General features: G+C 45.7%; 41 protein-coding genes, 1 tRNA gene and 2 pseudogenes. 15 read left to right on the forward strand and 29 right to left on the reverse strand.

Going from position 1 to position 42,872, the window contains the following annotated elements:
- The 3 genes from VOR_RS0100685 to VOR_RS0100695 all read right to left on the reverse strand — a co-directional run.
- Positions 1-683: BCCT family transporter (locus VOR_RS0100685; RefSeq protein ID WP_010317150.1), on the reverse strand; the 683-nt coding region annotated here is incomplete at its 3' end.
- The gene (locus VOR_RS0100690) at positions 670-1,569 is read right to left on the reverse strand and encodes a homocysteine S-methyltransferase family protein (RefSeq protein WP_010317152.1); all 900 of its coding nucleotides are present in this window, start codon (positions 1,567-1,569) and stop codon (positions 670-672) included. The genes VOR_RS0100690 and VOR_RS0100685, both read right to left, overlap by 14 nt.
- 214 nt (positions 1,570-1,783) lie before the next feature.
- Entirely contained in the window at positions 1,784-3,115 is a 1,332-nt protein-coding gene (locus tag VOR_RS0100695) for a ferredoxin reductase family protein (protein ID WP_010317154.1), read from the reverse strand.
- Between the two features lie 331 nt (positions 3,116-3,446).
- Here VOR_RS0100695 and VOR_RS0100700 point away from each other — a divergent pair, with 331 nt between their 5' ends.
- Positions 3,447-3,860 (forward strand): VF530 family protein, encoded by a 414-nt coding sequence (locus VOR_RS0100700; protein WP_013857204.1) that lies wholly within the window; start codon positions 3,447-3,449, stop codon positions 3,858-3,860.
- A 255-nt stretch (positions 3,861-4,115) separates the two neighbouring features.
- On the opposite strand, the gene VOR_RS0100705 is transcribed toward VOR_RS0100700, so the two are convergent.
- The 9 genes from VOR_RS0100705 to VOR_RS0100745 all read right to left on the reverse strand — a co-directional run bounded on the left by VOR_RS0100705 (position 4,116) and on the right by VOR_RS0100745 (position 13,878).
- Positions 4,116-4,556: a TM2 domain-containing protein gene (locus VOR_RS0100705; RefSeq protein WP_010317157.1), complete on the reverse strand. Its 441-nt coding sequence runs from the start codon at positions 4,554-4,556 to the stop codon at positions 4,116-4,118.
- A gap of 98 nt (positions 4,557-4,654) precedes the next feature.
- A complete protein-coding gene (locus tag VOR_RS0100710; protein ID WP_010317159.1) occupies positions 4,655-7,903 on the reverse strand; it encodes a type I restriction endonuclease subunit R in 3,249 nt (1,082 codons plus the stop codon).
- Entirely contained in the window at positions 7,900-8,916 is a 1,017-nt protein-coding gene (locus VOR_RS0100715; protein WP_010317161.1) for a Fic family protein, read from the reverse strand. The genes VOR_RS0100710 and VOR_RS0100715 overlap by 4 nt, the downstream gene beginning before the upstream one ends.
- Positions 8,916-9,047, reverse strand: a complete 132-nt coding sequence (locus VOR_RS18980) for a hypothetical protein (RefSeq protein WP_286118349.1) — start codon at positions 9,045-9,047, stop codon at positions 8,916-8,918. The genes VOR_RS0100715 and VOR_RS18980 overlap by 1 nt, the downstream gene beginning before the upstream one ends.
- Before the next feature lie 57 nt (positions 9,048-9,104).
- A complete protein-coding gene (locus VOR_RS0100725) occupies positions 9,105-9,554 on the reverse strand; it encodes a type II toxin-antitoxin system death-on-curing family toxin (protein ID WP_010317163.1) in 450 nt (149 codons plus the stop codon).
- Entirely contained in the window at positions 9,554-10,576 is a 1,023-nt protein-coding gene (locus VOR_RS0100730) for a hypothetical protein (RefSeq protein WP_010317165.1), read from the reverse strand. The genes VOR_RS0100725 and VOR_RS0100730 overlap by 1 nt, the downstream gene beginning before the upstream one ends.
- Positions 10,573-11,886 (reverse strand): restriction endonuclease subunit S, encoded by a 1,314-nt coding sequence (locus VOR_RS0100735; RefSeq protein WP_010317166.1) that lies wholly within the window; start codon positions 11,884-11,886, stop codon positions 10,573-10,575. The genes VOR_RS0100730 and VOR_RS0100735 overlap by 4 nt, the downstream gene beginning before the upstream one ends.
- Positions 11,876-13,594 (reverse strand): class I SAM-dependent DNA methyltransferase, encoded by a 1,719-nt coding sequence (locus VOR_RS0100740; RefSeq protein ID WP_010317167.1) that lies wholly within the window; start codon positions 13,592-13,594, stop codon positions 11,876-11,878. Before VOR_RS0100740 ends, VOR_RS0100735 begins: the two co-directional genes overlap by 11 nt.
- Positions 13,595-13,801: 207 nt before the next feature.
- Positions 13,802-13,878 (reverse strand) — tRNA-Arg (locus tag VOR_RS0100745).
- Between the two features lie 201 nt (positions 13,879-14,079).
- Here VOR_RS0100745 and folD point away from each other — a divergent pair.
- The gene (gene folD / locus VOR_RS0100750; protein WP_010317168.1) at positions 14,080-14,940 is read left to right on the forward strand and encodes a bifunctional methylenetetrahydrofolate dehydrogenase/methenyltetrahydrofolate cyclohydrolase FolD; all 861 of its coding nucleotides are present in this window, start codon (positions 14,080-14,082) and stop codon (positions 14,938-14,940) included.
- A gap of 214 nt (positions 14,941-15,154) precedes the next feature.
- Here the strand turns inward: folD and VOR_RS0100760 are convergent, their stop codons facing one another.
- The 4 genes from VOR_RS0100760 to VOR_RS0100775 form a co-directional block, all read right to left on the reverse strand.
- A complete protein-coding gene (locus VOR_RS0100760) occupies positions 15,155-16,360 on the reverse strand; it encodes a NupC/NupG family nucleoside CNT transporter (RefSeq protein WP_010317169.1) in 1,206 nt (401 codons plus the stop codon).
- Positions 16,361-16,578: 218 nt separating this feature from the next.
- Positions 16,579-17,526 (reverse strand): LysR family transcriptional regulator, encoded by a 948-nt coding sequence (locus tag VOR_RS0100765; RefSeq protein WP_010317170.1) that lies wholly within the window; start codon positions 17,524-17,526, stop codon positions 16,579-16,581.
- 61 nt (positions 17,527-17,587) lie between these two features.
- Positions 17,588-18,556 carry a lytic murein transglycosylase gene (locus VOR_RS0100770; protein ID WP_010317171.1) on the reverse strand — a complete coding sequence of 323 codons (969 nt, stop codon included), beginning with the start codon at positions 18,554-18,556 and terminating at the stop codon, positions 17,588-17,590.
- A gap of 23 nt (positions 18,557-18,579) precedes the next feature.
- Positions 18,580-18,861 (reverse strand): YcgL domain-containing protein, encoded by a 282-nt coding sequence (locus VOR_RS0100775; RefSeq protein WP_010317172.1) that lies wholly within the window; start codon positions 18,859-18,861, stop codon positions 18,580-18,582.
- A 199-nt stretch (positions 18,862-19,060) separates the two neighbouring features.
- Here VOR_RS0100775 and minC point away from each other — a divergent pair, with 199 nt between their 5' ends.
- From minC to minE, 3 genes are read left to right on the forward strand one after another with little or no spacing between them, the layout of a single operon-like run.
- Positions 19,061-19,723, forward strand: a complete 663-nt coding sequence (gene minC / locus VOR_RS0100780) for a septum site-determining protein MinC (RefSeq protein ID WP_010317173.1) — start codon at positions 19,061-19,063, stop codon at positions 19,721-19,723.
- Positions 19,724-19,742: 19 nt separating this feature from the next.
- Positions 19,743-20,555 carry a septum site-determining protein MinD gene (gene minD / locus VOR_RS0100785; RefSeq protein ID WP_010317175.1) on the forward strand — a complete coding sequence of 271 codons (813 nt, stop codon included), beginning with the start codon at positions 19,743-19,745 and terminating at the stop codon, positions 20,553-20,555.
- Between the two features lie 4 nt (positions 20,556-20,559).
- Positions 20,560-20,826: a cell division topological specificity factor MinE gene (minE, locus tag VOR_RS0100790; RefSeq protein WP_010317176.1), complete on the forward strand. Its 267-nt coding sequence runs from the start codon at positions 20,560-20,562 to the stop codon at positions 20,824-20,826.
- Positions 20,827-20,900: 74 nt separating this feature from the next.
- On the opposite strand, the gene rnd is transcribed toward minE, so the two are convergent.
- The 8 genes from rnd to VOR_RS0100830 form a co-directional block, all read right to left on the reverse strand.
- Positions 20,901-22,016 carry a ribonuclease D gene (gene rnd / locus VOR_RS0100795; RefSeq protein WP_010317178.1) on the reverse strand — a complete coding sequence of 372 codons (1,116 nt, stop codon included), beginning with the start codon at positions 22,014-22,016 and terminating at the stop codon, positions 20,901-20,903.
- A 97-nt stretch (positions 22,017-22,113) separates the two neighbouring features.
- Entirely contained in the window at positions 22,114-23,808 is a 1,695-nt protein-coding gene (gene fadD, locus VOR_RS0100800) for a long-chain-fatty-acid--CoA ligase FadD (RefSeq protein WP_010317180.1), read from the reverse strand.
- A 102-nt stretch (positions 23,809-23,910) separates the two neighbouring features.
- Positions 23,911-24,765 (reverse strand): alpha/beta fold hydrolase, encoded by an 855-nt coding sequence (locus VOR_RS0100805; RefSeq protein WP_010317182.1) that lies wholly within the window; start codon positions 24,763-24,765, stop codon positions 23,911-23,913.
- A gap of 2 nt (positions 24,766-24,767) precedes the next feature.
- The gene (locus VOR_RS0100810; protein WP_029626776.1) at positions 24,768-25,331 is read right to left on the reverse strand and encodes a Slp family lipoprotein; all 564 of its coding nucleotides are present in this window, start codon (positions 25,329-25,331) and stop codon (positions 24,768-24,770) included.
- A 15-nt stretch (positions 25,332-25,346) separates the two neighbouring features.
- Positions 25,347-25,652, reverse strand: coding sequence for a hypothetical protein (locus VOR_RS0100815; protein ID WP_010317186.1), 306 nt, complete (start codon positions 25,650-25,652; stop codon positions 25,347-25,349).
- A gap of 53 nt (positions 25,653-25,705) precedes the next feature.
- Positions 25,706-26,407 (reverse strand): tRNA (adenosine(37)-N6)-threonylcarbamoyltransferase complex dimerization subunit type 1 TsaB, encoded by a 702-nt coding sequence (gene tsaB / locus VOR_RS0100820; protein ID WP_010317188.1) that lies wholly within the window; start codon positions 26,405-26,407, stop codon positions 25,706-25,708.
- A gap of 8 nt (positions 26,408-26,415) precedes the next feature.
- The gene (gene yoaA / locus VOR_RS0100825) at positions 26,416-28,359 is read right to left on the reverse strand and encodes a DNA repair helicase YoaA (protein ID WP_010317190.1); all 1,944 of its coding nucleotides are present in this window, start codon (positions 28,357-28,359) and stop codon (positions 26,416-26,418) included.
- A gap of 94 nt (positions 28,360-28,453) precedes the next feature.
- The gene (locus VOR_RS0100830) at positions 28,454-28,654 is read right to left on the reverse strand and encodes a hypothetical protein (protein WP_010317192.1); all 201 of its coding nucleotides are present in this window, start codon (positions 28,652-28,654) and stop codon (positions 28,454-28,456) included.
- A 187-nt stretch (positions 28,655-28,841) separates the two neighbouring features.
- Between VOR_RS0100830 and purU the strand changes: the two genes are divergently transcribed.
- Complete coding sequence (gene purU, locus VOR_RS0100835; RefSeq protein WP_010317194.1) at positions 28,842-29,675, forward strand: formyltetrahydrofolate deformylase; 834 nt, start codon at positions 28,842-28,844, stop codon at positions 29,673-29,675.
- A 125-nt stretch (positions 29,676-29,800) separates the two neighbouring features.
- Here the strand turns inward: purU and VOR_RS0100840 are convergent, their stop codons facing one another.
- Entirely contained in the window at positions 29,801-31,804 is a 2,004-nt protein-coding gene (locus VOR_RS0100840) for an NADPH-dependent 2,4-dienoyl-CoA reductase (RefSeq protein WP_010317205.1), read from the reverse strand.
- 212 nt (positions 31,805-32,016) lie between these two features.
- Here VOR_RS0100840 and sppA point away from each other — a divergent pair.
- A pseudogene (gene sppA / locus VOR_RS17590) lies at positions 32,017-33,867 on the forward strand (signal peptide peptidase SppA).
- Positions 33,868-33,988: 121 nt separating this feature from the next.
- Positions 33,989-35,002 (forward strand): asparaginase, encoded by a 1,014-nt coding sequence (ansA, locus tag VOR_RS0100850; RefSeq protein ID WP_010317207.1) that lies wholly within the window; start codon positions 33,989-33,991, stop codon positions 35,000-35,002.
- A gap of 92 nt (positions 35,003-35,094) precedes the next feature.
- On the opposite strand, the gene VOR_RS0100855 is transcribed toward ansA, so the two are convergent.
- Positions 35,095-35,379: a YeaC family protein gene (locus VOR_RS0100855; protein ID WP_010317209.1), complete on the reverse strand. Its 285-nt coding sequence runs from the start codon at positions 35,377-35,379 to the stop codon at positions 35,095-35,097.
- Between the two features lie 101 nt (positions 35,380-35,480).
- On the opposite strand from VOR_RS0100855, the gene VOR_RS0100860 reads away from it, so the two are divergent.
- The gene (locus VOR_RS0100860; RefSeq protein ID WP_010317211.1) at positions 35,481-36,305 is read left to right on the forward strand and encodes a DUF2989 domain-containing protein; all 825 of its coding nucleotides are present in this window, start codon (positions 35,481-35,483) and stop codon (positions 36,303-36,305) included.
- 47 nt (positions 36,306-36,352) lie between these two features.
- Here VOR_RS0100860 and msrB read toward each other — a convergent pair whose 3' ends face one another.
- The gene (gene msrB, locus VOR_RS0100865; RefSeq protein WP_010317214.1) at positions 36,353-36,757 is read right to left on the reverse strand and encodes a peptide-methionine (R)-S-oxide reductase MsrB; all 405 of its coding nucleotides are present in this window, start codon (positions 36,755-36,757) and stop codon (positions 36,353-36,355) included.
- 339 nt (positions 36,758-37,096) lie between these two features.
- Here msrB and gap point away from each other — a divergent pair, with 339 nt between their 5' ends.
- From gap to VOR_RS0100890, 5 genes are all read left to right on the forward strand, one after another.
- Positions 37,097-38,092, forward strand: coding sequence for a type I glyceraldehyde-3-phosphate dehydrogenase (gene gap, locus VOR_RS0100870; protein ID WP_010317219.1), 996 nt, complete (start codon positions 37,097-37,099; stop codon positions 38,090-38,092).
- Positions 38,093-38,248: 156 nt separating this feature from the next.
- Positions 38,249-39,133 (forward strand): D-hexose-6-phosphate mutarotase, encoded by an 885-nt coding sequence (locus tag VOR_RS0100875; RefSeq protein WP_010317221.1) that lies wholly within the window; start codon positions 38,249-38,251, stop codon positions 39,131-39,133.
- Positions 39,134-39,252: 119 nt separating this feature from the next.
- Positions 39,253-40,074, forward strand: a complete 822-nt coding sequence (rlmA, locus tag VOR_RS0100880) for a 23S rRNA (guanine(745)-N(1))-methyltransferase (protein ID WP_010317223.1) — start codon at positions 39,253-39,255, stop codon at positions 40,072-40,074.
- A gap of 70 nt (positions 40,075-40,144) precedes the next feature.
- Positions 40,145-41,068 (forward strand): ChaN family lipoprotein, encoded by a 924-nt coding sequence (locus tag VOR_RS0100885; RefSeq protein ID WP_010317225.1) that lies wholly within the window; start codon positions 40,145-40,147, stop codon positions 41,066-41,068.
- Between the two features lie 150 nt (positions 41,069-41,218).
- Positions 41,219-41,569 (forward strand): hypothetical protein, encoded by a 351-nt coding sequence (locus tag VOR_RS0100890; protein ID WP_010317227.1) that lies wholly within the window; start codon positions 41,219-41,221, stop codon positions 41,567-41,569.
- 22 nt (positions 41,570-41,591) lie between these two features.
- On the opposite strand, the gene VOR_RS0100895 is transcribed toward VOR_RS0100890, so the two are convergent.
- Positions 41,592-42,032 (reverse strand): YcgN family cysteine cluster protein, encoded by a 441-nt coding sequence (locus VOR_RS0100895; protein WP_010317229.1) that lies wholly within the window; start codon positions 42,030-42,032, stop codon positions 41,592-41,594.
- A gap of 158 nt (positions 42,033-42,190) precedes the next feature.
- On the opposite strand from VOR_RS0100895, the pseudogene VOR_RS17595 reads away from it, so the two are divergent.
- Positions 42,191-42,441: pseudogene (locus VOR_RS17595) on the forward strand (YkgJ family cysteine cluster protein).
- A gap of 74 nt (positions 42,442-42,515) precedes the next feature.
- Here VOR_RS17595 and VOR_RS0100905 read toward each other — a convergent pair.
- A partial coding sequence (locus VOR_RS0100905) for a GGDEF domain-containing protein (RefSeq protein ID WP_010317233.1) occupies positions 42,516-42,872 on the reverse strand: 357 nt, incomplete at its 5' end.

The following is a 42,872-nucleotide window of genomic DNA, read 5'->3' on the forward strand; positions in this document are numbered from 1 at the left end:
ACAATGATTGCGCCTTGTAAGCCAAGGCTATTCTCAATCTGTAACAGCTCTGCCACACCGGCGCTGACCAAGGTCACAGTTAAGGCCAGCGAGCTAGCAAACGCGGCCAACGTACCAAAAATCGACAATAGATCGATACTTTTTGCCACCAAAGGATGGTCACCCACTACCGAAGAACACAAACTGGAAACTTTTAACGTGCGCTTTTTTTGTACATAAAATGCGTAAGCAAACGGAATCGCTGGAAAGCAGTAAATCGCCCAGCCTGTAATGCCCCAATGAAAAATAGAGTAGGTAACGGCCCATGCCGCAGCAGGATAACTATTGGGCTCAGCAAATAACGGCGGAGATTGTAAGTAATACATCGGTTCACCTATCGCCCAGTAAATGAGTGACGCTCCAACGCCAGCGGTAAAAATCATCCCACCGTAAGAAAAATTACTGTATTCGGTCTTTTCTTCACCTAAACGAATGCGGCCGTATTTCGAACACGCCAGCCACAGTAAAAAAACCACTAACGCCAAACTTGCCATCTGTACTAACCAGCCAAACCAGTGACTCACCCAGCCCATAGCTTGCGCCGCCATCGCTTGAGAGATGGCTGGATAAAGCGCAGACACCGTTAACAAAACAAGCACTAACGCAATCGCAGGAAAAGCCAATCCATAATTAAGATTTTTCAAAACTGCGCCTCCATTCATAAAGTGCTTGAATATGGCGAGGGGTGATGCCGCAACATCCGCCGATCACGGTTGCACCGAGGGCATACCACTGCTTGGCAAATGCGAGATAATCTTCTGCACTAAACTCACGCATGGCTTGTACGGTTTCGTTGGCAGCGTGATCCGATTTAATCGGCGTAAAACTGTTTGCATAAACGCCGATTTCAATCTTTTGCGCTCGGCCTTCCAACACGGTTTTCGCCTGTTGAATGGCATCAGCCATCACCTCAGGTATTGAGCAGTTAAAGAAAATGCCCGCCCCACCCGCAGAGCAGATTTGTTCTGCCGCTTCAGAGACCGACTGCCCAGAACGCAATTGTGCGATATTAGTGTCATCTTTCAGAGTCAGTGCGTAATAGCAAGGCTTGGTTGATGAGGCAAACACCGATTGAATCATGCTCAACTCTTCTAAACTGGCAATCGTCTCCGCCAACCAGACGTCCACATAAGGATCTTGTGCTTGATACAAAGTGAGTGAAATCGCTCGCGCGACTTCGGCTTGAAAGAGATCAGGCCGATAGCTTCCCATCGCCGGTGGCATAGAACCCGCCACTAAAATCGGACGTTCTGACTGTTGTGCTACTTCCGCAGCAATCTGCGCGGCTAAGCTCGCCAACCTTGCACCATCGGTTTGATATAGTGACTCGCCCAAGTGAAAAGGGACACACGCATAGCTATTCACCGTGATGATGTCGGCACCGCTATCAATAAATCCTTGGTGAGCTAAACGAACATGTTGTGGAGATTCAATCAGCGCTTGCGCGCTCCAAAGTGGCTGAGAAAAAGGAGCGCCAATTCTTTTTAATTCACGCCCCATGCCACCATCAAGAAGGGTTAATTTGCTCATAATATCGTATCCATAATGCTTTATTGGTCAGTGCCATTGAAGCATACTGTGAGCAAGATCATAGTGAATAACATTGAAGTGCAATATGAATTTTATTCAAGTAAGTGACTTGATTTATCTATTCTTTTTCGCAAGGTCATTATCTGTTATTCAGGCTGTCATTCGTGCTGTCATTCGTAAAAAACATTGGGCTTGGTCATTTCACAACAAATACTCAACGCATCATAAACAACTCTTCATGGAACTGAGTTTCAACGTCTACATGGTAAGGCTTCAACGCCTGTTTTAAAGTCCGTGAAAAGGCAACATGGCCACAAAAGAAAAACTCAAAACCGCTTAAATCACCACACTGGCGAGCAATAGTCTCGGCAGATAAATGCGGGTCAATGCTTGAATCAATCACGGTGAGGGAGACACCCGCACGCAATGCTTTCTGCTTAAGCTCATCACACAGGGCTTGCTCTGCATGGTGGCAGCAGAAAAACAGATAAGTAGCCGGATGCGCTTTTACCGTATGTAAATAATCTAACCCAGCCATAAATGGAGCGATGCCGACACCGCCACCAATCCAGACTTGTGGCCTATCACTATAAAACTCAAATCGTCCATATGGGCCTTCGACCTCAATCGGCTCACCCACGGTAATTCTCTTGTGAAGGCCAGTGGTAAAATCGCCAAGCTCTTTAATCAAAAATCGCAGCTCATTAGCCTTATTGTACGAAGCAATAGTAAACGGATGTGGCTCTTCGCCAACAAAACTCAAATAAGCAAACTGCCCTGCTTTATGTCCGGGCCAAGGTTTCTCCATCTTAATTCTTAAATCTAACGTTTGGCTCGCTGCGCAGTAGTGGCATGCGCTAATCTTCGCTGAATAACGTGCATTTCGGCCCACAAATCCAAGCAAACTGTAGATTGCTGCCGCCGAGCCAAGCGCAATAAACATCAACACTAACCAATAAATCGGCCAGCCCCAATACGCCTTTTTCAACAATAATACCGAATGCCCAGCCAACAAAAGGTACACCACCGTCATCAAACGGTGCGATAAACGAAACGGTTTGTATTTAATGGTTAGCCACAGTGATACCCCCACCAGCAGCAATAATGAGTAGAACCCCCACTCGCCAATGGCTAACCCAATCGGGCGCATCTCTTTTACCCAAAGCGCAAAACCCGACAAGTTCCCCTGTGGGCCAGAGCCATTGAGCAGATTAGGTTTAGTCAGGAGCTCAAGTGCGATCATCCATTTCGGTATCTGGTAACAAAGCCAGTGAAATAAACCAAGCAACGTAGCCGAAATGCCCAGCCATTTGTGTATCCGATAACCTTTATCGATTCCTTGTGTCCACTGTTCAACAAGGGGCAAACGAAGCGCCAGTACCATAGCCAATGACATCGCCACAATGGCCAAAATGCCTGACCACTGGATAAAAGCCGATCGCCATTGAAACAGGTTTTGAGACACAAAAAACGTTGGCTCGGCCTGTATCCAGAGTACCGAAACCACGGCCATAATCATTAAAACCATTTTGCTTGCTCTGTTCATCACAATAACCACTAAAATAGAAAGGTTATATAAGAGTAACAATCACAACGTAAAGTAGATGAAGTAACAAGTAAATCTGTGTAAAGACGGCAATCCAAGCTCTTTAAGCGCTTATCCTTTTCATTGAACGAAGAGAGACCGGGCCGAACAAACAGTGTTGAACTTCCGCACGATAATCTTAGGGAGGGTCACTGAATTCTGTTAGAATGCGGCCCCTTCAACTAGCGTGTCGAGAAATGTTGATCCGTAAAAGCACGCGGTTTGAAGATAAAATCAGCGCAAAACATACACCTCAACTGGCCTCAGTGAGCGAACTACTTAGGAACTCGTTATGATGACTGAAGAAGAAAGAATTGAATTACAAAGAAATAACCCATTACACGGTCTTAAGTTGGAAACTTTATTGCAAGAGCTCGTGGATTTTTACGGTTGGGATATTCTCGATACGGCGATGCGTTTTAACTGCTTCCATACCAACCCATCGGTTGCCAGTAGCGTGAAATATCTCAATAAAACCGATTGGGCGAGAGAGAAAGTAGAAAACTTCTACCTCTATCGCTTCAAACGTATGCCACGCGCTTCAGCTGAAGAGTATGATCTGCCACCGCGCGCGCGCACTTTCCCACACGGCCTTAAACCTAAAGAGCCCATGGAGCTGACGGTTGATTCCATTTTAAACTCACAGGCTAAAGCGGCTTCTGCCCATAAAGAGCGTTCCGCACGTAACCGTTCGTTTCGTCGTTAAAAAGCGATATACCCAAACAACTTGGAGTTGTAGGTAGGCGGCAAGTGAGTGAGTCCCCATGAGCATAGGCAAACTATGTGATTGGGGTGAACGAACGTAGCCAACACCACTGCAGCTTCAAGTAGGAAGGGGATAAGTACAAGGACACCGAATCTAAGCCCGTGCGCCATAAACGTAAAACCCAACCTTGAACTTAACATTTCAAGCGTTGGGAATTCGTTTTACAGACGGATTAAACGTCAAAATATCAGCATCTTAGAACCAATCTTTACGTCCAGTCACATAGGTTTTCTCAAAGTCTTCATCTGATTTAGTGAGATAAATAATAAACTCAACAAAAGCGATGATACCGACAACGATCGAAGGCAAACCAAGTAGTACAAAACCCAATAAGAATGCCAGCAACATGATGAAGCCTTGCTTGGTATATCCTAAGTAAAACTTATGTGCACCTAGCGCCCCAAAGAAAAACGCAAGCAACGCGGCGGTAATTTTTTTCGAAGAACCTACGCTAGCAGGTATCAGATAAATAGCCTTCGCTTGTTCATTTTCCACAGAAAAATCTACAGCCATTCCTGATTTAGGCAGTGCCCCTGTCTTCCATTCATTCATGTTGAGTGGATAGCGAACCCCGTCTTCGCCGGAGATTAACCCAGTTCGATCCAACTCGTTGAAATCGATTATGGTGCCTTTCATTTACTTATACCTCAAATAGTTAAGAGTAGAGTATTGTTGTCAAACAACTAAAATATGCGCAGCATCTGCCACGCGTTGAGTGCTGGACTGGACATTGATTACTGATACCACCCATCTGCCAACACTTCGGCTTGCTCTAGCACCAGCTTAATCGCTTCTTCTGCGGCATCGGGTGGGTACTTCCAGCGGCGTAATAAGCGACGCACTAAGTTACGCATCCGCGCCCGCACGCTTTCACGTTTCTGCCAGTCTACCGTAGCAGAATTACGCAGTTGGTGAGTCAGTTCAATCGCCAGTTTGCGTAAGTTATCATCGCCTAAGGTGCGTACTGAAGCTTCATTAGCGATCAGCGCGCGGTAAAAGGCGATTTCATCCGGAGTGAGATTAAGCTTATCCATCATCTCTGAATCGGCTTGCATCTCTTTCGCCCACTGGATTAGCTCTTCAATCACCTGCGCGGTTTCAATACTGCGGTTATGGTACTTTTGCAGAGTCGACATGATGCGTTCTGAGTATTTCTTCTCTTGCACCACATCGTTTTTCATCCGCGCTTTCACTTCATCACGCAGCAATTTTTCCAGTAACTCCACCGCAAGGTTGCGCTCTTTCATGTGCTTCACATCTTCAAGAAACTCTTCGGAGAGCAAACCTATGTTTGGCTTATCCAGCCCCACGGTTTTAAAAATGTCATCCACGCCATCGGCCACAATCGCGTTATTGAGGATTTGGCGCAGGGCAGAGTTTCGCAGCTCATCACTGCGCTTTTTATCGACCGTCGAGTACTTCAAAAAAGCGGTTTTGATTGCACCATAGAAGGCGATTTCATGGCGATAGCCATTCACTTCATCCAACGTACTGCACAGCGAGAAGGCTTTCATCATCGCCGCCATCACATCAAGAAAACGGCGTTTACCATCGCGAACTTGCTCACCTTTGCTGTTCCGGTGGCAAAGCCCTGAGATGTGGTTGACTGCCCCCGGCAGCAATTGCAGCGGCCGAGTTTCAAAATCAGGGCGATAGTTAAACACCTCACCATCCACTGGCGTGGCAAACATGCCGCGGATAATATCGATTTTTTCCATGAAGACGGCGAAAGCTTCAGCGGTATCAACGGTCGGTTTGCCTTTGCCTTGGCTATTGGTGTAAGTCTTGAGGGCGTTTTTAAGCTCATTTGCAATGCCAATATAGTCGACCACCAAACCGCCGGGTTTATCCTTAAAGACTCGGTTCACCCGGGCAATTGCCTGCATCAGGTTATGACCTTTCATCGGTTTGTCGATATACATGGTATGACAACATGGCGCATCAAAGCCCGTTAGCCACATATCTCGCACAATCACCAATTGCAGTTCGTCATCGGTATTTTTATACCGTTTCTCAAAGAGCTTCTTGGTTTTCTTATCATGAATATGCGGCTGCATTTTGGCCTTATCAGCGGCGCTGCCGGTCATGACAATTTTGATTGCGCCTTTGGCGGGATCATCGTTATGCCACTCAGGTTTAATTGCCACAATCGCATCGTATAAATCGACGCAAATCTCTCGGCTCATGGCGACAATCATCGCCTTGCCCGGAAAGGTTTCACAGCGAGTGGTAAAGTGCTCAACGAGATCTTTCGCTACCTGTTTGATTCTTGTCTCGGCACCCACCAGTTTTTCCAGTGCTGACCATTGTGATTTTATTTTCTCGCGACTTTCCGTTTCTTCGTCTTCGCCAATTTCTTCCTCAACTTGATCGTTAAGCGCTTCGATTTCATCTTGATTAATATCGAGCTTGGCGAGGCGCGATTCGTAGTAGATAGGCACAGTTGCGCCATCATCGACCGCATCTTGAATATCGTAAATGGAAACATAGCCACCAAACACACCGCGAGTATCTTTATCGTCTAGCGATATGGGTGTGCCGGTAAAACCAATAAAGGCCGCATTGGGCAGTGCATCACGCATGTACTTGGAATAGCCATACACATAACGCTGGCCGACAACATGGCCATCCTCGTCTTTGACATCGACCAAACGTGCTTTATTGCCATACTGACTGCGGTGCGCCTCATCAGACACCACCACGATATTCGAGCGCTCTGAAAGGATAGGATGCGCCGTTTCGTCATCGAGCAATGCAAACTTTTGTACCGTAGTGAAGATGATGCCACCAGACTGACGATTGAGCAGTAACTCGCGCAATGCATCACGGTCGGTGGCTTGTTGCGGGATTTGCTTTAAGGTTTCTTGCGCCATAGTAAAGGTGTTAAATAGCTGACCATCTAGGTCGTTACGGTCCGTCACCACCACTAAGGTTGGGTTATTCATCTCCGGCTGTTGCAGCAACTTACTGGCGTAGCAGACCATCGAAATGCTTTTGCCGCTGCCTTGGGTATGCCACACCACGCCGGCTTTTTTGCTTCCGGGCACCACCGTATTTGCATAATTGGCTCGTGGTTCGGTTACTTGGTCAGAGGTTGTGGCCGCGATGACCGTCGCTTTCACCGCAGCACGCACGGCATGGAATTGGTGATAACCAGCGATTTTTTTGATGATAGCGCCTGCGGCTGGATCGCTATGGCCGCCATCATTTTCGAACAGTACAAAGTAGCGAATGTAATCGAGCAACAATTCTGGCTTAAAGAAGCCACGCACCATGGTTTCTAGTTGGAATTCGAGTAACGGCTTATCGTCTTCGTCCTCGATGGTTTTCCATGGTAAAAAACGCTCTTTGTTCGCGGTAAGCGAGCCGACTCGCGCCGTCCAGCCATCAGAAATCACCAGCGCTTCATTGAATGCAAACAGATCGGCGATCTCTTGTTTGTAGGTTTGAATTTGATTGTAGGCATTCCAAATATCGGCGTGGTCATCGGCGGGGTTTTTCAGCTCGATCACCGCCATCGGCAAGCCATTGATAAAAACAATCACATCGGGTCTGCGATTGCCTTTGCTGCCCGTGATGGTGAACTGATTGACCACTAAGAATTGGTTATTCTCACGGTTGTCAAAATCCATTAATCGAACATGAGTATGCTTGGTCACCCATTGTTCTTGCTCCATTACCGAGTATTCAACAGGCACACCTTCGATTAAATATTGGTGAAAGAGTTTGTTGTTTTTAATCAGTACAGGCGTTGGCGGCGTGGCAACGGTTTTCGCCACTTCGATTAAGGTGTCACTCGGTACAGTAGGGTTTAAGGTTTCCAATGCCGACACTAACCGCGCTTGCAGTGTAACTTGCTGATAGTTTTCACGCTCGGGCGTGTCGCCATCCGGTGCAATGTCATAGCCATTTTGGTATTGGTAGCCAAGCGCTTTAAACCAATCAAGGCAGAGCTGTTCTAGCTGGTCTTCTGTAATTTTCATTGTTGTCCTCGTTTCAGCTCATTACCTAAATCGGTGAGTCGGTAACGCTGCGATCGGCTTCTTGGCTTACTAGGCTCGGTCATTTCTATATATCCAGCTTCCAAGGCTGGTTTTAGGTATCTAGCTGTGAATGATTTACGGTCTTTCAACAGACATGCGCTCTGCAATTGCTCGCGGCTCATCTCCCCATCGATGTGACTAAGCAGCAAACTAACTTGGGGGGTATCATGGGGGCTTACTTGAGGGATGTTCTTCGTCTTGGCTTGCTCTAGCTCAAACAAAGCTTGCTTTATCATCCCCAACATAAACTCGATAACGGCACGGCTGTCTGTTTCAGCCGTGCTTTGATTAATGGCTTGGTAGTATTCCTGCTGATGCTGATAAATTAAATTCTCTACGGGTAAAACTGCAAATAGTGGTTGCCAATGGCTCAGTATCAACGTTTGCCAAAGTCTGCCCATTCGGCCGTTACCGTCAGAGAAGGGATGAATAAACTCAAACTCGTAATGGAATACACAGCTTTTAATGAGTGGATGATCATCACTGGCTTTTAACCAAGCGAACAAGTCACGCATAAGCGTTGGAGTGCGATCAGCAGGTCGCGCCATATAGATCACTTGACCATCCTTCATCACGCCAACACCACTGTTTCGATATTGCCCTGCCGAATCAATCATCCCCATCATTAAGCACTTGTGCGCGGCCAGTAAATGAGATTCAGTTTCAGGATGCCAATTCGGTAGCTTCTCGTACACCGCAATCGCATTCTTTGCTTCTTGAACCTCTTTTACGGGTGCCAGTACCCGTTTACCAGCGAGTATAGCGGTGACTTGCGCTTCCGTTAGCTCGTTACCTTCAATAGCCAATGTTCCGTGAATAGTACGGACTTGGTTTATGCGCCTTAAACGTAGGTCAATGCCTTGTGAGTGAGTCACAGAGATCTTACCCAACCGTTCACTGATGTCAGCGACTAGCTTTAGTATTGGGTTATTGATGGTAAATGGAGGCTGCATTAGTTTTTCCACCAACGGTTCGCTGATTTTTGACGTTTCTGAGTTAACGAAGTTAGGTGCCAAGGAACATGCCCAACCGCTGGTTGGACAATTGGGTCATATTCAAAATCAGGCTTATTGGCTAAGGTCATGATTACCCCTACTGTGTCTCTAACTCGATTTCGCCGGAAAGCAATTTAGGAAAAGCTTCATTCATCGTTGTTTTCCTCAGTGGCAATAATTATCTTGAGCTTCAATGCTTCTGGGTAGTCATCGTCCATGATGATTGAAGTAATGATCTCTTGTAACAACACTTTATCTATCTTATTTTCAGCAACCCACACAACAATATTCTCCATTTCAAAAACAAACTTCTTGAGGCAATAGTCATAACCGTTAACCTCTAAAAAGTAAGCCCCTAAAACTAAGCTTGAACGTTTATTCCCATCATTAAACGCGTGAAACTTATTTATGGAGAAAACCAAATGTGTAAGCTTTTCTTCAAGATTCGGGTAATAAAGGTCATTCTGAATATGATCAAGCACACTTTCTAACTGCCCAACATTCTTAGTCCCCGACAGCCCACCACTGTGATCAATGATCCAATCATGAGTTTTTACTGCGTGCTCAACATCAAAATAAAAGAGAGGTAAAGTCATTAGCGATCCTTCAAGCGCTTGAGAACATCTAGTGTTCTCGTATCTTTCAACTGCTCTTCCAAAGAACGACTTTTGTCTCCAAGAAATTTATCAAAATCACTTTGAGGCACTGACTGTACATAATGTTCTAAACGTTGATGTAAAGCCGAACGGAACCCTAGATCTCTGCTCGCCATTTTAGTTCTTGCATCTTCGATCTGAGGTTTCAAATAAGGAGTTCTACTCGCTTTTTCGATGATAGAGTCAAGCTCGACAGGTAATAGCTTCCGGCCTTTTTCTTGATATTCTTGCTCCATTTCCTCCGCGAGACCATGCTCAAAACTTGCGATAACATTAAGCACTTCACTGTACATGGTGTCACGTGTCTTATCCTTGTCGGCGAGTTTCAAAACTTGCTTATACTCAGCAGCATTACCCAAAAAGACAACTTGATATATTTTATCGGTATAAATCGCATATTTGTGATTGCCCATTTCTAAATAATCTCGAAGCGCATTAGTGAATTGCTTTCTGTAGCTTTCTTCTTGAAATGATGACGGCAAGTAATCCTGATCTCTTTGGTTGACATACTTAGTATGCCCCCCTGCTTTCTGAGCAATAACATCAATAACAATGTCCAAAATTCGACTTCGTATGGCTTTTGCTCTTTCACTTTCAGTGACTAACATAGTCAAGTTTAGAAATGCTTTAAAATCGAACAACCCTAAACTAGATGCTTTTGGATCAATCATCCGACCGACATCAGTGTCGCCCGCATAGCGTAACTTCATGTTTTTAAGGGCTTTCCCTTTAACAATTTGATAGCCACTTGCCTTTAACTCACCATCATCCTTAGCCAAATAGCGTTCAACTGTGCGTTCATCAATCGCTAACAAGCTTGCCACTTGTGCTTTCGTGAAGACAATCACGCCATCTAAAACTAACCCAGATAAATCTAAATGCTCCTCCAACTGAACTAAAGCATACTGATTATTTAAGATATTCTGTCTTGCAACCATCGAGGTTGTTAACTCAAGGTTCATATTAAGGCTCCTGATAAACTACGGTCTTCTTCTAAATTTACCTCTCCTGATAAGAGCTTAGGTAACAGAGTATCCCGCAATGCAGCAAGAGTTCGATTCTCACTACCGTGGCTCTTAATCATCTGCATATTTGGAGCAACAAACGCATCAAACTTTTCCAAGATAGAAATCGGAGGAATAGCAAATGGCATTGTTTGAACAGTTTGAGCTTGTGCTCTCTGACGCCCACTAGTACCTGTCATACCTTGAATAGCAAACTTCCTAAACGGTTCAAATCGAGCCATGTAATAGCTGAAATATTTGTAGCTATCTGACTTAGAACGCATAACGATATATTCCGTAGAACCCCAACCAACTTGTCCATCTTCAAGGAAATCTACGTGTGCAGTCTTACCGTTTTCAAGACATGGTGTGATACGTGCTAACAGAGAATCACCGTTCGTGAATTTAGTGCCACTTCCCATTTCACGGTCATAAATATCCAACGCAAGATGACCAGAAGTCGGCATATTTTTCATATCTAGATAAGGCGCAGCGGTGCCTTTTTTGAGAGTTCGCTTAGGATTAAAATCCATCAAGTCAGATAGGTCACCGACTTCCCAACCTTCAGGAATCAAACCCAACTCAGACTCAACAAGCTTTTCTGGGAATAGCGAGGCAGTAGCCGCATCCATTCCCTCTGGTTGCTCGCCATTCATCTTGGCTTTGACTGGATCGAAATCGACAAACCATGATTTGAAGATGGCTTGCGCCATTTGTTCTAGGGTTTGGTTGGTTTGAGTATTACAAACTAATTTATTACTCAAAGACTTCAGGACTTGGGATATTTTTTTCTGCTGATGTAGTGGCGGTATTGGCAAGCTAACTTTTCTAAGCTCACTCTGTTTTATACCTTTAACAGTTGAACCTGATGCACGAGACTCTAGTTGATGTTGGACGAAATCGCTCTGTAGAGCACAAAGAAGGAAGTCATTATCCAATAATCCTTTCTTCCCTCTAAGTGTCACTATTCGCTGGGCAAGCGCTACGATCGAACTTGTTAATTGTGCGGTTTCACCTAATGGGGCTTCTGTAGTTAAAACCACATCACCAACTTGTGGTAGCCCACGAACCATCCATGAGTCATAATTGTCTTCTGCAATAAACTCAAACGGTTCGAGAACATACCCACCTTTCACGATTTTTGCTGTGATTAGAGGTATTCCTGACTCGGTTTTCTTCGGTGTCTTGCCTCGGTAATCAATAATCGCATCCATAGCATCTTCTAGAGTGACCAACTTCCAGCCACAAGGTAGGTTATCAAAGCTCATAACCTAACCCCGCTAGGTTCTTCTTGATCTCAGCTTCTAGCGTTGCTGACTCTGCAAACTGCTCACTCAATTTAGTGGTTAGCGTTGCCATTTTTTCAGCAAATGGAACACCATCATCTAACTCTTCAGTCGCGCCAACGTAACGCCCCGGCGTTAATACAAAATCGTGTTTCTTAATCTCTGCTAAGGTTGCGGATTTACAAAAACCGGCTTGGTCTTGATACGTCACGCCATTAACCGCTTCACCGGTTTTCCATGCGTGGAAAATATCTGCCACTTTCTGGATATCATCAAAACTTAAATCACGCAGTACGCGGTCTTTCATATAACCAAGGTTACGCGCATCAATAAACAGCACTTCGCCTTTACGATCACGAAGCTTACGACCCGCTTTATCAGTACGCGCTTTTTTATTCTTGGTTAAAAACCAGATACAGGCCGGAATTTGCGTGTTGGTGAACAGTTGCCCGGGCAGCGCGACCATACATTCGACCAAATCGTTCTCAACCAAGGCGGCGCGAATTTCCCCTTCGTTATTGGTGGATGAACTCATCGAACCATTAGCCAGCAGTAAAGCTTGAGAACCATCAGGGGCAAGGTGGTAAAGCATATGCTGCATCCACGCGAAGTTGGCATTACCTGAAGGCGGTGTGCCGTATACCCAGCGCGGATCGTTATCATCAACACCAATGTTCCATTCTTTCATATTGAACGGCGGGTTAGCCATGATGAAGTCAGCTCGTAAATCAGGGTGTTGGTCGTTGGTATAGGTACTGGCGGGCTCTTTGCCAAAATCGTAATCCAGCCCACGAATCGCCATGTTCATCGCCGCCAATTGCCAGGTGGTGTAGTTGTATTCTTGCCCGTAAATCGAGATTTTCTGCTTTTGCGTCAGCGGGTCGATCTCTTTTTGGTTAGCATAGCGCTCAATAAATTTATCCGATTGGACAAAGAAGCCGCCGCTGCCCATCGCTGGGTCATAGACACGGCCTTCAAATGGCTCAATCATCTCTACAATTAGGGTTACGATGGAGGCAGGCGTATAAAACTGACCGCCTTTTTTGCCTTCAGCCAGCGCAAACTGACCTAAAAAGTATTCATAGATATGGCCAAGAATGTCTTTGCTGCTGAGCGACTGGTGATTAAACGGAATGGTCGCAATCAGGTTGATCAGTTCATTGAGCTTGGCTTGGTCGATTTTAAGGCCTGAATAGTGTTTGTTGAGTACGCCCTTGAGTTTGGGGTTATCGCGCTCAATCCCTTCCAGTGCGTTATCAATTAAATGGCCGACTGAGGTGATTTTCTTGGTGATTTTTTGTTGGTTTGCGCCCTCAATCACCAGCTCTGCGCCGCCAATCACACGCGGTGCGTTATCTTGCAGGAACGACCAGCGGGATTCCGGCGGTAGCCAGAACACGTTTTGCTCTTGGTAGAAATCGCGCTGCTCTAGCTCTATCACGATCTCTTCGGCCAGTTCTTCTGGGGTGAAATCTTGCGGGTCTAAATAGTATTCGTGCTCTGGGTTGGTCAATTCAGCTTTGATTTCCTGCTGGCGCAAGGTAAACGCATCCGAAACGTATTTGACGAAAATCAGCCCCAGCACCGCATGTTTGTATTGTGACGCATCCAACGCGGCGCGCAGTTTATCGGCCGCCGTCCAGAGTTTGCTTTCTAGCGCTTTGAGGTATTGTTGTTCTTGTTGGTTCATTGCAGATTTCTTAAGACACGAAAAATTGCCGATATGATACCAGTGGAAGCGCAAAAATCCTCGCTTTATGACTGAGTTAAGTGTGGTTTTATGAGATAGAGAGCGCCTTGTGAGTAATCAAGAACGAATAATCCGTTTGCTTTGCGGCTAGCTATCGCGCAACAAAAAGGGCGCAGCAAGTATTAGCTTGCTGCGCCCTGAAATAGATGGCGCGCCCTGTAGGATTCGAACCTACGACCACATCCTTAGAAGGGACGTGCTCTATCCAGCTGAGCTAAGGGCGCGCTACAGGGACAGGATTATACGAGTTGAACTCCGTAAATCAATCGCTTTCTCTAAGATTCGGTTTCAAATGCCTAAAAAACTGCCATTCGGTAGCCGAGTGTCGAAAAACAGAACAAGGCAAACGTTTGCTTATAGATGTTACTTTAAATATCTGCGACAATGCGCCCAAAAATATTTGCGACCAATGTGTAAGGAAAGCCATGACTGCTCAAAATATTGATGGGACACTCATCTCCCAGACGGTTCGCTCTGAAGTAGCGGCGCGGGTAAAAGCTCGCACTCAAGTGGGCCTTCGCGCTCCGGGGCTAGCGGTGGTGCTGGTGGGAGAAGATCCTGCGTCACAAGTGTATGTCGGCAGCAAACGTCGTGCTTGTGAAGAGGTGGGTTTTGTTTCTAAATCCTATGATCTTCCAGCCACTGCTGGCGAAGAGGAGCTACTGGCGTTAATCGATAAGCTCAATGCCGACCCTGAAATTGACGGCATTTTAGTGCAACTGCCCTTACCTGCCGGGATTGATACAACCCATGTGCTTGAACGCATTGTTCCTGAAAAAGATGTCGATGGTTTTCACCCTTACAATGTGGGCCGTTTAGCCCAGCGCATTCCTAAACTGCGCTCTTGTACGCCCAAAGGGATCATAACTTTGCTTGAGCGCTATAACGTTCAACTGCGTGGTAAACATGCGGTGATTGTGGGCGCATCCAATATTGTCGGCCGACCAATGACATTAGAGCTGCTACTAGCAGGTTGCACCACAACCACATGCCACCGCTTCACGAAAGATTTAGAACACCATGTTCGCCAAGCTGATTTGTTGGTGGTGGCCGTTGGTAAACCCAATTTTATTCCCGGCGCATGGATTAAAGAAGGTGCCGTGGTGATTGATGTGGGCATCAACCGCTTGGAGTCAGGCAAGCTGATTGGCGATGTCGAGTACGATGTAGCGCGCACCAAAGCAAGCTTGATCACCCCGGTTCCGGGTGGTGTCGGGCCAATGACGGTGGCCAGTTTGATTGAAAACACCCTGTTGGCATGCGAGCAATTTCACCCCAACAACTGATCTTGCTCATTACTGCTTACTGCTATTGATTATTGCTATTGGCTATTGATAGCCATGAGCGGCGAGCGAAAAAGAACCCCAGCATTGCGCTGGGGTTTTTTAACGAGCTAATGTTTAACGAGCTAATGTTTAACGAGCTGATGTTTAACGAGCTGATGTTTAACGAGCTGATGTTTAACGAGCCAGTTTTTAACGATGAATAGAAACGCAACGTTTATAGCGACAAAATAACCCCAGCAAGCGCAGCACTCATCAAGTTAGCCAACACGCCAGCGCTGATCGCTCGAAAACCATATTGAGAGATGAAGCTGCGACGCTCTGGCACCAAACTGCCCAAACCACCGATCAATACTGCCATGGTCGAAATATTGGCAAAGCCGCACAGAGCAAAAGTTACAATCGCTTGAGAATGTTCACTGAGCGAATCTTTTACGTCCATCAATTGGATAAAAGCGACAAACTCGTTCACGACAATTTTATTACCAATCAGTGAGCCTGCCGTCATCGCTTCGCTCCATGGAATGCCCACCAGCCACGCAACTGGAGCAAATAGGTAGCCTAAAATCAACTCAAAACTAAGGGTTAAGCCAAACAGACCGCCCACCCAGCCCAATAGGCCGTTGAGTAGCGCAATCACACTGATAAAGGCCAGTAACGTTGCCCCAACCGCAACCGCGATACGAAGCCCAGACATTGCACCATCAGCTACGGCTTCAACCACATTGGTTGCTTTTGGTATCTCAACCTCTTCATTGGCCACCTGCTGACTTTGCGCTTCGGTTTCCGGCAGCAAAATTTTCGCCATCAACAAACCGGCTGGAGCTGACATAAATGCCGCCGCAATAAGATAGTTAAGGTTAACGCCCAGTGAGGCATAGCCGACTAACGTACCGCCCGCAACCGAGGCTAAGCCACACGTCATCACCGCAAAAAATTGCGAATCACTCATGTGCTTTAAATAGGGCTTAACCACTAACGGCGCTTCAATCATGCCGACAAAAATGTTCGCCGTGGCCGACAGTGACTCTGCGCGCCCCGTGCCCAATAATTTTTGCAAACCACCGCCAATCAAGTTAATCACTTTAGGCATCAAACCAATGTGATACAAACCGGAGATCAAAGCAGAGAAGAAAATGATGATGCCAAGCACATTAATCGCAAACACAAAACCAACGCTGCCATTGGCTAAACCGCCAAAGAGAAAGCCAATTCCCTCTTGCCCATAATTGATCAAATTCGATACCGCACCCGTGACACTGTTGAGCACTTCTTTCCCCATGGGGACATACAGAACCAATAGTGCAAAGCCTACTTGCAATAAAAAAGCGAGCGACACGGTTCTAAATTGGATGTTTTTTCTATTGGTAGAAAGTAGCCAAGCCGTAAATAAGATGGCGACGACGCCAAGTAATGAGTTCATTTGCTGTCAATCCAGATAACGGGGATAGGAAAGGCGCGCATTCTATCGTGCGAAAATGAATGCGCAAGTCGCAAATGTTACAGAGGTGTGCTTAACAGTAGCAGCCTTAATCTTCTATTTTCAATCTGTTGATTTGTAACAAGCTAAACGATTGCCTAGGCTTATATTTTCCATATAGAAAATATGTTTCTGAGTTGGGAAATAATAAACCGTGCTCATTACGCTTTTGTAAAACGGATGTAAGGCTCTAATTGAGTATCCCAATAGCAAGGTGTACCGATTAAAGCCTTGATAAATTCAATCACGGCTGAGGTTTTCTTCGGCATGTGTTGCCGGCTCGGGTAAACCGCATAAAAAGGCATGCTTTGATTTGCGTGCCAATCTGGCAGCAATTGGATCAGTTTACCGGTTCGAAATTCATCTCGAATTAAATAAGTCGCCAAGTAAGCAACACCCCACCCTGCCACGGCGGCGTCACGCACGGCTTCGGCTAAATCTACCGAATAGTTACCCGACACATTGATGTTGATTTTTTGCTCTGGATTGGCAAACGACCAACGGGTGTAATCTCGCTCCCAACTACGGTAGATAAGACAGTTGTGACCTAACAGATCACCGGGTGTCTGAGGGGTTGAATGGTTTAATAAGTATTCCGGTGACGCGGCAACCACAAACTGGCAATCGGCGAGACGTTGCGCCACGTAACCTTCGGGTAGATGCTCGTTGTTGGTCACCCACAAATCAAGCCCTTCTTCGAGCATATCGACTCGATAATCGAACAAATGCACTTCCACTTGCAGTTTGGGATAGCGCTGACGAAGCGCCTCCAGTGCTGGCAAAATGTGCAAAGAACCAAACGACTGTGAAAGACCAAGCTTAATCAGCCCAGACACCTCATCACGCTGGCTTTCCACTTCAGACTGCGCAGTATCCATCAATCCAACGACCGCAGTACAATGGCGATAAAAAGCCTCTCCAGCCTCAGTTGTGGTGAAGCTGCGCGTGGTTCGCTGAACGAGCTTCACCCCGAGCGAGGCTTCCAGTAAGGCCAACTGCTTACTGACATGCGATACCGATACGCTTAAGCTTTTGGCCGCAGCGGTAAAGCCTTGATGTTTGATTAACGCGGCAAATATCACCATTTGCCCTGCACGTTCAACTAGCACACGTTCTCCAGAAATAGCAAAGGGCTCATGATGAGCCCTTTGCGTTCAATTAAGGTTCAAATCAATAGGTAATTCTATCCGCCAAATGGCTCACCGCGAGCGCAAAATAGTATGAGCGATTCCACTTCATCAACACATTATAGTTGTTGTATACCAAGTAAACGCGGCCATTTTCATCATCTGGCATGATAAGCCAAGCTTGAACCTTGTCTAAATTAGGCAGTGGTTTACCTTCGTAACGAGTAATACCGAGCTTGTTCCACTCTCTCAGTGACTTCCCTTTTTCTGGTTGTCGCCCTTCTAAAGTGCGGTCAAACCCAGGCGGAACTTTAACTTGACGTCCCCAAGTGTATTTGTCATCCCACCCCGATTGGCTGAGATAATTGGCCGTCGACGCGAATACATCTTCCTTTGAGCGCCAAATGTCTTTTTTGCCATCGCCGTTACCATCGGAAGCGAACGCCAAAAACGAACTCGGCATAAACTGGCATTGGCCCATCGCGCCAGCCCAAGACCCTTTCATCTCATCGGCTTGGATATGACCCTGCTGCAGAATTTGCAACGCGGCCATGGTCTCTTTGCGGAAAAATGCTTCTCGACGACCGTCATAAGCCATGGTCGTCAAAGCATCTATCACACTAAAATTACCGGTAAAAGCACCAAAGTTACTTTCAACACCCCATAACGCAACGATAAAGCGCGGCTGCACGCCATACTGCTCGCCAATGCGGCTAAGCTCGGCATAGTGCTTTTCATACAGCGCCTTTGCTTGCTTGACTTTCCATTCAGGAACCGCACGCGGGATATACTCATCCAGCGTCAGTTTCTTTTCTGGTTGATTGCGATCGGCCGTCACGGCGCGTGGTTTATGTGCCACATTTTTAAACGCATCGGTTAAAATTTGCTCTGAAATGCCTTCACTGCGCGCTTGTTGCTTCAAACCTTCCACATACTGCTCAAAACTAACCTCATTTGCCATCAATGGCGTGGAGAGGCTTAATCCCAATACCACTGACAAGAACTTTTTCAAATCACCCTCCTTGAGCTGAAAACTTAGCTTTCTTTTTGCTGAGCCTTTTGCTGCTTATATTGCTCTAGTAAATTTTGTGGCGGTGGCGGTAACTGCAGGAAAAAACCCTCATTTTTCAGAGATTCTTTCACTTTATCAATGTTAACTTGGGCTAATGTACGCCCTTCCAGTTTCACGACCATGACTAAAGTAGGTTTACCGAACATCGCCATTAGTGTGTCAGGAACCTGTGAAAAGTCATCCTTTTTAGTAACATAGAGATAGGCACCTTCTTTTTTAGCACTTTTATAGATAGAGCAAAGCATGACAAACCTTTTATTGTAATAAACTGGCTTTTCGAGCCAATTAAGTTAGAAACGTTAAACTTTTACCAAATTTGAGATTAAAACAAACATTTGACCGCAAGATAACTTGCTGAGCTAAGTCAGGGAATATAACATGACAACCCTAGTTTCAGGCAACGCCCTTTCTAGTGAAGCCATTAGTTATTGAGGTCAAAATAAGATGTCGAATACTCCTGACCTAAAAGGTAGCAGTTTTACTTTGTCAGTGTTACACCTTTGCGACAGTGAAGTTGCCAATACCGTTGAGTTTCTCAAAGAAAAAGTCGCCCAAGCTCCTGCTTTTTTTGCCTCTGCACCTGTGGTGATCAATATTGCTAAAGTGATTGGCGATATTGATTTTTCGATACTGAAACAGGGCATCACTGAAGCGGGAATGATCCCGGTCGGTGTGACAGGTTGCCGTGATAAACGCAGCCAAAACTTAGCCTCAGAAGCTGGCTTTGCCGTGATGGCGGCAAGCAAATCGCCCTCTCAAGCACCGGCTCAAATAGCGCCTACCAAGGTGATTAGCACGCCCATTCGCTCTGGCCAGCAAGTGTATGCCAAAGATAGTGATTTAGTGATCCTCAATCACGTCAGTGCGGGGGCCGAAGTGATCGCCGATGGCTCGATTCACATTCATGGTTCACTGCGCGGAAGAGCCATTGCCGGTGCCAGCGGCCAAACGGAAGCAAAAATTATTTGCCACGATTTACAAGCAGAGCTGGTCTCCATTGCTGGAAATTATTGGCTTAGCGATCAAATTGAAAGTGAGTTTTGGCAGAAGAAAGTGATGCTGAGCATGGTTGATGATTCACTGCATTTTGAAACGCTTACGATTTAAAATTAACAAGGAAAACATAATGGCACGCATTATTGTTGTAACGTCAGGAAAAGGCGGCGTTGGTAAAACGACCTCAAGCGCAGCAATTGCTTCTGGCTTGGCTTTAAAAGGTAAAAAGACAGCGGTGATCGATTTTGATATCGGTCTGCGTAACCTTGACTTAATCATGGGTTGTGAGCGCCGCGTAGTGTACGACTTTGTCAACGTCATCAACGGTGAGGCAACACTTAACCAAGCGATGATCAAAGATAAACGCACCGAGAACCTATTTATTCTACCCGCTTCACAAACTCGTGATAAAGATGCACTCACTAAAGAGGGCGTAAAACGCGTTTTGGATGAGCTTGATACAATGGGCTTTGATTTCGTCATTTGCGACTCACCAGCAGGTATTGAACAAGGCGCGTTGATGGCTTTGTACTTTGCTGATGAAGCGGTTGTAACGACTAACCCTGAAGTCTCTTCTGTGCGCGACTCGGACCGCATTTTAGGGATTTTGGATTCCAAATCAATGCGCTCAGAGCAAGGGTTAGAACCTGTTAAACAGCACCTTTTATTGACCCGATATAACCCTACTCGTGTGACACAAGGTGAAATGTTGAGCGTGGAAGATGTCGAAGAAATTTTGCATATTTCCTTACTTGGCGTGATCCCAGAAAGCCAAGCTGTGCTTAACGCTTCCAACAAAGGTGTTCCGGTTATTTTTGACGATCAGTCAGATGCAGGCCAAGCTTATTCTGATGCCGTCGAACGATTATTAGGGCAAGAAGTCGAGTTTCGTTTTCTAACGGAGCAGAAAAATGGCATCTTTAAACGACTTTTTGGGGGTTAATATTATGTCTTTACTTGAGTTTTTCCGACCACAAAAGAAAACGACCTCAGCAAGCCTTGCCAAAGAGCGTTTGCAAATTATCGTCGCCGAACGTCGTAGTGAAAATGACCCTGCACCGACTTATTTGCCTCAATTGAAAGAAGACATTCTCAAGGTGATCGCTAAGTACGTCGCGGTTGACCCTTCGATGGTTGAAGTCTCTTTTGAGCACAAAGATGATGATATCTCTGTACTGGAATTGAACGTGAAACTGCCAGACGAAGAAAAGTAATCCTTATCATAAAAGAGCCTGCAAAATTGCAGGCTCTTTCTCTTTACTAAACCAACTTTACTAAACCAACTTTACTAAACCAATTTGTTGAGCCGTTCACCGAGAATAGGTAAACGCCAGCTCTGCATCACATCCGGCAATTGCGCGGGATCCCGCTCTTTCTTCCATACCCAACTCAATAGCTGATTGAGCTGTTTTTTAGAGGCTAAAAATTCAGTCGCTAAACCCGTGGTTTGAGACACTGATTTGACTTCATCTTTCAACCGTTTAAACAGCTGTTTATAGCCGGGATAGTCCATCAAAGGGTCGATTTTAGGTGGGTATTGATCAGCCGGAGTCTGCTGGCCCGCTTTCACCAATGCAATGATTTTGGCACTGTGACGTTGAATCGATCTCGGATCGGCCCCTGCATCAATCATACGGCTTGCACTCGTCAATCCCAAACGAGCGATAGTCAGCAAATCTGTCTCTTTGACCACAAAATTGAGCGCCAAATCACGGCGTACCGCCTCTTCGTAGCGCCAAGTAGCTAAGGGTTTGAGAATCGCTAATTCTTGCGGTGTTAGTTGCCATGCCCCTTTAATATCCAAATAGGCCAAATCCGGATGAGTCTGTTTAATGCGTTTGACGCTCAATAGTTCAGATTCTTGCTGCGCCGCTTGCCACCAGCCCGCCTGCGTCACTTTATCGAGTAATTTCTCGTAAATCGGCAGCAAATAAAACACATCGGCGGCAGCGTAATCCAACTGCTTTTGCGATAAAGGCCTTGCTAACCAATCAGTACGCGATTCACTTTTATCAACTTCAATCCCTAAGAATTCATTGACCAATGCGGCAAATCCGGTAGACAGTCCATGGCCGAGAAAGGCCGCCATTACCTGTGTGTCGACCATTGGAAACGGTGTGCAGCCAAATGCATTATGAAACACTTCGAGATCTTCACCACACGCATGCAGCACTTTGAGCACGGAGGTGTCTTGCAGTAGCTCGACAAAAGGGGCCATGTCATCAAAGGCAAGTGGGTCGATTAAAGAGAGGTTTTCACCATCATAAAGCTGGATCAATCCGAGCTGTGGGTAAAAGGTACGCACTCGGACAAACTCGGTATCGAGCATCACCACATCAGCATCTCGCGCGGCAAGACACGCACGTTGTAGGTCGTTAGGTTGGGTAATTATTTGGTAGTTCACTAATGGCTCACTTTGGGCAGCCCTACGAGAGGGGACATAAAAATGCCGACGGTTCGAGTCGGCATTCTAACACTATTTTTTCATACTGACTTGATGCTTAGGCACGTTTTGCTTGCTCAATGGCGGCATCATTTTCTTCACGAAGTACGCGGCGTAAAATTTTACCCACGTTACTCTTTGGTAAATCTTCCCTAAACTCAATCAACTTAGGCACTTTATAGCCAGTCAAATGTTTACGGCAATGGGTAATGATCTCATCTTTGGTTAAGCTTGGGTCGCGTTTAACCACATAAATTTTGACCATTTCACCAGACACGTCATGAGGCTGGCCGATAGCGGCCACTTCTAATACTTTGCCATGCAGTGCAACCACATCTTCAATCTCATTAGGATAGACGTTGAATCCAGAGACTAAAATCATATCTTTCTTGCGATCGACAATATAAACCATGCCTTGCTCATCAAACTTGACGATATCGCCTGTAGAGAGCCAACCATCGGCATCAATCACTTCTTTCGTCGCTTCCGGTCTTTGCCAATAACCTTGCATCACCTGTGGGCCACGCACTTGCAACTCACCGACTTGATCATAAGCCAGAACTTTGCCTTCATCATCAATAATTCGCACTTCGGTTGAAGGAACGGGTAAACCAATGGCTCCCGAATAATCACTTAAATCATAAGGATTACCTGTCACCAATGGCGCACATTCAGTCAAACCGTAACCTTCAATCAGGTGGATACCCGTCACTTTTTTCCACTGTTCAGCCACCGCGCGCTGCACCGCCATACCACCACCAACAGAAAGCTTAAGATTTTTGAAATCAAGCTCATGGAAATCTTCGTTGTTGACCAAGGCATTAAACAGCGTGTTCACCCCCGTAATGGCGGTAAATGGGTACTTTTGCAGCTCTTTGACAAAGCCCGGAATATCGCGTGGATTGGTGATAAGTAAGTTACGCCCGCCCATTTCAATAAATAGTAAGCAGTTTACGGTCAGCGCAAAGACGTGATAAAGCGGCAATGCCGTGACGACCAATTCACGTCCTTCGGCCAATACTGGGCCATATGCCCCTTTCGCTTGGAGCACATTCGCAATCATGTTGCGGTGGGTCAGAATTGCCCCTTTTGCCACACCGGTTGTACCTCCGGTATATTGCAAAAAGGCAATGTCGTCGCCAGACATAAAAGGCTTCACATACTGTAAACGGCGACCTTTGTGCAATGCCTTACACATCGAAATGGCACCAGGTAAGTCATATTTTGGCACCATCCCTTTGACATATTTCACAACGAAATCAACCAACGTCCCTTTTGCCCTAGGTAACATCTGTCCAAGGCTGGTCAATACCACATGTTTGACTGACGTATTTTCAACAATTTGCTCTAAGGTATTGGCAAAATTCGAGACGATGACGATCGCCTTTGCATCGGCGTCATTGAGTTGATGTTCCAGCTCTCGCGGGGTGTACAACGGGTTAACATTCACCGCAATCAAACCGGCTCGTAATACGCCAAATAACGCGACTGGATACTGCAGCAGGTTAGGCATCATTAAGGCGACACGATCACCTTTTTTCAGCTTCAGCTCATTTTGCAAATAGGCGGCAAATGCTCGGCTGCGCTCTTCCAGTTTGCGAAATGTCATGACCGAACCCATATTCATAAAGGCTGGCTGATCGGCGTATTTATGAACCGATTGCTCAAACATTTCGACTAAAGAGAGGTACTGATCAGGGTTGATGAGTTCAGGTACGTCAGTTGGATAGCGTGAAAGCCAAGGTTTATCCACGGTAATACTCCTCGTTATTGGCGGCTGCTCTACGGCGATATTTTAATGCTCGCTATTACAGCACAGCCAAAGCGCTTGAGCACGAAACACTCAAACACTTGTTTAAATTTTGTTAACTAAGCCAAAAATTAGTTCGGCGACTTGTGAAGGTTGCTCAAGATGGCAATGATGACCACCAGCAAGAGTGAATATCTCTTGCCGATCATCGGCTAAATCACCTTGAGCAGTTCGTAACTCAGAAAAACCGTGTGTACCGAGAATCACACGTTGTGGGCATTGGATGTGCGCCATTATGTGCTGAGCATGCTCATACGACATGCGATACAAGGAATCGCTGTTTAACTGTGGGTCATGACGCCAATACCACTCATCATTGCGCAGCTCAACCCCTCGCACAACGATGGGCTGGATCAAGGCTGCTTCTAACTGGTTGACTTCGGCTCGGCGAGCAACAGCGTATTCTAAGTTCGGTAACCTACGACGAGGCTTACGCCGGATCCGCTGGCGGCTAAGTACGCCATTGCGCAGCCTAGCCACACTCTCTAGTGGCGATTCAGCCAATGGAGCAACCCCTTCAATTTGAACTAATCCTGCGACTTGCTCAGGAAAGGCGGCACTATAGCAACTTGCGATTAAAACACCAAGGGAATGCCCTACGATCACTAACCTGTTTGGCGATAAGTTGAGCAAAAATGAGTAAATATCATCAATATAGTCATGAAATGGGTAAAAATGACCGTCGGCTTTATGGCTTGAAAGGCCATGTCCCGGTAAATCGATTGCGCAAAGGTGTAACTGTGGATCAAGGTGACTTAACGCTTTGATAACGGTAAGAAAACTGGATGAATTATCTAACCAGCCATGCAAAAAAACGACCGATAAGTCGGCCGTTTGTGCGTTTCCCACCTCTTGAGTCGCAATCATTCCTTGCGTAAGAGAGTACTGTTTTTGTTGCATCGCTATTTCACTTCTTGTACCACGCGCCCTTCACGAGCACCAATGTACATTTGACGACAATATAAGCTGTGGCAAGGGTACATATAAGTACCGAGATCATTCACGACCACTCTTTCTTCAACTCGCCATAAATGTAGCCCTTTTACGGCCATGGTTGGGAAAGTGTATTCAAACTCACCTACTTTGGCTTTTTCTGGAGCAAGGCTGGTTCCCACTAGCGTCACCAAACGATCTTTCGCATAAGCCACTGGGTCAACAAACCCGTCAACATAGCCAACAAAACGCCCTTGCGGCTCGCGGTCGATATCCGGTCGGCCTGATGAGCTAATCGGCAAATTGACTATTTCAATCCGTGTTTTATCCGCCAAATTAGTCACACTGGCGATGACGCCGCCCAGCCGGACTTCATCTTGCTCATTGGTTGGCGTATTGACCCAAGTGGCGTAATCGGTGATCACGGCCTCACTACTGGCACGAAGATCATCCGGTAAGCTTGAGCACGCACCAAGCAACAATGTGGACGATAGAAGCAGTAGCGTTTTAGAAGTGGAAAAAGATCGCATCATAATGACCTTGTTGGATTAGATGTAGATATCGACCCCAAGCAGTTGAGCAAGTTCCTCTTTTTTTGCTTGGTTCATCACGTCCATGTACTCTTCCATCGCCTTTCTTGCTCGGCCTTCTGGAAGATCGTATTCCAGATTAGCCCGATGAATCTCTGATGGATCGACATGACGAATTGAATGAGAAACAGCATTCGCCACCTTAGTAGGTTGGCCTACTCCGGTTTTGGCATCGCTTTTCTTTACCCCATTGTTCTTATTTGCGCGATTAGCCCTATTGCTACCGGGCACTATCGCAGGAGGTAAACCGTTAATTGAAACCATACTGTTCCTATTCAATTAGAGCAAGACGAATGCAACGCCTTGCCTTTCACTGATTATTCTCGGCCCGGTAACTTCTTCCAAGCCACGTTATCACGCAGGTAAACAGGGCTCGACTCTTCCACTGTTAGCGTGTTTACTTTGGCAAACTCATACTGAGCAAGAAACACCATATCCTGTGCATCTGGGTACAATACTTCACCCATTTGACATGAGATAGGCAACGTATCTAACTCTTCTTTATAAGCCGCCCAACCGGTTCCAGCGCAGCCCCAAGTGATGCTGTCAGCTTTGATTTGCTCAGCAAGAGTATTAGGAGCAATGACGCACTCTGCATCTATCTCTTGCCAAGAACCATCTTCTTGACGTGTATAACGACCCCAGTAAATCTCACTCATTCTGGCGTCAATTGCACACGCCACCTGTTGGTAACCCTGTAAACGATAGCTGCCTTGCGCCATCGCTGCCAGTGTCGAAATACCTATCATAGGTAAATCAGCGCCGAACGCTAAACCTTGTGCAATTCCAATGCCAATCCGTACTCCGGTAAAACTGCCCGGACCACGGCCAAAGGCTAGCGCGTCTAGTTCCTGTAAGGTGATGCCCGCTTCTTTGAGAACGGAATCCACCATGGGTAGAATTTTCTTGGTGTGATCGCGAGGGGCAACTTCACTGCGAACGTACAGTTTGCCGTTCATCATTAAAGCAACAGAACAGTTCTCTGTTGCTGTGTCTAAGGCAAGGATCTTTGCGCTCATTACTGTCTCTAATTGTTGTTAATAGTTACGGGTGTCGTGACTGAAATTTGACTTAAGAAATCTTTTACTTTGTCCAAATCCCGCGTGCGTGGAATGGGCGGTAAACTGGCAAGAAATAGCCCACCGTAGTCACGGGTGACTAAACGGTTATCACAAATGATCAGTACACCTTTGTCATGTTTATCGCGGATCAAACGCCCGACCCCTTGTTTCAAGGTGATGACGGCATCGGGTAGTTGTACTTGCGCAAATGGATCGCCACCGCGCATTCGGCAATCTTCAATTCGCGCTTTCAACAGCGGATCATCCGGCGCGGTAAATGGAAGTTTGTCGATAATAACACAGCTTAATGCGTCACCTCTAACATCTATCCCTTCCCAAAACGCCCCTGTCGCGACCAATAAGGCATTACCTAATTCCATAAATTCGGCCAACGTTTTTTGTTTACTCGTCTCCCCTTGCATCAGCACTGGCACGGTTAACACTTCTCGAAAACGTTCACCTAACTCGCGCATCATGCTGTGGGAAGTACATAAAAAGAAGCAGCGGCCTTGGTTTTGCTCAATCACTGGCGACAAAATACGCACCAATTTATCGGCAAGGCCAGGGCTATTGGGTTCGGGTAAATAGCGTGGCACACACAGCCGCGCCTGCTGCTGATAGTCAAACGGGCTTGGTAATGAAAACTGAGCTTGGGGCTTTAGCCCTAAACGCTGAGTGAAATGGCTAAAATCGTCGTTTACAGCCAAAGTTGCGGAGGTGAAAATCCATGCGCCCTGCTTTTGTTGCACCTGTTCGTGAAATTTATCGGCCACCGAAAGTGGGGTGATGTGTAAACTAAAATGGCGCGGCGTGGTGTCATACCAGTAGGAATAACCGGTAATGGAGACATCACACACTCGATCAATTCGTCCTTTAATTAAGTTAGCGCGCTCAAATGCGGTATCCAATAACTGGCTGCGGCCCAACGCAAGCTTTAACACATCGATAGCAAAATCTAAGCTGTCTCGCAAACGCGCTAATTCTCGCGAAATCGATGGTGAAGCTAACGCTTCACGCCAGTTGCCTCGAAAACTGGGTTCACCCAACACAATGCGTAAATCCATCGCTGACTGCACCAGTTTATCGCCGACTTTCTGCAATTGGCGCATGTCTTTTGCTTCAGTGCGATAGCCGATTTCAATATCTTTCGCCAGCTCTTGAACTTGGCGACTGGAGACTGATTGACCAAAATATTGGCTGGCGATATCCGGCAACTGATGCGCTTCGTCGAAGATAAAGACCTCGGCTTCGGGGATCAACTCACCAAACCCGGTTTCTTTGATCGCCAGATCGGCCAGAAAAAGGTGATGGTTGACCACCACCACATCAGCGTCCATCGCCTTTTTGCGCGCTTTCGAGACAAAACAATCGACGTAACTTGGGCACTCTTTGCCAAGGCAATTGTCGTTGGTCGAGGTAATCGTTGGAATAATGGCACTGTCTTCAGGCAGTTCTTCACATTCGCCTAAATCACCGCTTTTGGTTTCCGATGACCAACGACGCACTTTCACTAATTGAGTCAGCAGCTGTGGATCAGATTGGTTGGTGTGGCTTTCTACCATCTGGCGGCTCAGCCTATCAAGGCACAGATAGTTTGCTCGACCTTTTAATAGCGCGACATTGCCATAGAAACCGAGCGCATCAATCATCAAGGGTAAATCACGATGAAAAAGCTGCTCTTGCAGGTTTTTAGAACCCGTGCTGATAATGACTTTTTTACCACTGAGCAGCGCCGGTACCAGATACGCAAAGGTTTTTCCTGTACCAGTTCCTGCTTCAACCACTAATTGCGATTGCTGGGCAATCGCTTTAGCGACCGCTTCAGCCATGTCAATTTGCGCCTGCCGCGCTTGAAAGCCAGCAATGGCTTTACCTAATGCGCCTTGTGAAGAGAAGGTTTTTGCAATCATCAAAAAGTGGGTATCAGTATTCGTTGCGGGGCATTATGTCAGGTTTGATGAGCTGGCGCGAATCCAAGTGCAACCCGCGCCAGTTAGGTGTGTTCTATTTGCGATTGAGGTAACGAGATAACCAAGCTGGCCCTTCGTACCCACTCTCCGTTTGGGTCATTGCTTTTGCCGCCTCGGCGGGTGATGCTCGGCTCTCCCACATGTCTTCCAAAATGATTTCGTCAATTTGATGGTCTCCCATCAATGCACTCACTCTTTCCATATACAGCTTTCGTGCGAGGAGTTCTCTATCCATAAATACCGCCTTAAGACACTCTGTGAGGAAGAAAATTAGCAAAAGCCTAACGGTGAACCCGTTTATATATTGAAAAAAACTTAATAATAGATTAATTATAGCCCCTATATTGCGGGGCGCCTCACCGTTTACTCGCTCACGAATTAGTTTTTAGAACGAAAAAAATCATGCACGGAAGTAATTAATAATGGAAAGAAAAACACTGCTCACTCATTGTAGTGATGCGCCCGGACTTATCTCTAAAATCACGAACATTTGTTATAAACATCAACTCAATATTATTCATAACAATGAGTATGTTGATAACATCAGTGGTCACTTTTTTATGCGTACTGAATTGGAAGGCTACTTTAACGACACCACCCTTCTAGCCGACCTTGACCAAGCCTTGCCTGCACATGCAAAGCGTAAACTGATTGATTCTTCGCGCAAACGCATCGTTATTTTGGTGACTAAAGAAGCACATTGCTTGGGCGATATTTTGATTAAGAATTATGATGGCAGCTTGGATGTCGATATTGCTGCAGTGATTGGCAATTACGATACGCTGCAAAATCTGACCGAAAAGTTTGATATCCCGTATCACCATGTTTCTCATGAAGGGCTAAACCGCGAGGAACATGAGCAGAAATTGTTGGAAGTGCTGGACCAATATCACGCCGACTATTTGGTCCTCGCCAAATATATGCGGGTACTCACTCCTGGTTTTGTCGATAAGTACCATCACAAAATTATTAATATTCACCACAGCTTTTTACCGGCATTCATTGGTGCAAAACCTTACCAGCAAGCGTACGAGCGCGGTGTGAAAATCATTGGTGCGACGGCGCACTTTGTCACTAATGATTTAGATGAAGGCCCGATTATTAAGCAAGACGTGATCCCGGTTGATCACACATTCAGCGCGCAAAACATGGCGCAAGCTGGACGGGACGTTGAGAAAAATGTGCTGAGTAAGGCCTTGAACAAAGTCATCAACGATCACGTTTTTGTTTATGGCAACAAAACGGTCATTTTATAGCAAAGCGAAGAGTGTTCTTCACGAACATAGCAAAGACAAAAGGCGCGATTTGCGCCTTTTGTTGTTTTACGATTGCTGGCTGATCACTCCAAGTAATAACACCACCGGCTAGCTTGGACCATAGATTATAACTTAATCGCCAGCTCGACCCCTTGACGAATCGCACGCACAGCATCAAGCTCACCAGCATAATCGGCACCACCAATCACATGCATCTTCTCACCCAATGATGCCCATTTATCTTCAAAAGGACGCACTGATTCTTGCCCGGCACAAATCACTATTTTATCGGCGTCTAACAGCAAAGGATTACCATCAAGCGTGATATGTAAACCGTCAGCGGCAATTTTTTCATAACCGACACCACCCAGTAGAGTCACTCCACGCTTTTCTAAGGTGCGTTTATGGATCCAACCAGTGGTCTTACCGGGGCCTTTACCTACTCGTCCTTTGCGACGCTGCAATAGCCACACCGTTTTTTCACTCATACCATCAGGGAATGGGTACAAACCACCGGGATAAGTAATCTCTTTATCAATGCCCCAATCATGCAGCCAATCATCAAGTGTATGCTCTGTCGGCTCAGTCAGCATAGTGGCGACGTCAACACCAATGCCACCAGCACCAACAATCGCAACTTTTTCGCCAACGGGCGTTTTTTCACGGATCAGCGTTTGGTAATCCAGCACCTTTTCTAGGTTATCAATACCCTCAATTTTGACTTTTCTCGGCTCGACACCCGACGCCATCACCACTTCATCGTACGGTTCGAGCATCTCAAAATTGACGTCAGTATCTAAATGCAGATGCACACCGGTTTGATCAATACGATTTGCAAAGTAGCGAATGGTTTCTCGAAACTCTTCTTTGCCGGGAATTTGCATCGCCAAGCGGAACTGGCCACCAATGCGATCATTTTTTTCAAACAGATCAACATGATGCCCACGCTCAGCCAAGGTAGTCGCACAAGCAAGCCCCGCCGGACCTGCGCCAATCACCGCCATTTTTTTCGGCTGAGCCGCTGGGCGAATAACCATTTCCGTTTCATAACAGGCCCGCGGATTGACGAGACAACTGGCTCGTTTGCCTTTAAATACGTTATCTAAACAAGCTTGGTTACAGCCGATACATGTATTGATCAGCGCGGCTTTTCCTTGCTCCGCTTTGGCAACAAATTCTGGATCGGCAAGAAACGGACGCGCCATCGACACCATATCCGCTTGACCCGTTGCTAATATTCTTTCTGCTTCTTCTGGAGTGTTGATACGATTACAGGTCACAACGGGTACAGAGAGATGCGGGCGGATTTTTTCCGTTACCCAAGTAAAAGCAGCACGTGGTACTTGAGTCGCTATCGTTGGAACGCGCGCTTCATGCCAACCGATGCCCGTATTGATAATGGTCACGCCAGCTTGTTCAAGTGCCTTCGCGAGTATTAAAACCTCTTCAAAAGTGCTGCCCTCTTCGACTAAATCCAGCATTGAAAGACGGAAAATGATGATGAACTCTTTACCAACCACTGCACGAATCGCTTTCACTATCTCAATGGGTAAACGGATACGATTTTCGTAACTACCGCCCCAATCGTCGTAACGCATGTTGGTACGTTTACAGATGAATTGGTTGATCAAATACCCTTCCGAGCCCATCACTTCCACACCATCGTATCCTGCAAGGTGAGCTAATTCAGCACTACTGGCAAAGGCATCAATGGTTTTTTTTATCTGACGAGCACTCATTTCACTCGGCGCAAAACGCGCAATAGGTGCTTTAATCGCCGAAGCACTTTGGGCAAAAGGGTGCATTGCGTATCGGCCTGCATGCAGCAATTGCAAGGCGATCTTTCCACCTTGGCGATGCACTGCCTCAGTCACAACTTGGTGTGCACGTGCGTGTTTTGCTTTGCTAAATTCGGCACTGAAAGGGTGAAGTCGACCGCGCAAATTAGGCGAAAAACCGCCCGTCACAATCAGCCCAACCCCACCTTTTGCACGCTCTTCATAAAAAGCGGCCAGCTTATGGAGCCCTTCCTTATGCTCTTCTAATCCCGTGTGCATTGATCCCATCAATACACGGTTGCGTAACTGAGTAAATCCTAAATCTAAAGGCTCTAACAGATGTGGGTACATGGCGACTTCACTTTTATAATTATGCGTTATGGTCTGACCAGAATATTATTGCCCACAAAAAAAATCAAACAAGTGTTTACATTTTTGTAACACCGATCAATCTTGCGGTTGTTTGGGTATACTAGATCACGTAGGATGTAAGCCATTAATATCTCAAGGGTAATCCCCTTTATTCATTTAACACGCTTGCGAATAGCCGCAGTGGAGAAACAATGAGATCACTATTTCGATTTATCGGCTTGATATTTAAAGGTTTTTGGAAAATCATTACCTTTATTCGTTTAGCCTTAACCAACCTGTTCTTTTTGCTCAGTATTGCACTGATTTATTTCTTGTATGTGCATGCCGATTCTCCCCTGCCCACCATAGAAAAAGAGTCCGCATTAGTGATGAACTTATCGTGACCAATTGTTGAACAAAGTTCTTACATCAATCCGATGGATTCAGTGACTGGCTCATTTTTTGGCAAAGACTTACCCAAAGAAAATGTATTATTTGATGTAGTAGAGACCATTCGCCACGCGAAAGACGATGCGAAAATCACAGGCCTTGTGCTTGCTCTCGGAGAAATGCCAGAAACCAACCTCACCAAGCTGCGTTATATTGCTAAAGCGCTCAATGAATTTAAAGCCACGGGCAAACCCATCTACGCGGTGGGAGATTTCTATAATCAAAGCCAATACTACTTAGCAAGCTACGCCGATAAAATCTATTTGGCACCGGATGGCGCGGTGATGCTGAAAGGCTACAGTGCCTATTCAATGTACTACAAAACTTTGCTGGAAAAGCTGGATGTCAACACGCACGTTTTCCGGGTCGGTACTTATAAATCAGCCATTGAGCCATTTATTCGTGACGATATGTCCGACGCGGCGAAAGAGTCCGCCTCTCGCTGGTTAACGCAGTTGTGGGGAGCATACGTCGATGACGTAGCGACCAACCGTAAGATTGACGAGAAAACGTTAAACCCATCAATGGATGAATTTCTGACCCAATTAAAAGCGACCGAGGGAGATCTCGCCGCTTTATCATTAAAATTAGGGCTAGTGGATGAATTGGCCACTCGCCAACAAATGCGCCGATCGCTCGCCGAAACATTTGGCAGCAATGGAGAAGATAGCTACAACGCTGTAGGTTACTACGAATATCAAGCCACCATTAAGCCACCATTTAACGCTGAAATGGACGATGTGGCGGTGATCATCGCCAGCGGTACCATAATGGATGAATCGCAACCACGCGGTACAGTGGGTGGTGATACCACCGCTGCATTACTTCGCCAAGCGCGTAACGATGATAAAGTCAAAGCCGTCGTATTGCGTGTGGACAGCCCTGGGGGCAGCGCCTTTGCCTCTGAAGTTATCCGTAATGAAATTCAAGCGTTAAAAGACGCAGGCAAACCGGTTGTCGTCTCAATGTCGAGCCTTGCAGCGTCTGGCGGTTATTGGATTTCCATGAGTGCAGATAAAATTGTCGCGCAGCCAACCACGTTAACGGGTTCAATCGGTATTTTTAGTGTCCTCACCACCTTCGAAAAAGGGCTCAACAAACTAGGGGTTTATACCGATGGCGTAGGAACCTCACCTTTTTCAGGTATCGGTGTCACCACGGGGCTAACAAAAGGCGTGGCCGACGCTCTGCAACTGGGCATTAACCATGGTTACCAGCGTTTCATAAGTTTGGTGGGAGAGAACCGTGGCCTTTCATTGGCACAAGTCGATCAGGTCGCGCAAGGCCGTGTATGGACAGGGCAAGATGCGATGGATCATGGCTTAGTCGACCAAATGGGTGACTTTGATGATGCCATTAAGCTCGCCGCTCAACTGGCACAATTAGAGACCTACAATATTTATTGGGTAGAAGAGCCCCTTTCTACCGCAGAGCAGTTCTTGCAAGACATCATGAATCAAGTACAGGCTCGTTTTGGTTTTGATGTATCAACGCTGGTACCAGCATCGCTACAACCTGTAGCAAAACAATGGGTGCAAGATGCCAGCTTACTCAACCATTTTAATGATCCAAAAGGGCAATATGCGTTCTGCCTAAACTGCCAAGTTCAGTAATAATATCAATCTATAAAAGATAAAAAACCATTGGGGCGCTTTGTGTTGAGCGCCCCTTTTTATATTAAGTGAATACGCTATAATCCCCCGCTCTGTTCCCCTACACGAGTGATTTCTAGCTATGGCAAGAAAACATATCTACATCGCCTACACTGGCGGTACTATCGGCATGCTAAAATCCGACCATGGTTATGTCCCTATTGCGGGCTTCATGGAGAAACAACTCGCAGGCATGCCTGAGTTTCAGCGCCCTGAAATGCCTGAGTTCACCATTCATGAATATGACCCTCTGATTGACTCCTCGGATATGACGCCTGAAGATTGGCAACAAATCGCCAACGATATTCGAGATAATTATGATAAATACGATGGCTTTGTGATTTTACATGGTACGGATACCATGGCTTACACCGCATCGGCACTCTCTTTCATGTTGGAAAACTTAGGTAAACCCGTCATCGTGACAGGCTCACAAATTCCGTTGGCCGAATTGCGCTCTGACGGACAAGCGAATTTACTTAATGCATTGCACATCGCCGCTAATTACCCCATCAATGAAGTGACGTTATTCTTCAATAACCAGTTGATGCGGGGTAACCGCAGTGTCAAGTCACACGCCGATGGTTTTAATGCGTTTACCTCGCCGAACCTTCCTCCGCTGTTAGAAGCTGGGATCAATATTCAAATCAGCAGTAACATTAAAGTTGGTGAACAGCCGCAAGGAGCCTTCCGAGTCCATAGCATTACACCACAACCGATTGGTGTGATTACTATGTACCCTGGCATCTCTCACGAAGTGATCCGCAATACCTTATTACAGCCAGTCAACGCGATGATTTTGCTAACTTTTGGTGTAGGCAATGCACCTCAAAATGCACAACTATTAGCGCATTTAAAAGAAGCTTCAGAACGTGGCGTAATCGTCATGAACTTAACTCAGTGCTTAGCAGGTAAGGTTAACATGGGCGGTTACGCGACCGGTTGTGCACTTGCAGAAGCGGGCGTGATCAGCGGCTACGACATGACACCAGAAGCCGCTTTAGCCAAGCTTCACTATTTACTGAGCCAGAATCTTTCTTATGAAGAAGTGAAGCAGAAAATGCAGGAAGTGTTACGTGGTGAAATGAGCTTATAGCTTTAAGCACCCACAATGTGTTTCCCCTCATTAACAAAATCCCCAACTCAATGAATTGGGGATTTTCGTATTCTGTATAAGTCAAAATAGACTCATTCGTGGTTTGGATTAACTCGAACAATATCGTCTTGTCCGTTTTGAAAGCGCTTTTTCAGCTCACTTTTTGACTTAAAACTGATTTCTCCACCAGCGGCAACTGTCATATGGTCCGCTTCTACATTATGCTTAGATTGATACAACATCACAGCTTGCATGCATGAATCTCGCTGTGTTTGTGAAAGTGGTGTACCTTCAGGCCACTTACCCGTTTCAACAGCGTGCATTAATCGCTTGTAAGCTTCGGTGGTGATGGCGTTAATGAGTTGATCGGCATCCATGGTCTATCCTTAATTAACGAATTCGTCACAAACATAACTTGCCATGATATTGAGTCAAGGCAAGCCCAATAAATAAGTGTATTTGATCACAAGCTAATATTATGAATTTGATAAAAGTGCCCATGATTCTCAGCCTATCACTTCTTATAAGTGGCTGCTTTGAGAATAACAGAGATACCGACAAGCTATGTGCTGATAATCCTAATTTGCGCTGTGAAAGGCTCAATATAAATGATGGGCAATGTAGAGTTCCACGCACGGACCTTATCTGGCATCGATTTGAAGTGCTTAAAAATCCAAGCGATAGCAACAAGATTAAAGAATACGGATTAGTTCAAGCTTATCGAAAATGTCTTGAGCTCGCTTCACAAATTCAAGCGATTGATCAAACAGAACTGAAACAACGTCGATTTTCAGCACTCATCAATACAGGCAAAGATTTAGAGCAGATTGAACAAGAGCTTCAGTCATCCAGCTCCGCGGAAACCTTATACTTTCTCTGGAGTCAGATTGGTGATAAAAGAGCACAAAGGGAATTCTTACAACGTGAAGGTAAACCCGAGCTAGATACAGCAGAAATGCAATACGCTCTCGCTACTTTTTATGTTCAACGGGATCGAGAAAAAGCAATCTATTTGCTCCATCGAACCTTAGAACTCAGCCCAAAAGGCAGTATCAACCTTGATGCTATCAAATCTCTTGCCAGTACCAACCAAATACTTAAGCAAAGTGAAAAAGCTTATATCTGGGCAATGGTAGGGAAAACATTCAATATACCGGTCGCTTCAGAAACTGAACTCAAATTATTATATGGTTTTGATCAAAATAAATTTGATGCACTGGACGACATCGCAGAAAAAATCGTCACTGCACTCAAAAAGGGGCAATTTACACCGGCCCTCATTCCCATCGAATTTACAGACTAACAAAGTGTAACCATAAAACGAAGAGCGGTGATAAGTTCACCGCTTTTTCACTTTTTGTTGAAAATTAACGACACTGAATTGACACAAAATCGTTCGCCTGTTGTTTGAGGCCCATCAGGAAAGACATGCCCTAGATGGCTATCACATACCGCACAACGGATCTCAGTTCGAATCATTCCATGCGTTAAATCTTCAAGATAGCGGATCGCAGTATCCTTGATCGGTGCATCAAAGCTTGGCCAGCCACACCCTGAATCATACTTATTGTTGGAGACAAATAACGGGCTACTGCAACAGGTACACGCGTATACGCCTGTGTCACGATTGTGTAATAACTTGCCACTAAACGGGGCTTCTGTACCGCGTTGACGACAAACATAAAACTCATCATCTGTTAGCCTTTCACGCCAGTATTCATCAGGCTTAACGCTATTTTCAACCTTTGATTTCACTTACAAAACTTCCCTTCTTCTCAATGTTGCTATGGTACTTTTTATGCCAAAGACTTGCGCACCCTAGCCTTTGTAGCACATACTTTCTCACCATGAAATGGGCAGTATGTAATTTCTGAACGGCTTTAGGAAGGCCAAAGTATTTTACGCAAACTGAGAGTAAACAGAAACGGTATTAAGTTTAAAATTTAATCACTTGCGACTAATTGTGAAAAAAAGCGTCGCTTTTTTTTGACTTTAAACAAGTTAAGTCCGATTATCTGTTGCAGACATTTACTGGGTTCTGTAATTTTACTACCAGTTATCTTTAATCAGAAATTAAGTTGTGGAGCAACTATAATGACTATCAAAGTAGGTATTAACGGTTTTGGCCGTATCGGTCGTTTCGTATTCCGTGCAGCGCAAGAGCGCAACGACATCGAAGTTGTAGGTATTAACGACCTTATCGACGTAGATTATATGGCATACATGTTAAAGTATGACTCAACTCACGGTCGTTTCAACGGCACTGTTGAAGTTGAAGCTGGCAACCTAGTTGTAAACGGCAAAACTGTACGTGTAACAGCTGAGCGTAACCCAGAAGATCTAAAATGGGATGCAATCGGTGTTGACGTGGTTGCTGAAGCAACAGGTCTATTCCTAGACGACGCAACCGCTCGTAAGCACATCACTGCTGGCGCGAAAAAAGTTGTTCTAACTGGTCCTTCAAAAGACGCGACTCCAATGTTCGTAATGGGTGTTAACCACGCTTCTTACGCTGGTCAAGACATCGTTTCTAACGCTTCTTGTACTACAAACTGCCTAGCACCTATCGCTAAAGTTCTTAATGACAAGTGGGGCATCGAGTCTGGTCTTATGACTACTGTTCACGCAACGACAGCGACTCAAAAAACTGTAGATGGTCCTTCTGCGAAAGACTGGCGTGGTGGTCGTGGTGCTTCTCAAAACATCATCCCATCTTCAACTGGCGCAGCTAAAGCAGTTGGCGTTGTAATCCCAGAACTAAACGGCAAACTGACTGGTATGGCTTTCCGCGTACCTACAGCGAACGTTTCTGTAGTTGACCTAACTGTTAACCTACAAAACCCAGCATCTTACGCAGAAATTTGTGCTGAAATGAAGCGCGCTTCTGAAAACGAATTCGCTGGCGTTCTAGGCTACACTGAAGATGCCGTTGTTTCTCAAGACTTCATCGGCGAAATCAACACATCTGTATTCGATGCTAAAGCTGGTATCGCACTGACTGACAAATTCGTTAAAGTTGTATCTTGGTACGACAACGAAATCGGTTACTCAAACAAAGTTCTAGACCTAATCGCTCACGTTTCTAAATAATCGTAGTGTTTAGCGAAGAAATTCGTTGAGAACAAAAAGGCGACCATTGTGTCGCCTTTTTAGTATCTGTCCCTTTCCTTATGTGGGACTGCGTTAGACAATCCGAGCCGTTCCTCACTTATTTATCCGGTAGGAATGGCATGAGGTATCGAATTTATGGATCTGCAATCTCTCCCTACCCTGACTTATCTTTCTGACAACGTCACTATCGTTGAGAAAGAGGGCGTTAAAATTGTTCGCGTTATTCATGACAAAGCGACCGCCGGAATTACACTGCATGGCGGCCATGTCATCTCATTCACTCCTAAAGGACAAGATGAGCTCATTTGGATGAGTGACACGGCCATTTTTGACGGTAAAGCCGCTCTAAGAGGCGGGATCCCTGTTTGTTGGCCATGGTTTGGCCGTATTGCTGCACCAGCCCATGGTTTCGCACGCACCAGTGAATGGGCACTGATTGAACATAGAGAAAACGATCAGGGCGTCATTATCGTGCTAGGGCTCAACCATTCGCCCCAAACACTGGCTATTTGGCCATTTCAATTCCAAACTCGTCTTTATGTTGAAATCGGTGACAAGTTAAAAGTCACTTTAGAAACGACCAATACGGATGAGAAAGCATGGACGTTTTCTGCAGCGCTGCACAGCTACCTCAAGGTTGGTAATATTACCCAGACCACTACTACAGGTATGGGCGTTGAATATATAGACAGCTTACAAGATGCAAAAATGTGTCAAGGTGGTTCAACACTCATCCTCACCGATACGATTGATCGCGTCTATACCGCGCCTGAAGCACAAATTCAGGTCCAAGATCCTGTTTTGAATCGCACGTTAGTGGTTGAAAACTCTGGACACAACTCTGCCGTCTTGTGGAATCCATGGGCTCAAGGCGCTCAATCAATGGCAGATATGCCTGACGATGGTTATCAAACGATGCTTTGTGTTGAATCTACACTGCATGCCCCTTGCTTATCCGCTGGAAAAACCTTGCAACCAGGTGAAAGCCATCAGCTCGTCACGACGGTTTTTTCCAACTAAGCTTTTTTGGCGAATTTTCCATCATCGTACTCATCCTGAGGGCAGTGAAATCACGCTGTCCTTTTTATTTCTAGCCGCAGACGCTAAACTGGCGCCTTTGTTTTTCAAGCGAGATCTTCATGGCGTATCTGTGCCCCCTTTGCCTGCAACCTCTGTTGCAACAGCAGCAAATATTGAAATGTGAAAATAATCATCAATTTGATATAGCCAAAGAGGGCTACGTCAATTTGATGCCTGCTCATCATAAACGCTCAAAAGATCCGGGTGATAATAAAGAGATGATGCAGGCTCGTCGCCGTTTTCTTGAAGGTGGACATTACGATCTGATGCGTCAGACGGTCGCTCAGTTGTGCAGTAAGTATCTGCAAGATTCTTCTTATCAGTTTTTAGACATCGGCTGCGGCGAAGGTTACTACACCCAATTTGTCGCTCAAACGCTTGCACAACACTCGATACAATCGGTCACCTATGGGTTAGATATCTCTAAAATCGCCGTCCGTTATGCAGCAAAGCGCTACCCTATGGTCAACTTTGTCGTTGCCTCCAGCCACCGCTTGCCCTTTGACGATGCTTCCCTAGCCGGTATATTACGAATTTATGCGCCCTGTAAAGCGCAAGAGCTTTACCGCTGCATTCAAAACCAAGGAGTGGTGATTACCGTTACACCAGCGGCAAGGCACCTCTATCAGTTAAAAGAAGGGATCTATCCTAATGTTCAACTGCACGATGAAACCGCAGAAGAGATAGCTGGGTTTACATTAGTAGAGCAACAAAAACTGCACTACACCATGGCATTAAGCGGTAACGATGCTTTTGATTTATTACAGATGACGCCGTTTGCATGGCGGGCCAGTGATGAGCTACGAGCGCAATTAAAGCAAGCTGAGCAATTTAATTGTGAGGCCGATTTTATGATCAGCGTTTACCGTAAAGTTATTTGATAATAATTCTCATTATATTGTAAATCGACAGTGTCTCCATTATTATGCCAAATTCACAATGGAGACCCTCATGCGCTTAGTTACTTCTCTGGCTCTACTATTACCACTTTTTGGCTGTGCTTCGCACCAGCCGAAGCCCATTGCTCACTTTTATGACTACCAATTATCCACCCCTAGCGGCAAACCATTGAATCTCAATTCGCTGCCGAATGAGATAAAAAATGCCGATATCATTTTAGTCGGTGAGTGGCATACACACCCAGCCATTCATCGCTTCCAAACCGAGCTATTGGCACAACTCAGCCGAGAAAACACCCATGTAGCCTTGTCTATGGAACAATTTTCACGCGATGAACAAGAGATACTGAACCGCTATCTAGCAGGAGAAATCGGCGAACAATACCTTATTTCTCAGACCAGAGCGTGGCCAAACTACCAAAGTGACTACCGCCCACTGGTTGAATTTGCAAAATCACAGCAGTTGGATGTCATTGCCGCTAATGCGCCTAAACCTTTCGTACGTTGTATCGGCAAAGTAGGGATCAAATACCTTGATAAATTAACGCCAGTAGAGCGGGCTCAGGTTGCAAACCAAATTGACACCTCAGCCTCTCCCTACAAAGCGAAGTTCATGGCATCAATGCATCACGGCTCAAAAGATCAAACAGAAAAACAGTACGCAGCTCAGGTCACTTGGGATGAAACGATGGCAGAAAGCATGGTGGATTATTTACAAAACCACCCGACAGCTCAGGTGATGCACATCGCAGGCAAGTTCCACACCGAGCACGGTTTAGGCACGGCGCATTCTATCCTTCGTCGAAATCCTGATTTAAAGGTTGCCATCATCACGCCCGTAGAGGATACCCAGACGTCGTATCCTGATTTCCAACTCACTGTACTGCCAATTCCCACTGCCTATGTTCAAGCAGAGCATCGCATGCAAGCCTATCAACAGATAAAGAATCGCAACACAGATCTCATTTGCGACTGATAAACCACAACCAATGCGCCTTTTTATTCTTTTTAGACAAAATCGGCGTGTTTTTTTCTTGCATACATTTCATACAAAATGCGAATATTTTGCACAAGTTTTCCATCAATCTGCCGATAGATTAACTGATGGCATTTATAGGAGAGAAGTATGACACCAGTAGGAACAAGCTCAGCGCAACTGCATTCACTCCAACAAGTTAAAGCTCAAGCTAATTCTACAGCGGCATCCACCCCCTCTGCCCCGCTCAAAGTGGAGCAGAATAGCGTCACTTTGTCTGATGAAGGCAAAGCCTTGCTCGCAGCGCTGCAACAACTCGACAAACAGAGTAAGTTAGAAAACAAAGAGAAAACCGTGACAGGTAAAGTGGAGTCGTTTGCTCATGGTGCTTTGGGGTTAGATCATCCAGATAAAAAACCAGAAGAAGACGACAGCTCCTATTCTGCAGGGAAATATTTTTCCGCCGCGGCAACAATAGGTGGTTTGTTACTGCTTCTCTAGTCTTTTAGATTTCTATTAGATACTAATTACGGTTTGGATGATTGATAATATGGTCCTCCCAGTCGATAACATCAATCTCATAAACGACTTTGTTGCGAACACTTTCTTGCGCGGCGTGCATCGCCTCTTTGGAGCCGGTAATCAAAGGATGCCATTGCGGCAATGTTTTTCCTTCTGACAGTACACGATAGGCGCACGTATCCGGCAACCAGTTAAATTCATCAATTTTATCACGCGTCAGTTTTAAGCACTCCTCACCAGAATTGAAACGGTTTGGATAATCCTTACATGAGCAGGTATCGCTGTTTAACCAACTGCAAGCGACATTGGTGTAATAGACCTCATCACTATCTTCATCCATTAACTTGTGTAAGCAACACTTACCGCATCCATCACAAAGCGACTCCCACTCCGATTCCGTCATTTGTTCTAATTTCTTATTTTGCCAGAATGGTGTGCTCATGAGTCTTTATCTTACTTAACGAATGGGGTGCGTGTTATACCTCCACACCATCCAAAGTTCAAGGATAAAAACGGCTTGTTAATTTAGGAAGCTATTGCTGTACACTTCGGTCACATCTGCTACGATCATCACCCTTTTATTTTTACTGGTACTCAATTATGGAATGCAGACTTGGTTGTGTGCGTGTTGTATCGCTCCTAGTATTTCTTCCTCCATCCCGGGTATGGAGCAAGGAAAGCCAGCTGGTGTACGTTGCATTCAACTTAATGACGCTAATTTGTGCAAGTTATTTGGTAAGCCTGAACGTCCAAAAGTATGCCACGAGTTTAAACCTTGCCCGATGGTCTGTGGCAACACGAACCAAGAAGCTTTGACCAACATTACCGAACTTGAGCAAACGACTGGCTAACCTCTGTTTATCCGTTTATTAAGGCTCTATATCTAAACTATAGATGATGTGTAACGAATCATTATTGTGACTCTTTAGATTACTGTCATTTCAACACGATCTTTTCCCGCAGTTTTGGCTTTATATAAAGCATCATCAGCAAGAGTTAATTCATCCGTTTTACGATAATACGAGTAATAAGCAACTCCCATACTAACCGTAATTCCCTTTATGGTAGGAAAAGCCATTAAACTATGGTTTTTTATGGTACTAATGATTTGTTCAGCGAAATTCAACGCTTCTTCCGATGTATTAAAATAAGCTACAATCGCAAACTCCTCACCACCAATACGAGCCAATGTTTGGCCTTTTTTCATCAAAGAATTAGCCTGATTTGCAACGTACTTTATTACTTCATCACCGACGCCATGGCCAAATGAATCATTCACAGA

Origin of the sequence: Vibrio ordalii ATCC 33509 (genome assembly GCA_000257205.1) — a bacterium.
GTDB classification, from domain to species: Bacteria; Pseudomonadota; Gammaproteobacteria; order Enterobacterales; family Vibrionaceae; genus Vibrio; species Vibrio ordalii.

Excerpts from the sequence above, each read along its gene's own strand:
- VOR_RS0100690 (WP_010317152.1), bottom strand. The coding sequence starts at position 1,569 with ATGAGCAAATTAACCCTTCTTGATGGTGGCATGGGGCGTGAATTAAAA.
- VOR_RS0100695 (WP_010317154.1), bottom strand. The coding sequence starts at position 3,115 with ATGAACAGAGCAAGCAAAATGGTTTTAATGATTATGGCCGTGGTTTCG.
- VOR_RS0100700 (WP_013857204.1), top strand. The coding sequence starts at position 3,447 with ATGATGACTGAAGAAGAAAGAATTGAATTACAAAGAAATAACCCATTA.
- VOR_RS0100705 (WP_010317157.1), bottom strand. The coding sequence starts at position 4,556 with ATGAAAGGCACCATAATCGATTTCAACGAGTTGGATCGAACTGGGTTA.
- VOR_RS0100710 (WP_010317159.1), bottom strand. The coding sequence starts at position 7,903 with ATGAAAATTACAGAAGACCAGCTAGAACAGCTCTGCCTTGATTGGTTT.
- VOR_RS0100715 (WP_010317161.1), bottom strand. The coding sequence starts at position 8,916 with ATGCAGCCTCCATTTACCATCAATAACCCAATACTAAAGCTAGTCGCT.
- VOR_RS18980 (WP_286118349.1), bottom strand. The coding sequence starts at position 9,047 with ATGACCTTAGCCAATAAGCCTGATTTTGAATATGACCCAATTGTCCAA.
- VOR_RS0100725 (WP_010317163.1), bottom strand. The coding sequence starts at position 9,554 with ATGACTTTACCTCTCTTTTATTTTGATGTTGAGCACGCAGTAAAAACT.
- VOR_RS0100730 (WP_010317165.1), bottom strand. The coding sequence starts at position 10,576 with ATGAACCTTGAGTTAACAACCTCGATGGTTGCAAGACAGAATATCTTA.
- VOR_RS0100735 (WP_010317166.1), bottom strand. The coding sequence starts at position 11,886 with ATGAGCTTTGATAACCTACCTTGTGGCTGGAAGTTGGTCACTCTAGAA.
- VOR_RS0100740 (WP_010317167.1), bottom strand. The coding sequence starts at position 13,594 with ATGAACCAACAAGAACAACAATACCTCAAAGCGCTAGAAAGCAAACTC.
- folD (WP_010317168.1), top strand. The coding sequence starts at position 14,080 with ATGACTGCTCAAAATATTGATGGGACACTCATCTCCCAGACGGTTCGC.
- VOR_RS0100760 (WP_010317169.1), bottom strand. The coding sequence starts at position 16,360 with ATGAACTCATTACTTGGCGTCGTCGCCATCTTATTTACGGCTTGGCTA.
- VOR_RS0100775 (WP_010317172.1), bottom strand. The coding sequence starts at position 18,861 with ATGCTTTGCTCTATCTATAAAAGTGCTAAAAAAGAAGGTGCCTATCTC.
- minC (WP_010317173.1), top strand. The coding sequence starts at position 19,061 with ATGTCGAATACTCCTGACCTAAAAGGTAGCAGTTTTACTTTGTCAGTG.
- minD (WP_010317175.1), top strand. The coding sequence starts at position 19,743 with ATGGCACGCATTATTGTTGTAACGTCAGGAAAAGGCGGCGTTGGTAAA.
- minE (WP_010317176.1), top strand. The coding sequence starts at position 20,560 with ATGTCTTTACTTGAGTTTTTCCGACCACAAAAGAAAACGACCTCAGCA.
- VOR_RS0100805 (WP_010317182.1), bottom strand. The coding sequence starts at position 24,765 with ATGCAACAAAAACAGTACTCTCTTACGCAAGGAATGATTGCGACTCAA.
- VOR_RS0100810 (WP_029626776.1), bottom strand. The coding sequence starts at position 25,331 with ATGATGCGATCTTTTTCCACTTCTAAAACGCTACTGCTTCTATCGTCC.
- VOR_RS0100815 (WP_010317186.1), bottom strand. The coding sequence starts at position 25,652 with ATGGTTTCAATTAACGGTTTACCTCCTGCGATAGTGCCCGGTAGCAAT.
- tsaB (WP_010317188.1), bottom strand. The coding sequence starts at position 26,407 with ATGAGCGCAAAGATCCTTGCCTTAGACACAGCAACAGAGAACTGTTCT.
- yoaA (WP_010317190.1), bottom strand. The coding sequence starts at position 28,359 with ATGATTGCAAAAACCTTCTCTTCACAAGGCGCATTAGGTAAAGCCATT.
- VOR_RS0100830 (WP_010317192.1), bottom strand. The coding sequence starts at position 28,654 with ATGGATAGAGAACTCCTCGCACGAAAGCTGTATATGGAAAGAGTGAGT.
- purU (WP_010317194.1), top strand. The coding sequence starts at position 28,842 with ATGGAAAGAAAAACACTGCTCACTCATTGTAGTGATGCGCCCGGACTT.
- VOR_RS0100840 (WP_010317205.1), bottom strand. The coding sequence starts at position 31,804 with ATGTACCCACATCTGTTAGAGCCTTTAGATTTAGGATTTACTCAGTTA.
- ansA (WP_010317207.1), top strand. The coding sequence starts at position 33,989 with ATGGCAAGAAAACATATCTACATCGCCTACACTGGCGGTACTATCGGC.
- VOR_RS0100855 (WP_010317209.1), bottom strand. The coding sequence starts at position 35,379 with ATGGATGCCGATCAACTCATTAACGCCATCACCACCGAAGCTTACAAG.
- VOR_RS0100860 (WP_010317211.1), top strand. The coding sequence starts at position 35,481 with ATGAATTTGATAAAAGTGCCCATGATTCTCAGCCTATCACTTCTTATA.
- gap (WP_010317219.1), top strand. The coding sequence starts at position 37,097 with ATGACTATCAAAGTAGGTATTAACGGTTTTGGCCGTATCGGTCGTTTC.
- VOR_RS0100875 (WP_010317221.1), top strand. The coding sequence starts at position 38,249 with ATGGATCTGCAATCTCTCCCTACCCTGACTTATCTTTCTGACAACGTC.
- rlmA (WP_010317223.1), top strand. The coding sequence starts at position 39,253 with ATGGCGTATCTGTGCCCCCTTTGCCTGCAACCTCTGTTGCAACAGCAG.
- VOR_RS0100885 (WP_010317225.1), top strand. The coding sequence starts at position 40,145 with ATGCGCTTAGTTACTTCTCTGGCTCTACTATTACCACTTTTTGGCTGT.
- VOR_RS0100890 (WP_010317227.1), top strand. The coding sequence starts at position 41,219 with ATGACACCAGTAGGAACAAGCTCAGCGCAACTGCATTCACTCCAACAA.
- VOR_RS0100895 (WP_010317229.1), bottom strand. The coding sequence starts at position 42,032 with ATGAGCACACCATTCTGGCAAAATAAGAAATTAGAACAAATGACGGAA.